This is a genomic window from Streptomyces sp. NPDC056128 (genome assembly GCF_042263835.1).
Taxonomy (GTDB): domain Bacteria; phylum Actinomycetota; class Actinomycetes; order Streptomycetales; family Streptomycetaceae; genus Streptomyces.
Map to the genome: position 1 here is coordinate 113,362 of NZ_JBHJVQ010000013.1, position 44,383 is coordinate 157,744.

Below are 44,383 nucleotides of genomic sequence, written 5' to 3' on the forward strand. Positions count from 1 at the left end.
CGAGCCGCCCCGCCGGGGACTTGCGGGCGAAGTCGAGCAGCCCGTCCACGTCACCGTCCTCCAGCGCGCGCCGGCCCCAGTCGTCGAACTCCGCGGACCAGGAGGGGACGCCGTCCTGGCGCAGCGCGGCCAGGTTGTGGGTGAAGAAGCCGGAGCCGATGATCAGCACGCCCTCGTCGCGCAGCGGCGCGAGCCGGCGGCCGGTCTCCATCAGCCGTTCCGGGTCGAGGGTCGGCATGGAGACCTGGAGGACCGGGATGTCGGCGTCGGGGTACATCTCGACGAGCGGCACGTAGGCGCCGTGGTCGAGGCCGCGGTCGGGGACGTCCTGGACGGGCGTGCCGGGGGCGCGCAGCAGCTTGCGGACCGACTCGGCCAGCGCGGGGGCGCCGGGGGCCTCGTAGCGCACCCGGTAGTAGTGCTCCGGGAAGCCCCAGAAGTCGTACACCAGGGGCAGGGTCGTGGTGGCGCCGAGGGCGAGCGGGGACTCCTCCCAGTGGGCGGAGACGACGAGGATCGCCTTCGGCCGGGGCAGGGCGGCGGCCCACGCGGCGAGTTCGCCGGGCCAGACCGGGTCGTCGGCGAGCGGCGGGGCGCCGTGGCTGAGGTAGAGGGCGGGCATGCGCTCCTGCGTGGCGGCGGTCATGACTGCTGCTCCCATACGGCCGATACTTGAACTCTCAATCTCTACTGGCCATTAATCTACGCCGAATTTGTTTAACTTTCAAGGAGTAGTTTCGTAGAGTGGGACCCATGAACGACGAACCCCGCTGGCTCACCGACGAGGAGCAGCTCGTCTGGCGCTCCTACATCGAGGCCGCCACCCTCCTGGAGGACCACCTCGACCGGCAGCTCCAGCGCGACGCGGGCATGCCGCACGTCTACTACGGCCTGCTGGTCAAGCTCGCCGAGTCGCCGAGGCGGCGGCTGCGGATGACGGAGCTGGCCAGATACGCGAAGATCACCCGCTCCCGGCTCTCGCACGCGGTCGCCCGGCTGGAGAAGAACGGCTGGGTCCGCCGCGAGGACTGCCCCTCCGACAAGCGCGGCCAGTTCGCCATCCTCACGGACGAGGGGTACGCGGTGCTGCGCCGGACCGCTCCGGGCCACGTGGACGCCGTGCGCCAGGCCGTCTTCGACCGGCTCACCCCCGAACAGCAGAAGTCCCTCGGCGAGATCATGCGGATCGTCGCCGAGGGACTTCAGCCGAGCGAAGCGGGTGCGGACCTGCCCTGGCTGCGCTGAACGCGCGGCCGGGGCAGGTCCTGGAAGCCGTGTGCGGAGGGCGTCCCCTCCCCCCGCACACGGATGGAACGGAGGGCCCGAGCGGGTATCGGGTCCGGCGTCAGTGGGCGACGACCGGCACCGGCAGCTCGTCCTCGACCCCGTCGCCCGCGGCCGACCCGGTGACGGTGGTGCCGCCCGGGCGTCCCGCGTTGATGAAGGTCAGGGCGATCACGGCGGCCACCACCAGGATGCCGACGGCGAACCAGATGGCGCTGGTGTAGCCCTGCACCTGGCCCTGGAGCTGGACCAGCTGCTGCTGGGACCGGGAGGTCGCGCCGCCGATGTGGTCGGCGACGTAGGACGTGGTGGCCGAGGCGGCGATCGTGTTCAGCAGCGCCGTACCGATCGCGCCGCCCACCTGCTGCGAGGTGTTGACCATCGCCGAGGCGACACCGGCGTCCCGCGCCTCCACGCCCATGGTGGCCATGGACATGGCCGGCATGAACGCCGTACCCATGCCGAGGCCGAGCAGGAGCATGCCGGGCAGCAGCACACCGGCGTAGGAGGTGTCGATCTCCAGCTGGGTCAGCAGCAGCATGCCGAGGGCGGCGACCAGGAAGCCGGGGCCCATCAGCAGCCGGGGCGCGACCCGGGTCATCAGGCGGGTGCCGATCTGGGTGGAGCCCGTGATCATGCCCGCGATCATCGGCAGGAAGGCGAAGCCGGTCTTCACCGGCGTGTAGCCCTTCACGATCTGGAGGTAGTAGGTCAGGAAGAGGAACAGGCCGAACATCGCGATGATCGCCAGGCCCAGCGAGAGGTAGATCCCGCCGCGGTTGCGCTCGGTGATCACCCGCAGCGGCAGCAGCGGGGCCTTGACCTTCGACTCGACGACCACGAAGGCGAACAGCAGCACGGCCGCGCCGACGAACATGCCGACCGTCACCGAGTCGCTCCAGCCGTTGGACTCGGCGCGGGTGAAGCCGTAGACCAGCGCGACCAGACCGAGGGTGGAGAGGATCACGCCGGGGATGTCGAGCGGCGAGCGGTTGCGGCCGCCCTGGGGCTCACGGATGACCAGGTAGGCACCGGCCGCGGCGACGATGGCGAACGGGATGTTGACGAAGAACGTCCAGCGCCAGTTCAGGTACTCGGTGAGGAAACCGCCGAGGATCAGACCCACGGCGCCGCCGCCACCGGCGATCGCGCCGTAGATGCCGAAGGCCTTGGCGCGCTCCTTGGCGTCCGTGAACATCACGGCGAGCAGGGAGAGCGCGGCCGGCGCGAGCAGGGCGCCGAAGGCACCCTGGAGGGCGCGGGAGCCGAACATCATCGCCTCGTTGGTGGCCGCGCCGCCGAGCGCCGAGGCGACGGCGAAGCCGGCCAGGCCGAGGACGAAGGTGCGCTTGCGGCCCCACAGGTCGGCTATCCGGCCGCCGAACAGCAGCAGACCGCCGAAGGCGAGGGCGTAGGCCGTGACGACCCACTGCCGGTTGCCGTCGGAGATGCCGAGGTCCTGCTGGGCGGAGGGCAGGGCGATGTTCACGATGGTGGCGTCGAGGACCACCATCAGCTGGGCGAGCGCGATGAAGACGAGCGCTTTCCAGCGTCCGGCGTCCGGGACGCCGGGAGCCTTGACGGCTGTTTGAGACATGGGGATACCCACTTCGGGACTTCGTGACGGATAAAGGTGAGTAAAGGGACGACTGACCTACGGCGACGGCCGGACGGTCGGGGGTCGCGGAGCTGCTGGTGCTACTGGTCGCAGGGCCGGCGCAGATCCTCCATGGTCACTTCGCTGCCCGGCAGGACGGAGCGGGCCGGTGCCCGCAGTCCGTCCAGGAACAGCTGGAGATGGCGGTGGACGAACCGGTCGGCGCTCAGACACCCCGTACCGGCCGGGGGCCGGCTCAGCTGGGCGGCGGCGATCATCAGGTCGCCCACGCCCACGTCGTTACGGAGCTGACCGGCCGCCTTCGCCCGGTCCATGACCTCGGCGACGAGTCGTTCGACCCGTTCGCGCGCCGCTTCCAGGTCGGGGTGGTGCTGGTCGAACGTGCTGGAGACCATCGGGCACAGGGCGCTGATCCGCTCGTCGGCGGAGGCGTGCACGAAGCGCTCCAGCGCCTCGAACGCGTCCCCGGTCTCCGCGAGGGCCAGCTCGGCCGCCCGTGCCGTGCGGTCCATGACCGAGCAGACGACCTCACGGACGAGGGCGTCGCGGTCGGGGAAGTTGCGGTACACCGTGGCGTTGCCCACGCCGGCCCGGCGGGCGATCTCGTCGAGCGGCACCTCGGGGCCGTGCTCGACGAACATCTCCCGGGCGGCGGTGACGATCCGCTCCCGGTTGCGCAGAGCGTCGGCACGGGGCCGGGGCACCTTGCGCTGCTCGGGGGTCGCGGTCTGCACGGCGTACTCCTTGGCGAGGGGTTCGCGATCCGGGGAGACACTCCCCGCTTCGCTCGGACACAGGGCTAAACGGGGAAACGATCCCCGGTTATTTCCCGGACCCGAGAAGAAACACCGTGACCTGAGTCACAGCACCGGGACGACCCGGTCCCTCACCCTCCGTGAGACCCCAACGCCCGTCCCCCGGACGGAAGCTACCGGCGAGAAACCCACGATCGGCCGCTCCAGCGCGCGCCCGCACACCCCTCGGCCCAGGGTGAGCGCAAGAGCGCAGCCGGTGCCGGGCGGCTGCCGTGGTCCGGGGAGGTCCGCATGCAGGCGCAGCCGCCAGGCCGACGCATACGTCCGCGCCGGCTGGCCGCGATGGGGACCGTCGGCGTCCTGACCCTCGCGCTCAGCACCTCGGCGAGCACCGGCGGCCTCGCGCCGGGCACCGCGCCCGCGGGCGCCGGACCGGCCGCCCTCTCCCGCTCCTCCGCGCACGGCCCCTGCATGATCAGTGGTGGACCCGAGATCCAGATGTCCGAGGGCGTCCCGACCTCCGCCGGCTACGCCCCCTCGACCGGCACCGTCCGGGCCCTGAACCTGATGATCGACTTCTCCGACGCGCCCGGCGAGGGCGAGGCGCTCGACCGGTTCGCGGAGTTCTTCCCGAAGACCGAGGAGTGGTTCCGCACCAGCTCCTACGGCCGCCTCGACTACCGCCCCGAGACCCCCATACGGGACTGGCTGCGGATGCCGAAGTCGTTCGCGGAGTACGGCATAGAGCGCGGCGCCCCCTTCGAACCCGGCTACCGCAAACTGGTCCAGGACCTCGTGGCGGCGGCCGACGCGGAGGTCGACTTCCGCTCCTACGACCTGCTGAACGTGCTGGTCACCCCGAACGCGGGCCCGTCCGCCCTGGACACGGTGCTGTCCGTGACCTTCGCCGGGAACGCCGACGCCCCGGTCGCCGACGGCGTCCCGGTGGCCAACGCCTCCTTCGTCTACTCCCGCCAGGACGACGGCTCCGGCTCCTACGACGAGACCGGCTACCGGGTGCTGCCGCACGAGAACGGCCATGTCTTCGGACTCCCCGACCTCTACACCCAGGAGGGCGGGGGCGCGGTCGGGCACTGGGACATCATGAGCGAGGACTGGGGCGCCAACAACGACCTCCTCGGCTGGCACAAGTGGAAGTTGGGCTGGCTCGACCCCTCCCAGGTGCACTGCGCCGCCGCGGCCGGGACCACCGAGTACACGCTGACGCCGCTGGCCCGCAAGGGCGGCGACAAGCTGGTGGTCGTGCCGCTGGACGGCGAGTCCGGCTACGCGGTCGAGCTGCGCACCCAGGCGGGCAACGACGAGACGGTGTGCCGGCCGGGTGTGCTCGTCTACAAGGTCGACGCGGACGTCGACACCGGCATGGGCCCGGTGAAGGTCTACGACTCCCAGCGCGACAGCGGCGGCTGCACCCGCGGCCCGAACGTCCACGCCGAGCTCTCCGACGCCGCCTTCACCCCGGGCGAGACCTTCAAGGACCCGGCCCGCGACGTCACGATCAAGGTGTCGGACGCGGACGGGAACGGCGACCACCGGGTGCGGGTCACCCGCGGCGGGCGGGATTAACGTAGCCCTGCCGCGAACGCCGTACCGGAGAGCCGATGCCCGCCAACACCACGAACGCCGTCGCACGCGACGGGGCCGCCGCCGTGCCGGACGAGGCGGTGGCGCCGCTGCTGCGCGGGATCGCCGTGCTGCGCCGGCTGACCGAGGCGGACGGCGGCGCGCTCAGCCTCAGCGGGCTGGAGAAGGCCACCGGACTGGCCCGGTCCACCGTCGACCGCCTCACCGCGACCCTCGCCCGCGTGGGATACGTCCGCCTGGACGGCCGCGACGTCTCCCTCGCCCCCCGGCTGATGGAACTGGGCAACGCCTACCTCGCCGCGCTCCGCCTGCCCGACCTGCTGGCCGCCCGCGCCGACGCCCTCGCCGACGAGCTGGACGAGTCGGTGTCGCTGGCGGTCGGCGACCGGGACGGCATCCGCTTCATCCACCAGGCCACCCGCCGCCGCGCGATGTCCCTGAGCTTCCGCATCGGCGACCTCCTGCCCGCCGAACGCACCGCGCCGGGACCGCTGTTCGCCGCCGAGTGGACGCCGGCCGACTGGCACCGCTGGCGCCGGCGCCGGGCGGCCGACCCGGAGGACCGCGGCTTCCCCGCCGTACCGCCGCGCGAACACTCCACCCCGGACGAGAACTTCGAGCGGCGTACGGAGCGGGCGGCGGGCGACGGCTGGGCGCTGGACGACCAGTTGATCGAACCGGGGCTGGTCGCGGTCTCGGTCCCGGTGCGCGACCCCGGCACCGGACGGGTGGCGTGCGTGGCCAGCGTGGTGAGCCACACCAGCCGCCACACGGCACCGGACCTGCGGGCCGCCCTGCTCCCCCGGCTGCGCGCGGCGGTCGCCGCGATGGAGGACGACCTGCGCACCGCGCCGCCGCCACAGCCGGGGCCGCCGCCCTCGGGCCTGGCCACCTGGACCGGTGCGTCCAAGCAGGAGCTGGGCCGGGAGTTCGTGGAGTCGCTGGCCCGCGGGCTGACCGTGCTGACCGCCTTCGGCGAGGGCCGCCCGGCGCTGACCCTCACCGAGGTCGCGAAGGCCACCGGCCTGGCCCGCGCGACCGCCCGCCGGGCGCTGATCACCTACGAGCACGCGGGGCTGGTGGCCCCGGCGCCCGACCGGGCGTTCGCGCTCACCCCCCGGGTGCTGTCCCTCGGCTTCCCGCCGCTCTCCCGCACCTCCCTGCCCGAGATCGCCCAGCCGCACCTGACCGCGCTGGCCGGCCGCGTCCACGAGTCGGCGGCGCTGGCCGTCCTGTCGGAGACGGGCGAGGAGATCCAGTACACGGCCCGGGCGTCCACCGGCCGCGTGCTGAGCGCCCGGGTCACGGTCGGCGCCCGGCTGCCCGCGTACGCGACCGCGCTGGGGCGCGTGCTGCTGGCCGGCCGCCCGGACGGCGCCGGGACACCGTCCGACGTGCTGCGGGAGGTGCGGGCGCGGGGCCACGCCCTGGTCGACGAGGAGCTGGAGGCCGGGCTGCGCGCCGTCGCGGTCCCGGTGCGCGACCGTACGGGACGGGTGGTGGCCGCCGTGAACGTGGCGATGCACGCGGCCCGCCGGACGACGGAGGAGTGTGTGACGCGGGTCCTGCCGGAGCTGCGGCGCACGGCGGACCTCGTCGAGGCCGAGCTGCGGGTGGCGGGGCGCTTCTGCCGGGTGCCCGCCGTCTGACCCGGCGGAAAAGGCGGCGGCCCGGGGGCGGCGGTCCGCAGAGGTCGGAGCGCCGCCCCCGGGCCGGTTCGAACGGAGCCTGCGGGGGAATTTTCAGGCCCTGGCACGAGGGTACGGAGACCGTCACCCGCGCCACACCTGGCGTTCGTCAGGCGTGGAACTTACCTTCGGCAGTACGGCTCAGGCCCCGCTGCGCTGCTCCCGCAGGAACTCGGCGACGCGGAAGGCGAGTTCGATGGACTGGGCGGCGTTCAGCCGTGGGTCGCAGGCGGTCTCGTAGCGGCTGGCCAGGTGGGTGTCCAGCACCTCGTCGAGGTCGCCGCCGAGGCATTCGGTGACGTCTTCGCCGGTGAGTTCGAGGTGGATGCCGCCCGGGTGCAGGCCCTCCTCGCGGTGCACGGCGAAGAACTCGGCGACCTCGGTGGTGATGTCGGACAGCCGGCGGGTCTTGTAGCCGCTCTCCGAGACGAAGGTGTTGCCGTGCATGGGGTCGCAGGCCCACACCGGGGTGTGCCCGGCGTCCCGCACGGCCCGCAGCAGCGGCGGCAGCAGTTCCGCGCCGCGTCCGGCGCCGAGCCGGCTGATCAGGACGAGCCGGCCCGGGGCGCGGTCCGGGTCGAGCCGTTCGCACAGCTCGCGCAGGTCGGCGGCGCCGGTGGTCGGGCCCACCTTGACGCCGACCGGGTTGTCCACCCCGGCCAGCAGCTCCACGTGCGCCCCGTCGAGGCGCCGGGTGCGGTCGCCGATCCACAGCATGTGGGCGCTGGTGTCGAACCAGCCGCGCCGCTTCTCGTCGTAGCGGATCAGCGCCTGTTCGTACTGGGGCAGCAGCGCCTCGTGCGAGGTGTAGAGCTGCACCTGGTGCAGGGCCGCCTGGGAGCGGGTGTCCAGGCCGCACGCGGACATGAACCTGAGGGCCCAGGTGATGTCGTCGGCGGCCTTCTCGTACCGCTGTCCGGCGGCGCTGCGCCGGACGAACTCCTGGTTCCAGTCGTGCACCTGGCCCAGGTCGGCGTAGCCGCCCAGGGTCAGCGCGCGCAGCACGTTCAGGGCCGCCGAGGCGTGGTGGTAGGCGCTCAGCAGCCGTCCGGCGTCGGGGCGGCGGGCCTCGGCGGTGAACTCGGGCCGGTTGACGATGTCGCCGCGGAACGCGGGCAGTTCGACGCCGTCGACGGTCTCCGTGGGGCGGCTGCGGGGCTTGCCGAACTGGCCGGCGATCCTGCCCACCTTCACCACCGGCAGCCCGGATCCGTAGGTGAGCAGGATGGCCACCTGGAGGATCACCCGCAGCTTGCCGCGCACCCCGGCCTCGGTGCAGGAGCCGAACCGTTCGGCGCAGTCGCCCGCCTGGAGCAGGAAGCCCTCCCCGGCGGCGACCTGGGCCAGGGAGCGGCGCAGGTCGAGGATCTCCTCGGGGAGCACCAGCGGCGGCCGCAGCGCGAGGGTGTTCTCCACCCCGCGCAGCTCCTCGGGGTCGGGCCAGTCCGGCTGCTGGGCGGCCGGGCGGCCGCGCCACGAGTCCGGGCTCCACGCGCCCCGGCCACCGCCGCCCGCCGTCCGGGTCCCGTCCGGGACCGCCCGTCGTGTCGTGTGGGTGTCGCTCGCCGTCATCCGACCAGTTCCTTGATCGTGGCACCGGGATCCCCGGCCCGCATGAGCAGTTCTCCGACCAGGACCGCGTCGACCCCGGCCCCTTCCAGCGCACGGGCGTCCGCCGCGCCGCGGACACCGCTCTCCCCGACCATGACGCGTCCGGTGCCCACCCGCCCGCGCAGCCGGGCCGAAAGGGTCCGGTCGATCGAGAAGTCCCGCAGGTCGCGGTGGTTGACGCCGATGACGTCTGCGCCCGCCGCGAGGGCCACGTCCACCTCCCGCTCGTCGTGCACCTCGACCAGCGCCTCCATGCCCTGTGCCCGGGTGTGGGCGAGGAGTTCGGCCAGCCGCTCCGGACTCAGCGCGGCCACGATCAGCAGCAGGGCGTCGGCGCCGAGCGCGCGGGCCTCCAGGATCTGGTACGCGTCGGTGACGAAGTCCTTGCGCAGCACGGGCAGGTCGCAGGCGGCGCGGGCGACGGCCAGGTGCTCGGGGCTGCCGCCGAACCCGGCCTCGTGGGTGAGCACCGACAGGGCGTGCGCGCCGCCGTCCTGGTAGGCGCGGGCCAGCTCGGCGGGGCGGTAGTCGTCGGTGAGCGGCCCCTTGGAGGGGCTGCGGGGCTTCATCTCGGCGATGACCCCGAGGCCCGGTTCGCGCAGGGCGGCGGCGAAGTCCCGGGCGGGGGGCGCGGCGGCGGCCAGGCCGGCCAGTTCCGCCTCGGAACGTGCCGCGCGGCGGCGGCGCGTCTGGCGTTCCGCGTCGGCGACGAGGGTGGCGAGGATGCCGCTCATGCCGGTACCTCCAGGTCCGCGTCCGCGCGCTGCCAGGAGGCGCGGGTCCAGCGTGCGAGCAGGTCGGCGGCGGCGCCGTTGTCCACGGCGGTCCCGGCGAGCCGCAGCGCGTCGGGCCAGGTGCCGGCCAGGTCGGCGACGCGCAGGGCGGCGGCGGCGTTGAGCAGCACGACGTCCCGCGCGGGGCCGCGTTCGCCGGCCAGGACGCGGCGGACGACGGCCGCGTTGACGGCGCGGTCGCCGCCTGCGAGGTCGCCGGGCCGGGACCTGGCCAGTCCGTGGTCGGCGGGGTCGAAGCGGTGGGTGGTGCGGCGGCCGTCGCGCAGTTCGACCATGTGGGCCGGTGCGCCGGTGCTCAGTTCGTCCATGCCGTCCTCGCTGTGGAAGACCAGGGCGCTGGTGACGCCGAGCCGGTCGAGGACCTCGGTCATCGGTTCCACCAGCTCCCGGCTCGGCACGCCCAGGGTGCGCAGCCGGGCGCCCGACGGGTTGCACAGCGGCCCGAGCAGGTTGAAAACGGTCCGCGCGCCCAGCTCCCGGCGCGGGCCTGCCGTGTGCCGGAAGGCCGGGTGGAAGACCGGGGCGAACAGGAAGGTGATCCCGGCGCGGTCCAGGCAGGCCGCGGCCTCCTCGGCGCCGAGGTCGATGCGGATGCCCAGTTCCTCCAGCACGTCGGCGCTGCCGCAGGCGGAGGAGGCGCTGCGGTTGCCGTGCTTGGCGACCCGTACCCCGCAGGCGGCGGCGACGATCGCGGACGCGGTGGAGATGTTGAAGGTGTTCAGCCCGTCGCCACCGGTTCCGCAGGTGTCGAGCAGGTCGCCCGCGCACGGCACGGGCGTGGCGAACTCCTGGGCGGCGCGGGCCATGCCGACCAGGTCGTCCACGGACGCGCCGCGCACCGTGACGGCCAGGGCGAATCCGGCGATCTGGGCCGCGGTGGCCTCGCCGCGCATGATCACGCGCATCGCCTCGGCGGCCTCGCCCTCGGTGAGGGGGCGCCGCACGAGCGTTCTCAGGGACTCAATCATCAGCGCACTCCAGGAAGTTCGCGATCAGCTGCTTGCCCTCGGGGCTGAGCACCGACTCCGGGTGGAACTGCACCCCGTGGACGGGGTGCTCGCGGTGGCGCAGGCCCATGATCGTGCCGTCCGCCGTGCGGGCCGTGACGACCAGCTCGTCCGGCAGACCGGTGGGCGCGACCACGAGTGAGTGGTAGCGGGTGGCGGTGAACGGGTCGGGCAGGCCGGCGAGGACGCCGCTGCCGTCGTGGTGGACCTCGGATGCCTTGCCGTGCACCTGCTCGCCGCGCACCACCGAGCCGCCGAAGGCCGCGGCGATGCTCTGGTGTCCCAGGCAGACGCCGAGGATCGGCAGCCGGGCGCCGAGTGCGCGGACCGCTTCGACGCAGATCCCCGCCTCGTCCGGCGTGCCGGGGCCCGGGGAGAGCAGCAGCAGGTCGAACGCGGCGAGGTCGGCGAGGCCGACGGCGTCGTTGCGGAAGACCGTGGGCCGGCCGCCCTGTTCGGCGACGTAGTGGACGAGGTTGTAGGTGAACGAGTCGTAGTTGTCGACGACCGCGACGCGTGGCCCGGCAGCCGGGCGGGTTCCGTGCGGGGCGCTCATGTCCCGGCCTCCGCCCGCCGTACGGCCGTGAGCATGGCCCGCGACTTGTGCAGCGTCTCGCGGAACTCGGCGGCGGGGTCGGAGTCGGCGACGATCCCGGCGCCCGCCTGCACGTGCACCTGCCCGTCGGCGACGACCATGGTGCGCAGCGCGATCGCGAAGTCGGTGAGGCCGTCCGCGCCGACGAACCCGAGGGCGCCGCCGTACACGCCGCGCCGCTCGGGCTCCAGCTCGGCGATGATCTCCATGGCCCGGATCTTGGGCGCCCCGGAGAGGGTGCCGGCGGGGAAGGCGGAGCGCAGGGCGTCCAGCGCGTCCCGGCCCGGTGCGAGGTGCCCGGCGACGGTGGACGACAGGTGCATCACGTGGGAGAAGCGCTCGACCCGCATCAGCCGCTCCACCCGGACGGTGCCGGGTTCGGTGACCCGGCCGAGGTCGTTGCGGCCGAGGTCGACCAGCATCACGTGTTCGGCGCGTTCCTTCTCGTCGGCGAGCAGTTCCCGCTCCAGCCGCTGGTCCTCGGCGGGGTCGGGGTGCCGGGGGCGGGTGCCGGCCAGGGGCCGGGTGCGTACCGTGCGGCCGGTCGCCTTGACGAGGAGTTCGGGCGAGGCGCCGATGATGTGGCGGCCGCCGCCGAGGCTCAGGTGGTACATGTACGGCGAGGGGTTGGTGGCCCGCAGGTGCCGGTACAGGTCGAGCGGTGCGGCGCGCAGGGGTCTGCTGAGCCGCCGGGAGAGCACGATCTGGAAGGCGTCGCCGGCCGCGATGTGCTCGCGGGCGCGGGCTACGCGGTCCGTGAACTCCGCCTCGGTGAGGTTGGCGGCCCAGCCGTCCGTCTCGGTCCCGGCCGTCGGGGCCTCGGCGAGCGGGCGGCCGGCGAACCCGGCGGGCCGGTCCGCCTCGCGCAGCCTGCGGTTGAGGTGCGTGATCCGGGCGACGGCGTCGTCGTAGGACTCCAGGGCCGGGCGGTACAGGGTCATCAGCAGGACGCGCCGCGTCGCGTGGTCGAAGACGACGAGGTCGTCGGCGGCCAGGAAGGCGGACTCGGGCAGGCCGGGCGGCGGTCCCGCGGCGACGGGGAGGTCCTCGAAGTGGCGGGCCGCCTCGTAGCCGAGGTAGCCGACGATCCCGCCGTGGAACGGCGGCAGTCCGCGCACCGGGGCCGCGGACCGGGCCAGGAAGCCGCGCAGCGCGGTCAGCGGGTCGCCGCCGGGCAGGTCCAGCGGGACGGGGCGGTGGCCGACGTACGAGTAGCGTGCCACCCCGCCGGAGACGGGCACGCTCTCCAGCAGGAAGCCCGCCTCGTCCGGTCCGCACAGCTGGGAGAAGGCGGTGACGGGGCTGATGGCGTCGTCCAGGAACTCCTGGTGGAGCGGGATGACGTCATGCTCCCGGGCCAGTGCCGCGGCGGCGGAGCGGTCCGGGACGGTGGCGCGGGCCGCCTCGCGTGCGTCCTGTTCATACGCGGTGCGCGGCTCGGTGGCGTGGGTGGTCATGCCGCCTTCTCGGCGGCGGAGGAGACCCGGCCCACGCCGACGACGGCGCGCCGCGGGATGGTGACGCGCCACCCGCCGGTGGCCTCCTCCCGGCGCAGTGCGCAGGAGGTGAGGCCCTCCGGCGCGTCCGGGTAGCGGAAGACGGCCTTCGCGGTCTCGGCCACCCAGCGGTACGCCTCGGTCTCGGTGCGGCCCTCGAAGACCTTGACCAGTCCGTACATGTTGAGCAGGTACCGGCCGATCTCCAGCTCGGCCTCCTCGGGGGTGGCGCCGACGGCGGTGTACGGGTCGTCGATCTCCACGACCTCGCGGTGGTCGTAGCCGGCCTTCTCCAGGTATCCCTCGATCTCGTCCCGGGTGAAGTGCAGGAACTTGTGGCCGGTCGCCGAGTACACGTCGGTGACCTCCTCGAACCACACGTCCACCGGGGAGCCGACGAGGAAGTCGTGCAGGACGAACGTGCCGCCGGGGCGGAGCATCCGGCGCGCCTCGGTGGCCACCGTCTGGCGGTCCGAGGGCGGCACGTGGTGCGAGCCGTAGGCCAGTAGTACGGCGTCCACGCTGCCGTCGCGCAGCAGCGGCTGCTCGGCCCGCTGGAGCAGGGCGGGCACGCCCGCCGCCCACGCCGTCGTCACCATGTGGGGGGACGCGTCGCAGGTGAGGATGTTGAAGTCGCCGATGCCCAGCTCCTCGCACACCTTGCGGACCAGTCCGTCGCCGCCCAGCAGGTCGACCAGGACGGGCCGCTCGCCGTCCGGCGTGCGGCGGGCGGTGCCGGCGAAGCCGAGGAGCTTCCTGATCCCGGTCTCGCGGGCCCGCCGGTTGAGGGTCTGGGCCTGCACGTACTCCACGCCCCGGCTGCCCTCGCCGTCGGCGCCGAAGTCGTCGTGGCGCGGCGGGGTGGCGTCCCTGGCCGCCTCCCAGGCGGCGATCCGCCGCGGGTCGGCGAGGGCGTGCAACTCGGGGTGGCGCCGCCGCAGTTCCGCCAGCTGTCCCCGCACGTCGTCCCCGGTCACGGGGTGTCCGCTCGTCTGTGCGTGCATGCGTCGGGATCTCCTCGGGTGGGGGTGGGCGCGGGCCAACGCGATGCCCGCCGGGCTGCCGGCACGACGCTAGGAGCATCAACTTTCTGCTCGATATCGATCGGTTTTCGCCCCGCCGGGCCAAGATCCGTCCCTGTCGAAAGTAAGGCGGAAGAGACGTCGTTCGTGCCTGGTGGCGGTGGATGACGGGCTCCTACAGTCACTTGGCGGGGGACGCAGCCGAGACCGGAACTGAGCGCGGAGTCGAGCCCGGGAGGGCGTCAGGGATGAAGAACCAGTTGGACGAGCCGGGGGGCACGACGCGCGTCGGCGGGAGAGTCGGCCTGAGCGCGGCGGAGGTCGCCGAACGGGTGGCGGCGGGGCAGGTCAACGATGTGCCGGCCCGGTCGAGCCGCAGCATCGGCGAGATCGTCCGCGGCAACCTGTTCACGCGCATCAACGCGATCATCGGCGTGCTGTTCGTCATCGTGATGATCGTCGGGCCGGTGCAGGACGGACTGTTCGGCGGGGTCATCCTCGCCAACACACTGATCGGCATCATCCAGGAGGTGCGCGCCAAGCGGACCCTGGACCAGCTCGCGATCGTCGGGGAGAGCCGGCCGCGGGTCTGGCGGGACGGGCAGCGGGTCGAGCTGAGCGCCTCCGAGATCGTCATCGACGACACCATCGACCTCGGCCAGGGCGACAAGATCGTGGTGGACGGCACGGTCACCTCGGGCGACAACCTGGAGGTCGACGAGTCGCTGCTCACCGGCGAGGCCGACCCGGTGGTCAAGCAGCCCGGCGACCCGGTGATGTCCGGCAGCTTCGTGGTCGCCGGATCGGGGGCGTTCACCGCCACCCGGGTGGGCCGGGAGGCGTACGCCTCGCAGCTCGCCGAGGAGGCCAAGCGCTTCAGCCTGGTCAACTCCGAGCTGCGCAACGGCATCGACCGGATCCTGAAGTTCGTCACGTACGCGATCATCCCGGCGGGCATCGCGCTGATCATCACGCAGTTCGTGGTGAACGACGACAACTTCTCGGAGGCGATCCGGCGCATGGTGGGCGGTCTCGTCCCCATGGTTCCCGAGGGCCTGGTGCTGCTGACCTCGCTGGCCTTCGCGGTCGGCGTGGTCCGGCTCGGCAAGAAGCAGTGCCTGGTGCAGGAGTTGCCCGCGATCGAGGGGCTGGCCCGGGTGGACACGGTCTGCCTGGACAAGACGGGCACGCTCACCGAGGCGTCGATGGACATCGACGAGGTCCTGCCGCTGCTGCCGGACGTGCCGGTCGAGGCGGTGCTCGGCGCGCTCGGCGCCGCCGACGAGCGCCCCAACTCCAGCCTCCAGGCGATCATCGAGTCCTACCCGGCGCCGGAGGACTGGCGGCGCACCGCCACCGCGCCCTTCTCGTCCGCGCGGCGCTGGAGCGGCGCCTCCTTCGTCGAGCCGTCCGGCACCGAGTCGGCGTGGCTGCTCGGCGCGCCGGACGCGATGCTGCCGGCCGGCCACTCGGTGCTCACCGCCGCCGACTCCTACGGGGCGCGGGGGCTGCGGGTGCTGCTCCTCGCGCGTTGTTCGCGGGCGCTGGACGCGCTCATGGACGACCCCGCGGCCGTGCCCGACGCGGTCACGGCCGCCGCGCTCGTCGTCATCAAGCAGCGGGTGCGGGAGGAGGCGCCGGCCACCCTCCAGTACTTCGCCGACCAGGGCGTGACGGCGAAGGTGATCTCGGGCGACAACGCCGTCTCGGTGGGCGCCGTCGCCTCCAGCCTGTCGCTGCCGGGAGCCGAACGGCCGGTGGACGCCCGGTTCCTGCCCGAGGACCCGAAGGAACTGGCCGACGCCGTCGAGGAGAACTCCATCTTCGGGCGGGTCGGGCCGCAGCAGAAGCGGGACATGGTGGGCGCCCTCCAGTCGCGCGGCCACACCGTGGCGATGACCGGCGACGGCGTCAACGACGTCCTCGCGCTCAAGGACGCGGACATCGGCGTGGGGATGGGCTCGGGCAGCCCGGCCACCCGGGCGGTCGCGCAGATCGTCCTGCTGAACAACAACTTCTCCGCGCTGCCCTCGGTGGTCGCGGAGGGGCGCCGGGTGATCGGCAACATCGAGCGGGTGGCCAACCTGTTCCTCACCAAGACCGTGTACTCGGTGGTGATGGCGCTGGTCGTCGTGCTCGCCCAGGTGCCCTACCCGTTCCTGCCGCGCCACATCACCCTGGTCGGCTCCCTCACCATCGGCATCCCCGCGTTCTTCATCGCGCTCGCCCCCAACAAGGAGCGTGCCCGGGCCAACTTCGTCGGCCGCGTCCTCAGGTTCGCGATCCCGGCCGGTGTGCTGGCGGCCACCGCCACCTCGGTGTCCTACCTGATCGCCCGGGCCGTGTACGACGACAACCTGGACGCCGAGACCTCGGCGGCGACCCTGGCGCTGTTCCTGACCGCGCTGTGGGCGCTGGCCATCATCGCCCGCCCGTACACCTGGTGGCGGGTGCTGCTGGTGCTGACCATGGCGGTGAGCTTCGCGGTGGTGCTGGTGGTGCCGTGGCTCCAGGAGTTCTTCCAGCTGAAGCTGGTCGGTGTCGCCGCTCCGTGGACGGCGGTCGCCTGTGCGGCGGTCGCCGGACTGCTGCTGGAGGTGGTCTGGGCCCGCATGCGGCGCGGGCTCGACGCCGAGTGAGCCACCGGGCGGTCATCCCCCGTACCGCCCGGTGAGAGGAAGGGACGCCCGGCCCGTGCCGGGCGTCCCTTTCGTCTGTGCGTCTGTACGGCTTCCTGACGCCACGGGCGTCACGATCCAGCCAAACCTCCGCACCGGTACCACCGGACGCGACGGCTCCGGAGCACCCCGGCCCCCTCCGGCCGCGTCCGCCGGGGCGGGCCACGACAGCGGCCGCCACCAGCGGAGTTCACGTTGTTTACACAATCCGCGGGGAAGGTGACCGACGGGTAACCGGGGGGCCGGATCCAAGCCCGGAGGGAATAAGAAACGCCGCACTAACCAAAGCCAGGGCAGAGACCTGACGAAAGTTGAGTGTTGGACCCAAAGAAGATCCGTATTATTCGACTGCAGGCAGGGGGGAGCCAGCCACGACGGATAAAATCCGCAGGTCACATTGGGCCGAGCCGCAGGCGGTGCCGCGCCGGCGACCACGACAGTGACATTCGCGACGTTCTCCCTCACACTGCCGCCCGGCCACCGGGCCGGGCGTATGGACCCGAACGGAAGTGAGGAACTCACACAACCCAGGAACTCCTGACGAAGCAACCGGATCCGGAGGTGAGTGACATGGCGACGAGGGCCCTACCAGCGGTGAACCCGACTGACCCGATCTTCGCGCAGTTTTCATGTCCGCGGCACCCGGAAGATCCGGAGCATTTCAGCACGCAGACATCAGCACAACTTGACGCGGGGGTATCAAGAGGTCATGGATCTTCGGCTGATAGAACCGATATACAAGAGAATCGGCACCGCGGAGAACTCCCAAAAGGAAATGCCCGCCGTCGGTCTCGAATTCGGAGTGCTCGGGCCGCTCGAAGTACATATGAACGGCCGAGGTCTTACGGTGGGCGGTCCCAGGCAACGGGCCGTACTCTCCGCCCTGCTTCTCTCGTTCAATCAGGTCGTGTCTTTTGACTCCCTGATAGAGAAGGTCTGGAACGGGCGTCCGCCGAGCACGGCACGTACTCAGGTGGCCATTTGCATCGCCACTCTGCGCAAGATCTTCCGCACCGCGGGCTGGGACCGGGAAACCATCATCACGGCCACGCCCGGCTACATGCTCAGCCTCGCCGGCCACTCGCTCGACTCGCTCCGTTTCGAGCAACTGGTCGCCCGCGCCACGGAGCTGACGGCGGAGAACCGTCCGGCACCGGCGGCGGAGGCACTGCGCCAGGCGCTGGCCCTGTGGCGCGGCCCCGCGCTCGGCGGCGTCTACGCGCCCTTCGCCGAGACCGAGGCGGCCCGCCTCGACGAACAACGGATGCTGGCCGTGGAGCAGCACATGGGGCTGCGCCTCCAACTCGGCGAGCACCAGGCCGTGCTGGGCGAACTCCAGGCACTGGTCGGCGCCTGCCCGCTGCGGGACCGGCTGCGCTACTACCTGATGCTCGCCCAGTACCGTTCGGGCCGGCGGGCGGAGGCGCTGACGACATTCCGCGACGGAATGCGGCACTCCATCGAAGAGATCGGTCTCGAACTGGGCACCGACCTCCAGACGCTGCACGACTCGATCCTCCGGGACGAATTCCCGCAGCTCGACGTCCCGGGCATAGCGGCACCGCAAAGAGACGTCCGGCAGACCGTTCCGAGTCAGCTTCCGGAAAGCGACGCCTACTTCATCGGGCGTAGCCGGGAGCAGTGGCTGATGGATGATGTGCTGCTCGACGGATCCGCACAGAATCCACCCCCCATCGCCTACATCACCGGAAGTCCCGGAATCGGAAAGACGAGCCTCGCTGTCAACTGGGCGCACCGCACGGCCCACAGATTCCCCGACGGGCAGCTCTTCGCCGACCTCCGGGAGGGCGACACGCCGGCTGTGCTCCACCAGTTCCTGCGCCAGCTGGGAGCCGAGGGCCCGCTGCCAACCGAGCCCGCGGACGCGGCCGAGCGGTACCGCGGGATGCTGGAGGGCCGGCGCGTCCTGATCGTGCTCGACCACGCCTCGTCGTACGCCCAGGTGCGTCATCTGCTGCCCACGAGCGGCGGGTGCTGCGTCCTGATCACCGGCCGGGCCAACCTGGACGAACTGATGCAGAAGTACCGCGCCCTGCGGCTGCGCGTGGCGCCGCTGTCGGACGACGAGTCCCGGGAGACGCTCACCAGTGTGCTGCGGGACGCCAGGGCGGAGGACTCCCCCGAGGCGACCAGCCGCCTCGCCGCGCTGTGCGGGCACACCCCGCTGGCGCTGCGGGCCGCCGCGGCCCGGCTGCTCACCAAGACGCACTGGCGGGTCCTCGATCTGGTCCGCCGCCTGGAGCGCTCGGGCGACCGGCTGGCGGAACTCAGCATCGGGGACGACTCGTTGCGCGCCCGGCTGGACCGCAGCATGCGGGACCTGGATCCCAGGGTGGCCACCGCCTACCGGGAGTTGAGCCGTCTCGACGACTCGGACTTCGAGGCCGCGGAGGCGGCGAAGGTGCTCGGCACGGATCTCCTGGAGGCCGAGGATCTGATCGAGACGCTGGTCGACGCCCAGCTCGTGGAGGCGGTGGGCCGCAGCGCCTGGGGCGAGATGCGCTACCGGTGGCAGGAGCTGGTGCGGCTGCACGCCTTTCACTCCCTGGCGTCCGGCACCCCGTGCGGGGTGGGCACCGACTGATCCGGGTACGACGACGGCCCGTACGCCCCTGCCGGGGTCGTACGGGCCGTCGCGTCGTGCGGGGGGGGCCTCAGTTGCCGGCGCTCATCGCCTCCACGAGGCTCCTGGGCCGCATGTCCGTCCAGTTCTTCTCCACGTACTCCAGGCACGCCTCCCGGTCGGACTCGCCGAAGGCGACCGTCCACCCGGCGGGCACGTCCACGAAGGACGGCCACAGCGAGTGCTGCCCCTCATCATTGACCAGCACGAGATAGCGGCCGTCTGCGTCTTCGAACGGATTGGTCACTTCGCATTCCTTCCGGGAGCGTCGGGCAAAGACTCTGCGCGGGTTGCGGACCCTGCCGACCACCGTCAAGGTACGGGGACCGTTTTTCCTTCCGATATCGATCCGTTTTTCCGCGGGCCGCCGCGGGGCCGCTCAGCGGCGGTGGTCGACGACCTCCGGGTCGTGCCGGGCCGCCGTGTCGAGCCGGGGGCCGTGCCGGCGCAGCCGCTCGTCGAGGAAGGCCACCACCAGCTCCCGGGTGATCCGCTGGGCGTCCGCCGCGCCGAGCGTGACCTCGGGGCCCGCAGCGCCGGTCCGCTCCAGGAGCGGCGCGTAGTCGGTGAAGGACAGGTGCCCCGCGCCGCGCACCGAGAGCCAGCGGCGCGGCCCGGACAGGTCCTGCCAGGCCCGCTCCCAGGTGGGGTCGGCGCCCGGACGGCCGTGCCCGCCCGCGCCGAGCAGCAGGAACGGCCGGTCCACCGGGCTCTTCCCGGCGGTGTGCACGGTGCCGTCCAGGTTGGCGGCGGCCGCGAAGCCGGTATCGGTGCGCAGCGCCTCGAAGGCCGCGGCGCCGCCCACGGAGTGGCCCACCACCGCCACCCGCGACGGGTCCAGCGGCCCCAGCCCCGCGGTGCCGGGCGACCGGAGCAGGCGCTCGCGCAGGAAGCGGAGGTCGGCGGCGCGGACGGCGGCCACCCGGGCGCCCTCCGGGCGTCGTTCGCAGGCCAGGCAGCCGGTCACCCGGCCGTCGGGGTGGCTGATGGCCGCCGCCTCGTAGGCGTGGTCGACGGCGGCGACGGCGTAGCCCCGGCTGGCCAGTTCCTCGGCGAGCCCGGTCAGCGAGGTGCGGGGCAGCGTGAAGCCCGGTGACAGCAGGACGAGGGGCAGGCCGCGCGGGGGCGAGGGCAGCGGCGGCGGGGCCAGGCGCGCGTGGACGCGGGTGCGGCTGAGGAAGTCGGCGGGCACGCCCTTCACCCGGTGGAAGCGCAGGATCAGCTCCGACTCCCGCGCGGTGACGTAGGAGGCGTGCGGCGCCCGGGAGGGCAGCGCGGGGTACCAGAGCGAGACCGTCAGCTCGCGGTGCCGGTCCGGGTTCCAGGGGTCGCGCCGGGAGGTGTCGCTCAGCTGTGCCGTGCGCAGGCCGACCGGCAGGGCGCCGGTCGGCGCGGGGAGGGCGGGCAGGGCGGTGGGCGCGGCCCGCGCCACCTTGGGGGCCGGGGCGGCGGCCGCGCTCCGGCCGCCGGCGTAGGAGGGCGCGACGGCCAGCAGCAGCGCGGCCGCGAGGGCGGCGCATCGACGCGCCGGACGGCCGGATCGGGTCACGTTCGTCATCGGCGCTCACTTCGTCGGAAGCAGGAACACCGATGACGTTAGGAGTGGAAAAGGCGAGGTGAAAGCGGAGACGGCGGATTCATGACCTTGGTCGACACAGGTCTGTGCGATCTCCGTGGGCCGAACGGTGATACGCCTCGACTTTCGTCGGGCCCGTCACATGAAGATCGCCGTGAGGCTCGTGTCACGCACCCCGGTGACGTTCTTCGGGCCGTGCTCCGACTCGGTCGGGTCGTAGTCGAACTCGACGTACGCCTCGCCGCCCGGGAAGTGGGGGCAGGCCATGGAGCTGGTGCTGGAGTGGGCTCCGGAGGCGGTCTCCCAGTCGATCGACCAGGCCACGCAGGCGGAGTCGCCGCCGGTGAAGGGGCCGCCGGGCTTGAGGTCCTCGACATGGCCGGTCACGCGTACGCCGTCGTCGCCGACGCAGACGGTGATCTCGCCCCGGCCGAAGTCCTCGGTCCCGCTGTCCGTCACACAGCCGGGCGCCGCGGTCCCGGTGGGCGTGGCGGAGGCCGCCGTCGGCGGGAGCAGGGCGGCGGCGCCGATCGCCGCGGTGAGAGCCGTGGCGCGCAGGATTCCGCGCATGGTCGGGTCCTTTCCGTCGGGGTGGTGCCGGTCCGTGCGGTGGTGCCGTCCGCACGGTGGTCGGTGATCCGTGGCCCGTGATCCGTGGTCCGTGGTCCGTGGTCCGTGGTCCGCGATCCGCGATCCGTGGTCTCAGGGCCGGGGTGTGTCCGGCTCCCGGATGCGGGCCCGTCCCGCCACGCCGAAGCGCAGGGTCTCCCGCAGCCGGACCGGCCCGGTGGCGTCGCCGGACCGGGCGGCGTCCCGCAGTTCGCGGGCCATCGCCTGCGCCTCGGCCGCCCAGTCGTCCAACTGGTCGGCGACGGGACCGGCGTTGGCGGTCAGGGTCTCCGCCCACCGCTCGGGGTTGCCGCCCGCGGTCCTGGTGACGTCGCGCAGGTCCTGGCCGGCCAGCCGTACGGCCGACTCGTCGCCGCCCAGCAGGCGCGCGGCGACGAGGCTCGCGACCAGGTGCGGCGCGTGCGACACGAGGGCGACGGCACGGTCGTGGGCCTCGGGGTCGAGCAGCACCGAGACCGCCCCGCACAGCGCGACCAGTTCCAGCGCGCAGTTCAGGGCGAGGTTGCCGGTCGCCTCGGTGGGGGTGAGCGCCCAGGGCCGGCCGTCGAAGAGGTCGGCCCTGGGCTGCGCCGGGCGCTCTCCGCCGCCGACCACGGGGGCGCCGCTGACCAGCGAGGTCAGGTCGCAGCCGTAGGCCCTGACCTCCCGGTGCAGGCGTACCTTGACGCCGGAGACGTCGGTGTAGCAGCGGGCCGTGCCGAGTTTCTGGTGCTCGGCGAGGACCGGGGCGACCTGGTCGGACGGCACCGCGAGCACCGCGATGTCGGCCTGGCGCGGGGGACGCGCCGCGAATCCGGCCCCGCAGCGTTCGCCGGCCAGCGCCGCCTCGGGGTCGGCGTCGTCCAGGTAGGTGGTCACGCCGTGCCGTCGCAGTGCGAGCCCCACGGAGCGGCCGATCACCCCGGCGCCCACGATGACGACGCTGCGCATCCGTCTCCCTCTCCTCGGCCGGGACCCGGTCCCGGTCCCGGTCCCGCCCTCGCTTCCGCTCAGCCGAAGATCTTGACCGCCTGGTAGTAGGTCCAGGCGGTGCTGTTGCAGGCCGTGTTCTTCTCGCCGGTGTAGCCGGTGCAGACGCGCTTCATGTCCTCGTAGAAGGCGCTGTCCACGCGGCTCTTGTTGGCGTCGAACTGGCCGGCCGCCTTGTAGTTGCGGTAGCCGAAGTCGTGGCGCGCACAGGCGTTGTCGAAGGCGAAGCCGAAGGGGTTGTCCGGCGCCTGGGTGCACAGGTCGGTCGACCAGTCGAACTCGTAGGCGGCCCAGGCGGACTGGTTGCGGTTGGCCGCGAGCCACGCGTTCTGGCTGGACGCGCTGGTCTGCGTGAAGGAGGAGAGCACCTGCGGCTTGTCCGCGGGGGCCGCCTGGGCGGGGGCGGCGGCGATGCCGAGCGCGAGCGCCGAACCGAGGGCGGCGAGGGTGGTCCTGGTCTTCGTCGTGGTGCGCATGGGACGGCCTCCAAGGTGGGGTGAGGATGCGGCTCGACCACCTTGGCGAGACCTGCTATGGGCCCCTTATCGCACCGCTATCGCGCTCCCGTTATCGCACCGCTATCGCGCTCCCGTCCGGACACGGCGAAGGGACACGGCGAAGGGACACGGCGAAGGGGCCGCACCCCGGCTGGCGGAGTGCGGCCCCTTCCTCTTCCGTGGGGGGAGGAGTACGGGTGTCCTAGGCATCTCGGCGGCGCAGGACCGCGGCGCCGGCGACGTAGGCGGCCAGCGCCCACAGCAGGAGGACCAGCAGGGCGGTTCCGCCGCCGTACGGGTCGCTGTCCTGGGTCAGCAGGACGGTGCCGGCGACGCTCGGCATGTAGTCGGAGGCGGTCTCCAGCCACTTGGCGCCCACGACACCCATCAGTTGGGGCAGCGCGAGCAGCACCATGATGAGGGTCGTGATGGTGCCCGCGGCGCTGCGCAGGACGGTGCCGAGTCCGATCGCCATCACGGCGAGCAGGGCGAGGTAGACCCCGGCGCCGAGCGCGGTGCCGAACAACTGGCCGCCGGTGTAGTCGCCGTAGTCGCCCATCAGGGGTGCGGCCACCAGGGTGCCCAGCAGGCTGAAGACGAAGCCGGCGACGACCACGACCGCGGCGATCACCAGGGTCTTGGAGCGGAGCATCCGGCCGCGCTTGGGCACGCTCTGGAGCGTGGTGCGGATGGAGCCGCTGGAGTACTCACTGGTGAGGGCGAGGGTGGCGAGCACCACGATGGTCAGCTGGGAGATGAGGAAGGCCTGCGAGGCGTGGTGCGGGGCGGGCATCGTGACGTCGACGCCCTTCTTCGCGCTGGCGTCGGCCGACGCGCCGACGATGGCGGCGAAGCCCACGGTGAGCAGCAGACCGACGACCAGGTTCCACCAGGTGGCCCGGACGCTCCAGAACTTGGTCCACTCGAACGCGACGGCGCCCTTGAAGCCGCCGCCCTTCACGGGGCCCACGAGCTTGGGGACAGTTGTAGTAGTCATATCCAGTTACGCCTTCTGGTGGTCCGGGACTTCGGTGACCTGGGAGAGCGCGGGAGAGCCGTACTCCACGCTCGCGGCGGTGAGTTCCATGTACGCCTGTTCCAGGCTGGCCTTGCGCATGCTGAGTTCGTGGATGGGGACGCGGTGGTGGAACGCCAGGTCGCCGATCTCCTCCAGGGTGCCGCCCACGACGAGGAGTTCGTCGGGCTCGGAGCCGGCGTCCGGCTCGACCCGCAGACCGAACTCCAGCAGCTCGCGCCTGAGCACGTCGGGCTGCGGGGTCCGGACCCGGACGGCGGTCAGCGAGCTGCCCGCGATGACCTCCTCGATCGGCGCGTCGGCGATGATCTTGCCGCGGCCGATGACCAGGAGGTGGTCGGCGGTCTCCTGCATCTCGCTCATCAGGTGACTGGAGACGAAGATCGTCCTGCCCTCCGCGGCCAGCGAGCGCATCAGCTCGCGGACCCAGCGCACACCGTCCGGGTCGAGGCCGTTGACCGGCTCGTCGAAGAGCAGCACCTTCGGGTCTCCCAGCAGGGCCGCGGCGATCCCGAGCCGCTGGCCCATGCCGAGGGAGAAGGAGCCGATGCGCTTCTTCGCCACCTCGGTCAGGCCGACGGTCTCCAGGACCTCGGCGACCCGGGCGGCCGGGATGCCGTTGCTGCGGGCCAGGCCGAGCAGGTGCTGGTGGGCCGAGCGGCCGGGGTGGCCCGCGCGGGCGTCGAGCAGGGCGCCGACCTCGCGCAACGGGTGCCGCAGCTCCTCGTACCGCTTGCCGCCCACCAGGGCCCGCCCGGACGTCGGCGCGTCCAGACCGACGATCATGCGCATGGTCGTCGACTTTCCCGCGCCGTTCGGGCCGAGGAATCCGGTGACCTTTCCCGGGTTGATCTCGAACGAGAGGTCCGAGACGGCCGTCTTGTCGCCGTACCGCTTGGTCAGTCGGTCCAAAGTGATCATCGCCTGGTGGCTCCTTCCAAAGTCACGTCCTCAACGCTAGGGAGAGGGGAAGGGCGAAAACATCTGGCGATCGGCAACGACCGCATTCGACTTTCGGCAGATCCGGAGCCCGCAACGCCTCTTGTAGCGTGCTGGAATGCACCGATGGCAGGCCGTGCGCCGACGAACCGAATCGCTTCTGCGGGTCCTGGGCTCCGAACGCCCGTTCGCCCGGCGTGGCGATCTGGTGCTGCTCCTGGTGCTGCTGGCGCCCTCGGCGTTCAGCACCGAGGCGCTCGTGAGCACGCCGGTCAGCTGGCTGACCGCGTGCCTGGTCATCACGGCGGCGGTGGTGGTGCAGCGCACCGCGCCGCTGCTGTCGCTGCTGCTCGCGGCGCTGCTCACGCTGTTCTATCCGTGGTTCGGCGCGAGCCTGTGGCCGTCGATGGCGACGGTGGTGCTGAGCTGCCTCGCGGGCCGCAGACTGACCCGGCTGTGGCCGGCGCACCTGGTGTTCCTGTGCGTCGCGGTGGCCGGGCTGCTGCTGGTGAGCACGGTCGCCCAGTCCAAGGACTGGCTGAGCCTGCTGATGACGGAGTTCATCGCCTGTGTGCTGCCCTGGTGGGCGGGCAACTGGTGGAGCCAGCGCACCGCGTTGACGCACGCCGGCTGGGAGCACGCCGAGCAACTGGAGTGGCGCCAGCGCTACATCGCCGACCAGGCCCGGCTGAAGGAGCGGGCCCGGATCGCGCAGGACATGCACGACTCCCTGGGCCACGAGCTGAGCGTGATGGCGCTGCTCGCCGGCGGTCTCGAACTGGCCCCCGGTCTGTCGGAGCAGCACCGGGAGTCCGTCGGGCAGTTGCGCGAGCGGTGCACGATGGCGACCGAGCGGCTGCACGAGGTGATCGGGCTGCTGCGGGAGGACCCCACGCCCTCGCTGACCCCCGCCCACGAGTCCATCGCCCAGCTCGTGCGCCGCTTCCAGCGGTCGGGCACGCCGGTGGAGTTCCAGGAGGACGGGGCGCGGGACCGGCCGGGCACCCCGCTGCTGTCCGACCTGGCGGCCTACCGGGTGGTGCAGGAGGCGCTGACCAACGCGGCCAAGCACGCGCCGGGCGCCCCCATCACCGTACGGGTCGCGCACACGGCGGACGAGACCGTGGTCTCGGTCGTCAACGAACGGCCGGAGCAGGGCGCGGACGCGCCCGCGACGGGCAGCGGGTCCGGGCTGATCGGCCTCGACGAGCGCGTCCGGCTCGCGGGCGGCACGCTGCGGACCGGCCCGCGGGCCGGCGGCTTCGAGGTGCACGCGCGCCTGCCGCGCAGCGCGTCCTCGCCGTCGCGGCACATCGAGCCACCGAGCACCGGCACCGGCACTGGCACCGGCACCGGCACCGGCGATCCGGGTCCGCACGCCGACGAGCACGACGCGGTCGGCGGCGGCGAGGACGCCGGTTCCGGGGCCGCTGCGACCGGGCGGGGCGCCGGAGCCGGGGCCGACGCGGCCCGGCCCGCGTCCGCCGCGCCGTGGCTCAGCGCCTCGCGGACCGCGCTGCTGCGCACCCGGGCCCGGCTCAGGCGCGACGCGCGGCGGGCCGCGTTGATCCCGGTGGTGCTCGGTGCCGCCATCGTGACGTTCCTCGGCGGGCTCTACGTCTTCACCTCGGCGACGACGTCGCTCAGCCCCGAGGACTACGCCGGGATACGCGTCGGGGAGACCCGTGACGAGCTGGCGCCGGTGCTGCCGGACCGGCGGATCAGGAAACCGCCGCCGGTCACCTCCGAGCCGGCCGTGCCGGCCGGCGCGGCGTGCGAGTACTACCGGGCGAGCAGCAATCTCCTCGACTTCGGCGACACCATGTACCGGCTGTGCTTCAAGGATGATGTCCTCATGGCCAAGGACACGCTCTGACCGACCATCTCTCACCACCAGGGAAGAACCGGATGATTCGCGTACTGCTCGCCGACGACGAGACCATCATCAGGGCCGGGGTCCGCTCCATCCTGACGACCGAGCCGGGCATCGAGGTGGTCGCCGAGGCGTCCGACGGGCGGGAAGCGGTCGAACTGGCCCGCAAGCACCGGCCCGACGTGGCGCTGCTCGACATCCGGATGCCGGAGATGGACGGGCTGACGGCCGCGGGTGAACTGCGCACCACCAACCCGGACACCGCGGTCGTCGTCCTCACCACCTTCGGGGAGGACAAGTACATCGAGCGGGCCCTCGACCAGGGGGTCGCCGGATTCCTCCTCAAGGCGTCCGACCCGCGCGACCTGATCTCCGGCGTGCGGGCCGTGGCGTCCGGGGGGTCCTGCCTCTCCCCGCTGGTGGCGCGGCGGCTGATGACCGAGCTGCGCCGGGCGCCCTCGCCGCGCTCGGAGGTGTCCGGGGAGCGCACCACGCTGCTGACCAAACGGGAGCAGGAGGTCCTCGGCATGCTGGGGGCCGGGCTGTCGAACGCGGAGATCGCGCAGCGGCTGCACCTGGTCGAGGGCACGATCAAGACGTATGTCAGCGCCATCTTCACCCAGTTGGAGGTCCGCAACCGGGTGCAGGCGGCGATCATCGCCTATGAGGCGGGGCTGGTGCAGGACACGGACCTAGGGCGTTGAGCGGTCCTTGACGAAGCGGGCCAGCCGGGTCGCGCCCTCGGCGGCCCGGTCGGTGGTGAGGTAGCTGCACGAGAGGCGGATCTGCCGGTCGCCCGCGTCGTCCAGGTGGAAGTGGCGCATCGGGGTCCAGATGACGCCGTACTTCTCCGCGGAGACGTCCAGCGCGGCCTCGTCCGCCTCGAACGGCACGTCGAGGGTGAGGAAGAAGCCGCCGTCGGGGTCGTTCCAGCGCACCCCGGCCGTCTCCGGTGAGCCGGGCGGCAGTTCGGCGGCGAGCGTCTCCCGCAGGCACCGCATGGTGGCCTGGTAGTGGCGGGCCGAGGACGCGTTGGCCGCGCGCAGCCCGCCGCCGTTCTGGAGGAGCAGTCCGGCGACCGCGGCCTGGCTCAGGCTGGAGGTGTTGACGGTGACCATGCTCTTGACCTTGGCCACTTCGTCGGCGAGCAGACCCGGCGGGCGGCCGTCCGCGCCCGCCACCAGCTGGTCGGCGACGACGAAGCCGACCCGGGCGCCCGGGAAGGCGGTCTTCGCGAAGGAACCCAGGTAGACGACGCGCCGATCGGTGTCGAGGGACTTGAGCGTGGGACGGCGCACCCGGCTGAACACCCCGTAGGGGTTGTCCTCCAGGAGCAGCAGCCCCAGCCGGGCCGCGGTGTCGAGCAGGGCGGTGCGGTCCTCGCGGCGCATGCTGACGCCGGTCGGGTTGGAGCAGTCGGGGACCACGTACAGGCACCGGGCGCGCCGGCCGCTCGCCTCGATCTCCCGGACGGTGCGTTCGAGCCCTGCCAGGCTCGGGCCGTTCGGGGTGCCGGGCACGGGCACGACGGGGATGTCCAGCAGACTCGCGGCGCCGGTGATGCCGACGTAGGCGGGGCTGTCGACGAGGAGCACGTCGTCGGGGCCGGTGAACAGGGCGCGCAGGGTGAGGAGTACGGCCTCCTGGCAGCCGACCGTCACGACGACGGAGGCCGGGTCGACCGTCATGTCCTCGTCGACGGCGAGCATGCGGGCGACGATGTCCCTGATCTGGCCGGCGGTCTCGCCGTACTGGTAGAGCGCGGTGCGCACGCGCTCCTCGGAGAGGCCGCGCCCGCGCAGGTGGTCGAGGTAGGTCTCGATGAGCCCGGGGACGCGCGCGACGTCGAAGTCACCCTCGTACGGCCGCCCCGGCGCGAAGGAGATCGCCTGCGGATAGCGGAGGGTGACCTCGTTGAGGAAGGTCATCGTGTCGAGCAGCGGCGCGGAGAGGCTGGCGTGCAGACCGCTCCGCGGCAGCACACCTGCCGGTTCCGTGCTCACGCGGGCGGTCGTCATCCGTGGCTCCTGTCTGTGTGCGGCGCCGCACGGCGCGCGGCGGGTTGGCCGGGGTGGGGCCGGAACAGTGTGTCCGGGGTGATCGTCCCGGTCGTCGCGTGGCCCGTGAGGGTCATCGTGTCGGCGAAGTCCGCCGTCAGCAGGGTGAGCATGCGGCGTACGGCCGGGCCGCCGCCCGCCGCGAGGGCGTACAGCGCGGGGCGGCCGAGGAGGACCGCGCGGGCGCCGAGGGCCAGGGCGGCGAGGATGTCGGCGCCGGTGCGGACGCCGCCGTCGAGGAGGACCGGGACGCGTCCGCGCACGGCGGCCGCCACCTCGGGCAGCGCCTCCAGGGTGGCGGGAGCGCCGTCGAGCTGGCGTCCCCCGTGGTTGGAGACGACGACGCCCGCGACGCCCGCCCGCACGGCCGCCTCGGCGTCCGCCGCGGTCAGGATGCCCTTGGCGAGCACCGGCAGCCCGCTCTCGGCGCCCAGCCGGGCCACGAAGGACCAGTCCAGGCGGCGGTCGAAGGCCAGCCTGCTGTGCGCCGAGGGGGTCGCGCTGCCGGCCGCCGCCGAACCGGCCAGGTTGGCCGGGGTGATGTGGGCGGGGACCGCGAAGCCGTTGCGCAGGTCGCGCAGCCGGCGGCCGGTGAACGGGGTGTCGACCGTGAGCACCAGCGCCTGGTAGCCGCTGTCCCGCGCCCGGCGGGCCAGGTCCAGGGTGGTCCCGTGGTCGCGGAAGCAGTACAGCTGGAGCCAGAGCGGCCCGCTCGCGGCGCGGGCCACCTCTTCGAGGGTCCGGCTGGCGAAGGTGCTGACGACCAGCGGAAGTCCGAGCGCGCCCGCGGCGGCGGCGGTGGCCTGTTCGCCGTCGGGGTGGGCGAGTTCGTGGTAGGCGACCGGCGCGATGCCCACCGGCGCCGCCCACCGGGAGCCGAGCAGTTCCACGGAGGTGTCCGGCTCCTCGATGCCGGGCAGCGCCCTGGGCCGCAGCCGCACCGCGTCGAAGACGGCCTCGTTGGCGGCGAGGGTCCGCTCCCGTCCGGCGCCGCCCGCGATGAAGTCCCACACCTCGGGCGGCAGTTCGCGGCGGGCGAGCGCGGCGAAGTCGTCGAGCGTGAGCGGCTCCCGCGCCGGGTCCCCGGCGCGGGCGCCGGCGGGCCGCCGGGTGGCGGTCGTCATCGACCGGCCACTTCCCGCTCCCTCTCGACGGCCTCGTACAGCGCCTTGATGTTGGAACTGCCGAAGCCGCGGGCGCCGTTGCGCTGGATGTACTCGTAGAAGAGCGTGCCGCGCGGGTACGGCGAGCGGGTGAAGATCTGCAGCAGGTAGCCCCACTCGTCGCGGTCCGCGAGGACGTTGGTCTCGCGCAGGTCGCCGATGGCGTCAGCCATGGCGCCGACCCGCTCTGTGAGCAGGTCGTAGTAGGCGCCCGGGGTGCGCAGGAAGGCCACGCCGCGGTCGCCGAGCGAGCGGACCGAGTCGACGATGTCGTCCACCAGGAAGGCCAGGTGCTGGACGCCCGGGCCGTCGTGGGCGGTCAGGAACTGGTCGATCTGGCCCGGCACCCGGGTGTCGTCGGGCTCGATGAGCGTGAAGGTGATGCCGCCGCCGGCGTTGCGCACGACGATGGAGTCCATCGCCTGCTCGCCCACCTCGATGTACTCGGAGGAGTAGTACGGCATGTCGAAGGCCGCCTCGTAGAACTCGGCGGTGCTCCGCAGCGTGCCCGCCTCCAGGCAGACGGCGACGTGGTCGAGGAAGGGCCGGGGGCCCGCGTGGTCGGTGGCGGCCGGCAGCAGGGCCCAGTCGCGGTCCGGCGGCAGCAGCGCCGCGCCGTCCCCGTCGGTGGCGACCAGCGTGTGCCGGAGGTCCCCGAAGCCGGAGACGGCGGCGAACCAGGCGTCCTGGCCCGCCCGTTGCGAGGGCGTCGGCGTCTGCAGCGCCTTGGCGCCGGCGAGGACCGCGCGGTCGAAGCAGGACCGCACGTCGTCGCAGCTGAAGGCGAGGTCGGCGATGGAGTCGCCGTGCCGCTCCACGTACCGGGCGACGTCGGTGTCCGGCCGCAGCGCCTGGGTGACCACGAGGGTGACCTCACCGCTGCGCAGCACGGTGGACCGGCGGTCGTGCGTCCCGGTGGCGGGGCCCGCCACGGCCAGGGGGACGAAGCCGAGGCTGTCGACGAGGAAGCCGGCGGCGTCCCGGTCGTCCGCGACGTACAGCTCGGCGTACGCGATGGCACTGGGCGGCATGCGGATCTCCAATGAATGAAGGGGAGAAATACGGGAGCACCCGCCGGGGAAGAGGGGTAACCGCATTCTCGGGCAGCAATGGGAAATGCGCGTGGCCACACTCTACAAATGACCCGTATAACCTCGCTATCAGCTGGTTATCAAGCCTCCTACCTGCGGTTATCCACTCGGATAACTATATTGACCATCTCGTCGCAGCCTTGCTAGCGTCCCAGTTCGCCCTTAATTGAATGCCATCCGGGCAACACCTTGTTTGTTTTAGTGCGCGCCACTGAGAGGCCGGGGGTTCCGGCGGAGGATTGTGAGGAGACAGGTGTCTGAGAACTCTTCGGTTCGGCACGGTCTGACCAGCGCCCAGCACGAGGTGTGGCTCGCGCAGCAGCTGGACCCGCGCGGCACGCACTACCGGACCGGGTCCTGCCTGGAGATCGACGGGCCGCTGGACCACGCGCTGCTGAGCGCGGCCCTGCGGCACACCGTGGCCGGGACGGAGACGCTCTGCTCCCGCTTCCTCACCGACGAGGAGGGCCGTCCGTACCGCGCGTACTGCCCGCCCGCGCCGGAGGGTTCGGACGCCGTCGAGGGACCGGACGGGGTGCCGTACACCCCCGTGCTGCTGCGGCACATCGACCTCTCCGGCCACGAGGACCCCGCGGGCGAGGCCCAGCGGTGGATGGAGCGGGACCGCGCGACGCCGCTGCCGCTGGACCGGCCCGGCCTCAGCAGCCACGCCCTGTTCACGCTCGGCGGCGGCCGGCACGTGTACTACCTGGGCGTCCACCACATCGTCATCGACGGCACCAGCATGGCCCTGTTCTACGAGCGGCTGGCCGAGGTGTACCGGGCGCTGCGGGACGGGCGCGAGGTCCCGGCGCACTCCTTCGGGGACACGGACCGGATGGTCGCCGGTGAGGAGGCGTACCGCGGCTCGGCGCGGCACGAGCGGGACCGGGCCTACTGGACCGGCCTGTTCGCCGACCGTCCCGAGCCCGTCTCGCTCACCGGCCGGGGCGGCGCCCGGGTGCTCGCGCCGACCGTGCGGAGCGTGACCCTCGGCCCGGAGCGCACGGGCGTGCTCGGCAGCGCCGCCGAGGCGACCGGCGCGCACTGGGCGCGCGTGGTGATCGCCGGCGTGGGCGCCTTCGTGCACCGGATGACGGGCGCCCGGGACATCGTGGTCTCCGTGCCGGTCACCGGCCGCTACGGGGCGGGCGCCCGGGTGACGCCCGGCATGGTCTCCAACCGGCTGCCGCTGCGGCTGGCCGTGCACCCCGGCGACAGCTTCGCGCGGGTGGTCGAGAACGTGTCCGGGGCGATGAGCGGCCTGATGGCGCACAGCCGCTACCGCGGCGAGGACCTCGACCGCGAGCTGGGCGGCTCCGGGGTGTCGGGACCCACGGTCAACGTCATGCCGTACATCAGGCCGGTGGACTTCGGCGGGCCGGTCGGCCTGATGCGCAGCATCAGTTCGGGTCCGACGACCGACCTGAACATCGTGCTGTCCGGCACCCCCGAGGCCGGGCTCCGCGTCGACTTCGAGGGCAACCCGCAGGTGTACGGCGTCCGGGACCTGGACGCGTTGCAGGAACGCTTCGTCCGGTTCCTGGCCGAGCTGGCGGCCGACCCCGCGCGCACCGTCGACGACGTGGCGCTGCTCACGGCGGACGAGCGGGACCTGGTCCTCGACGGGTGGAACGACACCGCGCACGAGGTGCCCGCCGCGACGCTGCCCGAGCTGCTCGCCGAGCGGGCCGCGCGCACCCCGGACCACGAGGCCGTCGTGTTCGAGGGCACCTCGCTGACGTACGCCGAACTGGACGCCCGCGCCGAGCGGCTGGCCGCCGCGCTGGCCGCCCGGGGCGCCGGTCCGGAGCGCTTCGTCGCGGTGGCCGTGCCCCGGTCCGCCGAGCTGGTCGTGGCGCTGGTCGCGGTGGTCAGGTCGGGCGCGGCGTACGTGCCCGTCGACCCCGGCTATCCGGCCGACCGCATCGCGCACATCCTGCGGGACGCGGGCGCCATGCTCGTCCTGACCACGCGGGACGCCGAGGAGCGGCTGCCGCAGGACGGCACGCCCCGGCTGCTCCTCGACGACCCGGCCGCCGCCCAGGAATCCGGCACCACCGCACCGGTGACGGCGCCCGCCCCCGACCACCCGGCCTACGTCATCTACACCTCCGGGTCCACCGGCCGCCCCAAGGGCGTCGTGGTCTCCCACCGGGCGATCGTCAACCGCCTGGCCTGGATGCAGGACACCTACGGCCTGGAGCCGTCCGACCGGGTGCTGCAGAAGACGCCCTCCGGCTTCGACGTGTCCGTGTGGGAGTTCTTCTGGCCCCTCGTCCAGGGCGCCACCCTGGTCGTCGCCCGGCCCGAGGGCCACCTGGACCCCGCCTACCTGGCCGACACGGTCCGGCGCGCGGGCGTGACCACGCTGCACTTCGTGCCGTCGATGCTCGACGTGTTCCTGCGCGAGCCCTCCGCGGCCTCGCTGAGCGGACTGCGCCGGGTCTTCTGCAGCGGCGAGGCCCTCTCGGCGGAGCTGCGCGCCCGCTTCCGTGCCGTGTCGGACGTACCGCTGCACAACCTGTACGGGCCCACCGAGGCCGCTGTCGACGTGACGTACTGGCCGTGCGCCGAGGACACCGGCGACGGGCCGGTGCCGATCGGACGCCCGGTGTGGAACACCCGGATGTACGTGCTGGACGCCGCGCTGCGCCCGGTCCCGGCCGGCGTGCCCGGCGAGCTGTACATCGCCGGTGTGCAGCTGGCCCGCGGATACCTGGGCCGCCCCGGCCTCAGCGCCGAACGCTTCACCGCCGACCCGCACGGGGAGCCCGGCAGCCGGATGTACCGCACCGGCGACCTCGCCCGCTGGAACCACGACGGCAGCCTCGACTACCTCGGCCGCGCCGACCACCAGGTCAAGCTGCGCGGCTTCCGGATCGAACTCGGCGAGATCGAGGCGGCGCTGGTGCGGCAGCCGGAGGTCGGCCAGGCCGCCGTCGTCCTGCGCGAGGACCGGCCCGGCGACCAGCGGCTCGTCGGCTACACCGTGCCCGCGCCGGGCGCGGAGGCGGACGCCGCGCTGCTCACCGCGCGCCTGCGCGAGCTGCTGCCCGGCTACATGGTGCCCGCCGCCTTCGTCACCCTGCCCCAGCTGCCGGTCACCCCGAACGGCAAGCTCGACCGCAGGGCCCTGCCCGCCCCCGCCCGCACCGAGCGCTCCGCCGGGCGGGCCCCGGCCACCCCGGGCGAGGAGCTGCTGTGCGCGCTCTTCGCCGAGGTGCTCGGCGTCGACGAGGTCGGTGTCGACGACAGCTTCTTCGAGCTGGGCGGCCACTCCCTGCTCGCCACCCGGCTGATCAGCCGCATCCGCGCCGCCGCCGGCGCGGAGGTGCCGATCCAGCGGGTCTTCGAGTCGCCGAGCGTGGCGGAGCTGGCCCCGGCGCTGGCGGAGACCGGGCGGGCCCGCGCGGCGGTCACCGCCCGGCCGCGCCCCGAGCGGCTGCCGCTCTCCTTCGCGCAGCAGCGCCTCTGGTTCATCCACCAGTACGAGGGACCCTCGCCGCTGTACAACATCCCGGCGGCGCTGCGGCTGACCGGCAGGGTGGACGAGGCCGCGCTGTCGGCTGCCGTCGGCGACGTGGTGGCCCGGCACGAGAGCCTGCGCACGGTCTTCGCCGAGGACGCGCACGGCCCCCACCAGGTGATCCTGTCCCCCGAGCGGGCCCCGGCCCGCCTGGAGACGCTGGACAGCGCCCCGGAGCGGCTGGCCGACGACCTCGCGCGCACCGCCCGGCACCGCTTCGACCTCACCCGGGACGTGCCGCTGCGGGCCACGCTGCTGCGGGTGGCGCCCGAGGACCACGTCCTGCTGCTCGTGCTGCACCACATCGCGGGCGACGGCTGGTCGCTGGCGCCCCTCGCCCGTGACCTGGGCACCGCCTACGCGGCCCGGTCCGCCGGTACGGCCCCCGGCTGGGCGCCGCTGCCGGTGCAGTACGCCGACTACACGCTCTGGCAGCGCGAACTGCTCGGCACCGGCGGCGACGAGGCCGGGAGTGCGGGCGGCGAGGGCGGCGGCGAGCGCGGCGGCGAGGGCGCCCGGCAGCTCGCGCACTGGCGGGAGGCGCTCGCCGGGCTGCCGGAGCGGCTGGAGCTGCCCACCGACCGGCCGCGTCCCGTGCGCCGCGACAACTCCGGCGCCCGCCTCGACCTGACGGTGCCCGCCGACCTGCACCGCTCGCTGGCCGTGCTGGCCGGCGAGACGCGGACCAGCGTCTTCATGGTGCTCCAGGCCGCCCTCGCGGGGCTGCTGACGCGGCTCGGCGCGGGCGAGGACGTGCCGATCGGCTCGACCATCGCGGGCCGCACCGACGCGGCGGTGGAGAACCTGGTCGGGTTCTTCGTCAACACGCTGGTGCTGCGCACCGACACCGGCGGCGACCCGACCTTCCGCGACCTGCTCGGCCGCGTCCGCGAGCGCGACCTGGCCGCCTACGCCCACCAGGACCTGCCCTTCGAGCGGCTCGTCGAGGCGGTCAACCCCGACCGGGCCACCTCCCACCACCCGCTGTTCCAGGTGATGCTGACCTTCGACACCACCCAGCAGGACGCCCTGGGCGAGCTGGGACGGCTCCCCGGGATCAGCACGTCGCTGCTGCCGGTGCACACCGGGCTGTCCCGCTTCGACCTCGTCCTCGCCTTCGACGAGCGGCGGGACGCGGACGGCGGGCAGGCCGGTCTTGACCTCGCGGTGGAGTTCAGCACCGAACTCTTCGACGCGGGGACCGTGCGCACGCTCACCGAGCGGCTGCTGCGGCTGCTCACGGCGGTCGCCGCCGACCCGGGCCTGCGGCTCGGCGACGTCGACGTGCTCGTCCCCGGCGAACACCACGACCTGCTGGTGACGGCCAACCGGCCGGACGCCTCCCCCGTCTCCCCCGCCTCCCCCTCGCCCGTCACCGCGACGCTGCCCGAGCTGTTCGAGCGGCAGGCCGCCCGGCACCCGGGCCGCACCGCGCTGACCTTCGAGGGCACCTCGCTCTCCTACGCCGACCTCAACGCCCGCGCCAACCGCCTGGCCCGGCTGCTCACCGCGCGCGGCATCGGCCCCGACGCGCTGGTCGCCCTCGCCCTGCCGCGCTCGCCCGAGCTGGTCGTGGCGCTGCTCGCGGTGGTCAAGTCGGGCGCCGCCTATGTGCCGTTGGACCCCGGCTACCCGGCCGACCGGCTCGCCCACGCGCTGTCCGACTCCGCGCCCGCGGCCCTGCTCACCGACCGCGCCACCGCCGGCCGGCTGCCCGCCCACGAGGTGCCCCGCATCGTCCTCGGCGAGGCGGCCGACCACCCGTACCCCGCCACCGACCTGACGCAGGACGAGCGGATCAGGCCCCTCGACCCGGCGGACACCGCCTACGTCATCTACACCTCCGGCTCGACCGGACGCCCCAAGGGCGTGGCCGTGCCGCACCGCAACGTCGTGCGGCTCTTCTCCGCCACCGAGCACTGGTTCGGCTTCGACGAGCACGACGTGTGGACGCTGTTCCACTCGTACGCCTTCGACTTCTCGGTGTGGGAGCTGTGGGGTCCGCTGCTGCACGGCGGCCGCCTCGTCGTCGTGCCGCACGACGTCAGCCGGGACCCCGCCGCGTTCCTGTCCCTGCTCGCCCGCGAGCGGGTCACCGTCCTCAACCAGACGCCGTCCGCGTTCTACCAACTGGCCGCCGCCGACCGCGAGAGCCGCACCGAACTCGCCCTGCGTACCGTGGTGTTCGGCGGCGAGGCCCTGGACCTGTCCCGGCTGGCCGACTGGTACGAGCGGCACGCCGAGGACGCGCCGGCGCTGGTCAACATGTACGGCATCACCGAGACCACCGTGCACGTCTCGCACTTCGCCCTGGACCGCGCCACCGCGGCCGCCGCGTCGGCGAGCACGATCGGCGTCAACATCCCCGACCTGCGCGTCTATGTCCTCGACGACCGGCTGCGCCCCACCGCGCCCGGCGTCACCGGCGAGATGTACGTAGCGGGCGCGGGACTGGCCCGCGGCTACCTGGGCCGCCCGGCGCTCACCGCGGACCGCTTCCCCGCCGACCCGTACGCCGCCCTGTTCGGCGAGCGCGGCACCCGCATGTACCGCACCGGCGACCTGGCCAGGCGCCGCACCGACGGCGGCCTGGACTACCTGGGCCGCGCCGACCAGCAGGTGAAGATCCGCGGCTTCCGCATCGAGCCCGGCGAGATCGAGGCCGTACTCGCCGCGCACCCCGCCGTCGACGACGTGGCCGTGGTGGCGCGCGAGGACGTCCAGGGCGACCCGCGGCTCGTCGCCTACGTGGTCACCGGCACCGACACGACGGCCCGCGCGCTGCACGACCACGCCGCCGGGCACCTGCCCGACCACATGCTGCCGTCGGCGTTCGTCACCCTGGACGTGCTGCCGCTGACGCCCAACGGCAAGCTCGACACCAAGGCGCTGCCCGCCCCCGCCCACGCGGGGCAGGTCACCGGACGCGCCCCGCGCGGCCCGCGCGAGGAGATCCTGTGCTCGCTGTTCGCCGAGGTGCTCGGGGTGCCCCGGCTGACCGTCGACGACAGCTTCTTCGACCTCGGCGGCCACTCGCTGCTCGCCACCCGGCTGGCCGCCCGCATCCGCAGCACCCTCGGCGTCGAACTGTCCGTGCGGCGGCTGTTCGAGAGCCCGACCGTGGCCGGGCTCTCCGCCGTCCTCGACGGGGCCGAGCGGGCCGGGGCCGCGCTGACGGCCGGGGCGCGCCCGGAGCGGCTGCCCCTGTCGTACGCCCAGCAGCGGCTGTGGTTCCTGCACCAGCTCGAAGGCCCCTCCCCCACCTACAACATCACCGGCGCGCTGCGGCTGACCGGCGCCCTCGTCCCGGAGGCGCTGCGCGCGGCCTTCCAGGACGTCGTCGTACGCCACGAGAGCCTGCGGACCGTCTTCACGGAGGACGCGCGGGGCGCCCGGCAGACCGTCCTGGACGCCGCCGGGGTGCGCTTCGAACTGCCGGTCACCGACCTCACCGAGGACGTGCTCGGCCGCCGTCTCGAGGAGGCCGCCCGGCACTGCTTCGACCTGACGGCCGACATCCCGGTGCGCGCCGAGCTGTTCCGGCTCGGCGCGGACGAGCACGTCCTGCTGCTGATGGTCCACCACATCGCCGGTGACGGCTGGTCGCTGGGCCCGCTGGTCCGCGACCTGGCCGCCGCCTACACCGCCCGCGCGGCCGGTCACGCCCCCGACTGGGCGCCGCTGCCCGTGCAGTACGCGGACTTCACCCTGTGGCAGCGGGCCTCGCTCGGGGACGCCTCGGACGGCACCAGCGCCGCCGGCCGCCAGCTCGCGCACTGGAAGCAGGCCCTGGCCGGGCTGCCCGACCGGCTCGAACTGCCCGCGGACCGGCCGCTGCCCGCCGTCGCCTCGCACCGCGGCGGCCGGGTCCCGCTGACCGTCCCCGCCGACCTGCACCGGGGCGCGGTGGAGCTGGCCAGGGAGTCCCGCACCAGCGTCTTCATGGTGCTCCAGGCCGCCCTGGCGGCCCTGCTGACCCGGCTGGGCGCGGGCGACGACATCCCCCTGGGCACACCGGTGGCGGGCCGCGGCGACGACGCCGTGGACCAGGTCGTCGGCTTCTTCGTCAACACCCTGGTGCTGCGCACCGACACCAGCGGCGACCCCACCTTCCGGGAACTCCTCGACCGGGTGCGGGACACCGACCTGAGCGCCTACGACCACCAGGACCTGCCCTTCGAGCACCTGGTGGACGTCCTCTCGCCGACCAGGTCGCTCTCCCACAACCCGCTCTTCCAGGTGCTGCTGAGCCTGGACACCACGCAGCAGGACGCCCTCGCCGCGCTCGCCACCACCGGCCTGGGCGTGAGCCTCCTCGACGTGACCACCGGCGTCGCCAAGCTGGACCTCGCCCTCGAACTCGCCGAGCACCGCGACGCCGACGGCGCCCCCGCCGGACTCGTCGGCGCGGCCGAGTACAGCGCGGACCTGTTCGACGAGGGCACGGTCGCGCTGCTGGTGGAGCGGTTCCTGCGGCTCCTGGACGCGCTGGTCGCCGACCCCGGCCGCCGCATCGGCGACGTGGCCGTGCTCAGCGCCCGGGAACTGGACCGCGTCCTGGTCGAGTGGAACGACACCGCCCGCAGGCCGGTCGACCGCACCTTCGCCGACTACGTCGCCCAGCACGCCGCCGACCGCCCGGACCACCTCGCCGTGGAGTCCGCCGACGGCACCCTGACCTACGGCGAGCTGAACGAGCGCGCCAACCGGCTGGCCCGCCGCTTCCTCGAACTGGGCGCCGGCCCCGAGCGGTTCGTCGCGGTCGCCCTCCCCCGCTCGGCCGACCTGGTCGTCTCGGCGCTCGCCGCCTTCAAGGCGGGCGCGGCCTACCTGCCCGTCGACCCGGCCTACCCCGCCGAGCGGATCACCCACCTCGTCCGGGACGCGGCCCCCACCCTCGTCGTCACCACGTCCGCCCTGGCCGCCGGCCTCCCGGACACGGGTACACCCGTCCTCCTGCTCGACGACACCGGGACCGCGACGGCCCTCGCCGCGCTCCCCGGCCACGACGTCACCGACGCCGACCGGCCCGCCCCCCTGCGTCCCGAGCACCCCGCCTACATGATCTACACCTCGGGAACGACGGGCCGCCCCAAGGGAGTCGTCGTCACCCACACCGGGCTGCCCGGCCTCGTGGACATCTTCACCCGCGACTGCGCGGCCGGCCCGGGCAGCAAGGTCCTCCAGCATCTCTCGCCGAGCTTCGACGCGTCGTTCTGGGAGCTGGCGATGGGCCTGCTCACCGGCGCCGCCCTGGTCGTGGCACCGCGGGAGACCACGCCGGGACCCGAGCTGGCCGAGCTGGCGACCCGGCACGCGGCGACCCACCTGAGCCTGACGACCTCCGTCCTCGGGCTGCTGCCGGAGGGGTCGCTGCCCGACGGGCTGACCCTCGTCGTGGGCGCCGAGGCGATCCCGCCCGAGCTGGTGGAGCGCTGGTCGCCGGGCCGGACGATGCTCAACTCCTACGGTCCCACCGAGACCACGGTCTGCTCCACGATGAGCGGGCCGCTCTCCGGCCCCCTCACCCCGCCCATCGGCTCCCCCGTCACCAACAGCGCCGTCTACGTCCTTGACGCGGCCCTGCACCCGGTCCCGCCCGGCGTACCCGGCGAGCTGTACGCCGCCGGACCGCACCTGGCCCGCGGCTACCACGCCCGCCCCGCCCTGACCTCCGAGCGGTTCGTGGCCAACCCCTTCGGCGACCCCGGCACCCGCCTCTACCGCACCGGCGACCTGGTGCGCTGGCTGCCCGACGGCGAGCTGGAGTACCTGGGACGCGTCGACACCCAGGTCAAGATCCGCGGCCTGCGGATCGAGCCCACCGAGATCGAGGCGGTCGTCACCGAGCGCCCGCACCTGGCGCGGGCGGCCGTGATCGTCCGCGAGGACCGGCCCGGCGACCGGCGGCTCGTGGCCTACGTCGTGCCCGAGCCCGGCCGCACCGTCGACACCGCCGCGCTCCGCGCCGAACTCCGCGAGACCCTGCCCGACCACATGATCCCGACCGCGTTCGTCGTCCTGGACGCACTGCCGCTGACGATCAACGGCAAGCTGGACCGCAAGGCGCTGCCCGCCCCCGACTACTCCGCCCGCACCTCCGGCCGGGCCGCCCGCGACCCGCGTGAGCGGCTGCTGGCCGGCCTGTTCGGCGAGATCCTCGGCGTGGAGTCGCCCGGCGTGGACGACGGCTTCTTCGACCTGGGCGGCGACAGCATCCTCTCCATCCAGCTCGTCGGCCGCGCCCGCGCGGCGGGCCTGGTCCTGTCCGTGCGGGACGTCTTCGAGCACCAGACGCCCGCCCTGCTCGCCCGGTCGGCCGCCGACACGCCCGGCCCGGACGACTCCGCGCGGGACTCCGACGTCCCGGCGTACGGCCCGGCGCCGCGCACCCCGATGATGGGCTGGTTCGCCGACCTCGGCTCCGGCAAGGCCGAGTTCAACCAGTCACTGGTCCTGCGCGTGCCCGCCGCCCTCGACTTCGACACGCTCGGCGCCGCGCTGCGGGCCGTGCTCGACCGTCACGACGCGCTGCGCATGCGGGTGGCCGACGACTGGACCATCGAGATCCCGGAGCCGGGCTCCGTGACACCGGCCGACTGCCTGGTCCGCTTCGACGCCGTACGCCTCGACGAGTCCGCCGTACGCGCCGCGGTCACCGAACAGGCGTGGGCGGCCCGCGCCCGCCTGGCCCCGGCCGACGGCCGCATGCTCCAGGCCGTCTGGCTCGACCGGGGCGCCGCCCAGGACGGCCTGCTCGTCCTGGTCGCCAACCACCTGGTCATGGACGGCGTCACCTGGCGCATCATCGTCCCCGACCTGGCGGCCGCCTACGCCGGCGACACCCTCGCCCCCGTGGGCACGCCGTGGCGCCGGTGGGCGCTGGCCCTGACCGACCTCGCCGCACAGCCGCGGACCGAGGACGAGCTGGACCACTGGCGTGCGGTACTCGGCGACACCCCGCGCGCGCTGCACGTGGACCCCGCGCGGGACACCCACGCGAACGCGGGCGAGATCACCGCCGAACTCGACGCGGACACGACCGAGGCCCTGCTCACCCGGGTCCCCGGCGTCTGCCACGCGACCATCAACGACGTCCTGCTGAGCACCTTCGCCCTGGCCGTCGCCCAGTGGCGGCACGGCCGCTCCGAGGACCCCGCCGCACCCGTCGTCGTGGACCTGGAGAGCCACGGCCGCCACGAGGAGGCCGTCCCGGGCGCCGAACTCAGCCGCACCGCCGGATGGTTCACGTCGATGTACCCGGTCCGGCTGGCCCCGCCCGCCCTCTCCGGCGACGCCGGATCGGCGATCCGGGCGCTGAAGGCCGTCAAGGAGCAGCTGCGCGCCGTACCGGGCGATGGCCTCGGCTACGGCCTGCTGCGCCACCTCAACCCGCGCACTCGGGACGCCCTCGCCGCGCTGCCCGTCCCCGAGTTCGGCTTCAACTACCTGGGCCAGATCGGCCAGGAGGGTGCCGACGAGGCCCCGTGGACCATCGAGGGCGGCGACGTCGCCGGTATCGACGGTGCCATGCCGCTGGCCCACCCCGTGGACGTGAACGCCGTCGCCCGGGAGACCGCCGACGGCACCCGGCTGCGCGCACGCTGGACCTACTCCCGCACCGAGCTGGAGCCCGAGGACGCCCAGCGGCTGGCCGACGCCTGGTTCCGGATGCTGAGCCGCCTGGTCGAGGAGGCCCGGCAGCCCGGCGCGGGCGGCCTCACCCCCTCCGACATCGCCCACCCCGCGCTCGCCCAGGACGAGATCGAGCACCTGGAGGACGCCCTCCCCGACCTCCAGGACGTCCTGCCCCTCGCCCCACTCCAGGAGGGCTTCCTCTTCCTCAACCTGTACGACGAGTCCGCCCGCGACGTCTACGTCGGCCAGCTCGCCTTCGACCTGGAGGGCACCTTCGACGGCACCCGGATGCGCGCGGCGGCCCACGCCCTGCTGCGCCGCCACGCCAACCTGCGGGCCGGGTTCCGGCAGACCGGGTCCGGCGCGTGGGTGCAGGTGGTGCCCGCCGACGTCGAACCGGACTGGCGCGAGTACGACCTGACCGACCGCGCCGAGGACGAGCGGGAGGCGGAGGCCGCGGGGCTGGCGGCCGGGGACCGGGAACGCCGCTTCGACCTCACCAGCCCGCCGCTGATGCGCTTCACAGCGATCCGCCTGTCCGCCGACCGCGTCCGCCTGGTGATGACCAACCACCACATTCTGCTCGACGGCTGGTCCATGCCCCTGCTCTGGCAGGAACTGACCGAGCTGTACGTCTCCGGCGGCGACCCCGTGAGCCTGCCCCGGGTCCGCCCGTACCGCGACTACCTGGCCTGGCTCGACGCCCGCGACCGGGAAGCGGCAAGGACCGCCTGGCAGGAGTCCCTGTCCGGCCTCGAAGAGACCACCCTCCTCGCCCCGGACGCCGGCCCGGCAGAGACGGCGCCCTCGAGCGTCCCGTTCGGCCTGGACGATGACGCCACGGCGGCCCTCTCCACGTGGGCACGGCGCCAGGGCGTGACCATGAACACCGTGGTCCAGGGCGCCTGGGCGCTCGCACTGGCCCAGGCCACCGGACGCGACGACGTCGTCTTCGGCGCCACCGTCTCCGGCCGCCCGCCCGAGCTGCCCGGCGTCGAATCGATGATCGGCCTGTTCATCAACACCCTGCCCGTCCGCGCCCGCCTCGACCACGCCGAGCCCCTGGGCGCCCTCTTCCGCCGCCTCCAGGCCGAACAGGCCCGCCTCCTGGACCACCAGTGGGCCGGACTCGCCGACATCCAACGCTGGGCCGGACACGGCGAACTCTTCGACACCGCCATGGTCTTCCAGAACTACCCGGTGAGCGCCGACACGACGAGCCGCCAGCTCGACGGGCTGCGGGTGGCCGGTTTCGACGCGGTCGAGAGCACGGACTTCGCCGTCAACCTCGTGGCCCACACCCGCGACGACAACCTGCGGCTGCGCCTCGACTACCGCGCGGACACCTGCTCCGGCCACCTGGTCCGCTCGCTGGCGGACCGGATGGTGCGGGTGCTGGAGACCCTGGTCACCGACTCCGACCTGCCCGTCGCCCGCCTGGACACTCTCGACCCGGCCGACCGGGAGCGGGTCCTGGTGGAGTGGAACGGGGAGCGGACCGAGCTTCCCGGGACGCCGCTGCACGAACTGATCAGCGAGCAGGCCGGTCGGACGCCGGATGCGGTGGCCGTGGTGTGTGAGGGCGCCACGCTTACCTATGCCGAGCTGGACGGGCGCGCCAACCAGCTCGCGCGGCATCTGCTGGGAGAGGGGCTGGGCGCGGAAGACTTCGTGGCGATCGCGCTGCCGAAGTCGCTGGACGCGATCACCAGCATGCTGGCCGTGCTGAAGACCGGCGCGGCCTATCTGCCGATCGACCCGGACTACCCCGCCGAGCGCATCAGCTACATGCTCGACGACGCCCGACCCGCCCTCACTCTCACCGAGCCGGTGGACCGGGCGGCCTATGAGAGTCGGTCCGACGGGCCTCTGACGGATGCGGAGCGCCGTAGCCCGTGGTCACCGCGGCACGCGGCCTACATGATCTACACCTCCGGCTCCACCGGCCGCCCCAAGGGCGTCGTCATCGAACACCACGCCCTGACGACCTACCTCCACCGAGCGCGCGGGACGTACAGCGCCATGGAGGGCGTCACCGTCCTGCACTCACCGCTCGCCTTCGACCTCACCATCACGGCGCTGTGGACGCCCCTCACGGCCGGCGGGACGGTTCATCTGACCAGCCTGGAAGAGGCGGTGGCGCAGCCGAGTCTCATCAAGGCCACGCCCAGCCACCTCCCCCTCCTCACCAACCTGCCGGATACGGTCTCCCCCTCCCACACCCTCATCCTCGGCGGCGAAGCCCTCCACACCGACCACCTGGCCGCCTGGCGCGACCAGCACCCCGACGTCCAGATCATCAACGCCTACGGCCCCACCGAATCCACCGTCAACATCACCGACCACCGGCTCGACGGCACCGAAGACGGCCCCGTCCCCATCGGGCGGCCGTTCGCCAACACGCAGGTGTATGTGCTGGATTCGGCCCTACGTCCCGTAGCCCCCGGTGTCACGGGTGAGCTGTACCTCGCCGGTGAGCAGTTGGCGCGTGGGTACCTCGGCCGCTCCGCGCTGACCTCGGAGCGCTTCACCGCCAACCCCCACAGCCCCACCCCCGGCACCCGCATGTACCGCACCGGCGACCTCGC

General features: G+C 73.4%; 27 protein-coding genes (1 of these 27 cut by a window edge). 8 read left to right on the top strand and 19 right to left on the bottom strand.

From position 1 onward, the window contains the following. Nucleotides 1–646, bottom strand: the 5' portion of a protein-coding gene (locus ACFC1X_RS24165) for a dioxygenase (protein ID WP_376356825.1). It extends 140 nt beyond the left edge of the window; only the first 646 of its 786 coding nucleotides appear in the window; it begins with the start codon at nucleotides 644–646; its stop codon lies beyond the left edge, outside the window. A 107-nt stretch (nucleotides 647–753) separates the two neighbouring features. On the opposite strand from ACFC1X_RS24165, the gene ACFC1X_RS24170 reads away from it, so the two are divergent. After that, nucleotides 754–1,245 (top strand): MarR family winged helix-turn-helix transcriptional regulator, encoded by a 492-nt coding sequence (locus ACFC1X_RS24170; RefSeq protein ID WP_376356827.1) that lies wholly within the window; start codon nucleotides 754–756, stop codon nucleotides 1,243–1,245. Nucleotides 1,246–1,345: 100 nt separating this feature from the next. Here the strand turns inward: ACFC1X_RS24170 and ACFC1X_RS24175 are convergent, their stop codons facing one another. Further along, entirely contained in the window at nucleotides 1,346–2,881 is a 1,536-nt protein-coding gene (locus tag ACFC1X_RS24175; protein ID WP_376356829.1) for an MFS transporter, read from the bottom strand. 101 nt (nucleotides 2,882–2,982) lie between these two features. Further along, nucleotides 2,983–3,636: a TetR/AcrR family transcriptional regulator gene (locus ACFC1X_RS24180; RefSeq protein ID WP_161326721.1), complete on the bottom strand. Its 654-nt coding sequence runs from the start codon at nucleotides 3,634–3,636 to the stop codon at nucleotides 2,983–2,985. A gap of 312 nt (nucleotides 3,637–3,948) precedes the next feature. Between ACFC1X_RS24180 and ACFC1X_RS24185 the strand changes: the two genes are divergently transcribed. Beyond that, nucleotides 3,949–5,244 carry a M6 family metalloprotease domain-containing protein gene (locus tag ACFC1X_RS24185; RefSeq protein ID WP_376356831.1) on the top strand — a complete coding sequence of 432 codons (1,296 nt, stop codon included), beginning with the start codon at nucleotides 3,949–3,951 and terminating at the stop codon, nucleotides 5,242–5,244. A 35-nt stretch (nucleotides 5,245–5,279) separates the two neighbouring features. Further along, a complete protein-coding gene (locus ACFC1X_RS24190) occupies nucleotides 5,280–6,911 on the top strand; it encodes an IclR family transcriptional regulator C-terminal domain-containing protein (protein ID WP_376356833.1) in 1,632 nt (543 codons plus the stop codon). Between the two features lie 180 nt (nucleotides 6,912–7,091). On the opposite strand, the gene ACFC1X_RS24195 is transcribed toward ACFC1X_RS24190, so the two are convergent. The 6 genes from ACFC1X_RS24195 to ACFC1X_RS24220 are packed head-to-tail and all read right to left on the bottom strand — an operon-like array spanning nucleotide 7,092 to nucleotide 13,457. Then, nucleotides 7,092–8,522, bottom strand: coding sequence for a class II 3-deoxy-7-phosphoheptulonate synthase (locus ACFC1X_RS24195; RefSeq protein ID WP_376356835.1), 1,431 nt, complete (start codon nucleotides 8,520–8,522; stop codon nucleotides 7,092–7,094). Continuing rightward, on the bottom strand, nucleotides 8,519–9,295 hold the full coding sequence (gene trpC, locus ACFC1X_RS24200) for an indole-3-glycerol phosphate synthase TrpC (RefSeq protein ID WP_376356837.1): 777 nt from the start codon (nucleotides 9,293–9,295) through the stop codon (nucleotides 8,519–8,521). The genes ACFC1X_RS24195 and trpC overlap by 4 nt, the downstream gene beginning before the upstream one ends. Further along, nucleotides 9,292–10,299, bottom strand: a complete 1,008-nt coding sequence (trpD, locus tag ACFC1X_RS24205) for an anthranilate phosphoribosyltransferase (protein ID WP_376356880.1) — start codon at nucleotides 10,297–10,299, stop codon at nucleotides 9,292–9,294. Before trpD ends, trpC begins: the two co-directional genes overlap by 4 nt. Nucleotides 10,300–10,315: 16 nt before the next feature. Continuing rightward, nucleotides 10,316–10,918, bottom strand: coding sequence for an anthranilate synthase component II (locus ACFC1X_RS24210; protein WP_376356839.1), 603 nt, complete (start codon nucleotides 10,916–10,918; stop codon nucleotides 10,316–10,318). Further along, nucleotides 10,915–12,414 (bottom strand): anthranilate synthase component I family protein, encoded by a 1,500-nt coding sequence (locus ACFC1X_RS24215; RefSeq protein ID WP_376356841.1) that lies wholly within the window; start codon nucleotides 12,412–12,414, stop codon nucleotides 10,915–10,917. The genes ACFC1X_RS24210 and ACFC1X_RS24215 overlap by 4 nt, the downstream gene beginning before the upstream one ends. Continuing rightward, nucleotides 12,411–13,457: a class I SAM-dependent methyltransferase gene (locus ACFC1X_RS24220; RefSeq protein ID WP_376356843.1), complete on the bottom strand. Its 1,047-nt coding sequence runs from the start codon at nucleotides 13,455–13,457 to the stop codon at nucleotides 12,411–12,413. The genes ACFC1X_RS24215 and ACFC1X_RS24220 overlap by 4 nt, the downstream gene beginning before the upstream one ends. 266 nt (nucleotides 13,458–13,723) lie before the next feature. Here ACFC1X_RS24220 and ACFC1X_RS24225 point away from each other — a divergent pair, with 266 nt between their 5' ends. Together ACFC1X_RS24225 and ACFC1X_RS24230 are read left to right on the top strand one after the other, a co-directional pair. Next, a complete protein-coding gene (locus tag ACFC1X_RS24225) occupies nucleotides 13,724–16,114 on the top strand; it encodes an HAD-IC family P-type ATPase (RefSeq protein WP_376356845.1) in 2,391 nt (796 codons plus the stop codon). 748 nt (nucleotides 16,115–16,862) lie between these two features. Further along, nucleotides 16,863–18,758: a BTAD domain-containing putative transcriptional regulator gene (locus tag ACFC1X_RS24230; RefSeq protein WP_376356847.1), complete on the top strand. Its 1,896-nt coding sequence runs from the start codon at nucleotides 16,863–16,865 to the stop codon at nucleotides 18,756–18,758. Nucleotides 18,759–18,828: 70 nt separating this feature from the next. Here ACFC1X_RS24230 and ACFC1X_RS24235 read toward each other — a convergent pair whose 3' ends face one another. The 7 genes from ACFC1X_RS24235 to ACFC1X_RS24265 form a co-directional block, all read right to left on the bottom strand. After that, nucleotides 18,829–19,044: an MbtH family protein gene (locus ACFC1X_RS24235; protein ID WP_122617543.1), complete on the bottom strand. Its 216-nt coding sequence runs from the start codon at nucleotides 19,042–19,044 to the stop codon at nucleotides 18,829–18,831. 132 nt (nucleotides 19,045–19,176) lie between these two features. Beyond that, on the bottom strand, nucleotides 19,177–20,355 hold the full coding sequence (locus tag ACFC1X_RS24240) for a lipase (protein ID WP_376356849.1): 1,179 nt from the start codon (nucleotides 20,353–20,355) through the stop codon (nucleotides 19,177–19,179). A gap of 156 nt (nucleotides 20,356–20,511) precedes the next feature. After that, the gene (locus tag ACFC1X_RS24245; RefSeq protein ID WP_376356851.1) at nucleotides 20,512–20,943 is read right to left on the bottom strand and encodes a hypothetical protein; all 432 of its coding nucleotides are present in this window, start codon (nucleotides 20,941–20,943) and stop codon (nucleotides 20,512–20,514) included. A 132-nt stretch (nucleotides 20,944–21,075) separates the two neighbouring features. Beyond that, nucleotides 21,076–21,933 carry a prephenate dehydrogenase gene (locus ACFC1X_RS24250; protein ID WP_376356853.1) on the bottom strand — a complete coding sequence of 286 codons (858 nt, stop codon included), beginning with the start codon at nucleotides 21,931–21,933 and terminating at the stop codon, nucleotides 21,076–21,078. A gap of 59 nt (nucleotides 21,934–21,992) precedes the next feature. Further along, entirely contained in the window at nucleotides 21,993–22,448 is a 456-nt protein-coding gene (locus ACFC1X_RS24255; protein ID WP_376356855.1) for a phospholipase, read from the bottom strand. Nucleotides 22,449–22,671: 223 nt separating this feature from the next. Further along, on the bottom strand, nucleotides 22,672–23,466 hold the full coding sequence (locus tag ACFC1X_RS24260; protein ID WP_376356857.1) for an ABC transporter permease subunit: 795 nt from the start codon (nucleotides 23,464–23,466) through the stop codon (nucleotides 22,672–22,674). Between the two features lie 6 nt (nucleotides 23,467–23,472). Beyond that, on the bottom strand, nucleotides 23,473–24,426 hold the full coding sequence (locus tag ACFC1X_RS24265) for an ABC transporter ATP-binding protein (RefSeq protein WP_376356859.1): 954 nt from the start codon (nucleotides 24,424–24,426) through the stop codon (nucleotides 23,473–23,475). A gap of 136 nt (nucleotides 24,427–24,562) precedes the next feature. On the opposite strand from ACFC1X_RS24265, the gene ACFC1X_RS24270 reads away from it, so the two are divergent. Together ACFC1X_RS24270 and absA2 are read left to right on the top strand one after the other, a co-directional pair. Next, entirely contained in the window at nucleotides 24,563–26,320 is a 1,758-nt protein-coding gene (locus tag ACFC1X_RS24270; RefSeq protein WP_376356861.1) for a sensor histidine kinase, read from the top strand. Between the two features lie 32 nt (nucleotides 26,321–26,352). Further along, nucleotides 26,353–27,021, top strand: coding sequence for a two component system response regulator (gene absA2, locus ACFC1X_RS24275; RefSeq protein ID WP_376356863.1), 669 nt, complete (start codon nucleotides 26,353–26,355; stop codon nucleotides 27,019–27,021). Here absA2 and ACFC1X_RS24280 read toward each other — a convergent pair. The 3 genes from ACFC1X_RS24280 to hppD are packed head-to-tail and all read right to left on the bottom strand — an operon-like array spanning nucleotide 27,010 to nucleotide 30,568. Next, nucleotides 27,010–28,335 carry a PLP-dependent aminotransferase family protein gene (locus ACFC1X_RS24280; protein ID WP_376356865.1) on the bottom strand — a complete coding sequence of 442 codons (1,326 nt, stop codon included), beginning with the start codon at nucleotides 28,333–28,335 and terminating at the stop codon, nucleotides 27,010–27,012. The genes absA2 and ACFC1X_RS24280 overlap by 12 nt on opposite strands. Beyond that, nucleotides 28,332–29,498, bottom strand: a complete 1,167-nt coding sequence (locus ACFC1X_RS24285; RefSeq protein ID WP_376356867.1) for an alpha-hydroxy acid oxidase — start codon at nucleotides 29,496–29,498, stop codon at nucleotides 28,332–28,334. The genes ACFC1X_RS24280 and ACFC1X_RS24285 overlap by 4 nt, the downstream gene beginning before the upstream one ends. Continuing rightward, nucleotides 29,495–30,568: a 4-hydroxyphenylpyruvate dioxygenase gene (gene hppD, locus ACFC1X_RS24290; protein WP_376356868.1), complete on the bottom strand. Its 1,074-nt coding sequence runs from the start codon at nucleotides 30,566–30,568 to the stop codon at nucleotides 29,495–29,497. The genes ACFC1X_RS24285 and hppD overlap by 4 nt, the downstream gene beginning before the upstream one ends. A gap of 313 nt (nucleotides 30,569–30,881) precedes the next feature. On the opposite strand from hppD, the gene ACFC1X_RS24295 reads away from it, so the two are divergent. Continuing rightward, nucleotides 30,882–44,383 (top strand): amino acid adenylation domain-containing protein (locus tag ACFC1X_RS24295; protein ID WP_376356870.1); only part of this gene is annotated, 13,502 nt, incomplete at its 3' end.

Excerpts from the sequence above, each read along its gene's own strand:
- ACFC1X_RS24255 (WP_376356855.1), bottom strand. The coding sequence starts at position 22,448 with ATGCGCACCACGACGAAGACCAGGACCACCCTCGCCGCCCTCGGTTCG.
- ACFC1X_RS24195 (WP_376356835.1), bottom strand. The coding sequence starts at position 8,522 with ATGACGGCGAGCGACACCCACACGACACGACGGGCGGTCCCGGACGGG.
- trpC (WP_376356837.1), bottom strand. The coding sequence starts at position 9,295 with ATGAGCGGCATCCTCGCCACCCTCGTCGCCGACGCGGAACGCCAGACG.
- ACFC1X_RS24245 (WP_376356851.1), bottom strand. The coding sequence starts at position 20,943 with ATGCGCGGAATCCTGCGCGCCACGGCTCTCACCGCGGCGATCGGCGCC.
- ACFC1X_RS24210 (WP_376356839.1), bottom strand. The coding sequence starts at position 10,918 with ATGAGCGCCCCGCACGGAACCCGCCCGGCTGCCGGGCCACGCGTCGCG.
- ACFC1X_RS24250 (WP_376356853.1), bottom strand. The coding sequence starts at position 21,933 with ATGCGCAGCGTCGTCATCGTGGGCGCCGGGGTGATCGGCCGCTCCGTG.
- ACFC1X_RS24265 (WP_376356859.1), bottom strand. The coding sequence starts at position 24,426 with ATGATCACTTTGGACCGACTGACCAAGCGGTACGGCGACAAGACGGCC.
- ACFC1X_RS24170 (WP_376356827.1), top strand. The coding sequence starts at position 754 with ATGAACGACGAACCCCGCTGGCTCACCGACGAGGAGCAGCTCGTCTGG.
- hppD (WP_376356868.1), bottom strand. The coding sequence starts at position 30,568 with ATGCCGCCCAGTGCCATCGCGTACGCCGAGCTGTACGTCGCGGACGAC.
- ACFC1X_RS24215 (WP_376356841.1), bottom strand. The coding sequence starts at position 12,414 with ATGACCACCCACGCCACCGAGCCGCGCACCGCGTATGAACAGGACGCA.
- ACFC1X_RS24230 (WP_376356847.1), top strand. The coding sequence starts at position 16,863 with ATGGATCTTCGGCTGATAGAACCGATATACAAGAGAATCGGCACCGCG.
- ACFC1X_RS24260 (WP_376356857.1), bottom strand. The coding sequence starts at position 23,466 with ATGACTACTACAACTGTCCCCAAGCTCGTGGGCCCCGTGAAGGGCGGC.
- ACFC1X_RS24270 (WP_376356861.1), top strand. The coding sequence starts at position 24,563 with ATGCACCGATGGCAGGCCGTGCGCCGACGAACCGAATCGCTTCTGCGG.
- ACFC1X_RS24220 (WP_376356843.1), bottom strand. The coding sequence starts at position 13,457 with ATGCACGCACAGACGAGCGGACACCCCGTGACCGGGGACGACGTGCGG.
- ACFC1X_RS24190 (WP_376356833.1), top strand. The coding sequence starts at position 5,280 with ATGCCCGCCAACACCACGAACGCCGTCGCACGCGACGGGGCCGCCGCC.
- ACFC1X_RS24175 (WP_376356829.1), bottom strand. The coding sequence starts at position 2,881 with ATGTCTCAAACAGCCGTCAAGGCTCCCGGCGTCCCGGACGCCGGACGC.
- ACFC1X_RS24185 (WP_376356831.1), top strand. The coding sequence starts at position 3,949 with ATGCAGGCGCAGCCGCCAGGCCGACGCATACGTCCGCGCCGGCTGGCC.
- ACFC1X_RS24240 (WP_376356849.1), bottom strand. The coding sequence starts at position 20,355 with ATGACGAACGTGACCCGATCCGGCCGTCCGGCGCGTCGATGCGCCGCC.
- absA2 (WP_376356863.1), top strand. The coding sequence starts at position 26,353 with ATGATTCGCGTACTGCTCGCCGACGACGAGACCATCATCAGGGCCGGG.
- ACFC1X_RS24225 (WP_376356845.1), top strand. The coding sequence starts at position 13,724 with ATGAAGAACCAGTTGGACGAGCCGGGGGGCACGACGCGCGTCGGCGGG.
- ACFC1X_RS24285 (WP_376356867.1), bottom strand. The coding sequence starts at position 29,498 with ATGACGACCGCCACCCGGCGGCCCGCCGGCGCCCGCGCCGGGGACCCG.
- ACFC1X_RS24280 (WP_376356865.1), bottom strand. The coding sequence starts at position 28,335 with ATGACGACCGCCCGCGTGAGCACGGAACCGGCAGGTGTGCTGCCGCGG.